Source organism: Citrobacter sp. Cb041, from assembly GCF_030336655.1.
Classification (GTDB): domain Bacteria; phylum Pseudomonadota; class Gammaproteobacteria; order Enterobacterales; family Enterobacteriaceae; genus Citrobacter; species Citrobacter braakii.
In genome coordinates this window covers 1-55952 of record NZ_JAOWDD010000027.1, presented here as the reverse complement: position 1 = coordinate 55952, position 55952 = coordinate 1, and the positions used below count along the sequence as shown (strand labels likewise).

The window sequence follows — 55952 nt, the reverse complement described above, 5'->3', positions numbered from 1 at the left end:
CAGATAACCGGGGAAATTACTACACCAAAGATATGTTCATCAAAAAACATTAAGCGCTGTAGCCAGTATTTGTGCTGAATAAACGGTCAATCTGTTGTTATTTCAGTCGATTAACAATATTTTGGCTGTTTTTCAGGCAAACGAACGCATTGGTGCTTTACAGGTTCGTTCGGGATGTTTATAGTGCGCCTCATTGGAAGCGTGGCCGAGCGGTTGAAGGCACCGGTCTTGAAAACCGGCGACCCGAAAGGGTTCTAGAGTTCGAATCTCTACGCTTCCGCCAATTTCTTAACAGAATCAATAACTTAAGAGTTAGTTTTGATTTTGTACTGCATAAAGTATTGCATCAAAAGCCCGTGTAAACGGGCTTTTTTTGTATCTAAAATCCCTGTTTTTCATCAAAAAACTTATCCAGTCTTCATCCCTTCCTGTACAACAAAACCCTTTAAAAGCAGAAATACGATAGCAGGGAGCCTCCGGAAATTTAGTAATCGACGGATGATTTCACACCAATCTTAAGAACCTACCAGCAATAAGCTCAGCTGACCTACGCCATTACTGGACAACCTGTTGTTCTGTCAGTTAAAACAACTAAAAATGGTAAAACGGACAGCACAGTAATGAAACGAAGTGAACTCAGGAAACTATTGGAAGAATGGTTTGATGTAGAGCGGTATGAAGCGATAAAGGAACTCACCCTTCAGCAATTCTATGTTGAGGTTGAGCGGCGTATCTTGGCTTACAAGATGTTGCTGAAACGGGATACATTACCGCCTCTGAACAGACTTTTATTAGATGATTACCGCTATAAGATCCTCAGAGGTGAAATTTTTTTTAGCGGCGACACGTCCACGCAAGGACATGGGCTTGCCAGAACTTACGCAGTGGTCCCCGTAACCCGGAGCAACGCACAATTATATGTGAAAAGTTTAACTCTGATTGGAACCCATCCTGAAACATCCCAAAGAAGTCAGTCTGAATATATGTCGGAGTACCTGAAGGAATCCGGCATCAAAAGTCTGTCCTCAATTACTGTCGATATCTTCCTGCAAGAGGCTTCAACCGAAGATATCATCGAACACCTGAAGGTGCTCATTCCCCAATGGAAAAAACAGCTAAAAATGAACGATCCGGCTGTTCGGAAGTATCGTTTTGGTAAAAGCACGTTGAGAAAAATCATCGACTATCGACTCATCCCTATGATGGATCTCATTTTTTGGGGGGCAGATAATAATGATACCAAAATCTCACTGTCGCTGATGTCATCGCTGCTTCATGAGAACAGCGAGAAGGATAGGGATGAGGGAATGCTTAAGGTGACTGACTATCCGCTGGCTATGGCGTTGCTGACAGATGAGAACTATCTGAAATCGTTTGAAGATTACATGATGGAAAACAATGTATTAAAAGACACAAAAATTGTAGATCACGTCAAAGACGAGAAGAAGAAAGAAGATAAGTAAAAAAGGGTTACGTTCGCCCTGAGCGAACGTGATCACATCCATCCTCAACCATTTTTTTTCTGTTCACCTACCCCCATTTTTTTCGAAAAAGTCTTTTGCCAACATCCCTAAAACGCCATAAGCGAATTAGCTATTATTGTCCTCGTTGAAACAACAGAGGAAAAAACAAATGAGAAATGAAATCGCAGGTAAAAGATTAATCCGTGTTCCTGAAGTTCTTAGAAGAGTCGGATTTAGTCGAACCACAATGTATGAGCTTATTAAGGAAGGCCGATTCCCGGATAAGGTAATCATAGGGGCAAGATCTGTAGCCTTTGTGGAAAGTGAGATTGATGCTTGGATTGAAAATACTATTTCAGATTCACGCAAAAATAATAAATAACATAAAAGAGGAAGCGAAAATGAAAGTGCAAAAAATAGAAATAAATGTTAGCAATGATGATACAAAATACTTTGTTCTGAAAAGCGGGGAAGACTATGACTACTATTTGCGATGTATGCATGAGTATATGGGGGAAAGATTCTATCATAACCTTGAAGACGATGGTTATATGGAGGGTGTTTTAAAATCAATAATAGAGAATGGTAAGAAAGATTTTAATGAGTTCTTGAAAAAACATAAATATAAAGCATCGATTAAAAACGTATATTTTGATGAAGTGCTTGTCAACCTGAGGCAGATACATCATGTGATGAGTCACTATATTTTATATACATAATCGCTGTCGTCATCTATTCGGCCCCGCAAGGGGCTAATATAAAACGAAATGAATAAAATAAGCATTTAATTATGAGGATATAAGTATGTCTAAAGAAACTGTTATTGAAAATAAATCAACAGAACTGTTTTATGATCTTGCTTGTAGATCGTTTACAGCAAGCTGGAATCTGTTCATGGAAGTGAATGGTGATGGAGATGCCAATGACTATCTGGATGATCCGGATTTTATGAGTCCATTTATTATTTATGTGATTGACCATATTCAGAATAACTTTGAGAGATTTACCACGCAAGAGGGAAACTGTGGTGATATTAATCAGGTCAACTTTGAACAAGTAGCAGCCTTGCTGGTAGGGTATTCAGAAAACTTTAGAAAGTAAGAACTAATCTTGCCCCGAAAGGGGCTAACTATAAACAAAAGGAAAAACAGATGAATAATGATATGACAGTAATCGTAAGTATGTTATGTGAGAAAACACCTAAAGTGATGAGTCTTATCCAAGAGAGCTTGGATATATTTATCGCATTAAGAGGTAGCTCTGTCGAAGAAATCATGAATGATAAGACCTTGTTAGATGATTTAAATCGTTATGTAAATGAGACACTGTATAATGAGATGGATCTGGCATATGGTTCTGTAATCATCAAAATAGTATCTAATAAATAGTATTAATACATTCTCGATATTTATCTAATATTTAACTTAATAAAAGGAATGAGTATGAAAGAGATTATTTTAAATGAAAGTAATAAAATGGCGACAAATCTTATCACAAATGTATTACAGGGATATTGCGAAACGATCTATAGTATCTCTGAAAAACAGCCTGAAACAGCCATGAATATTTTAACAGGGGAAATGTTATCAGAGATAATTTATGATGTTTTGATTGCCTGTGAAGTTGAAGACTATATTAAAAGTGGAAGAGGAAAAGATGTATCTGATATCAATATGGATGAGTTAAAGGAAACGATTTTATACTGGCATAAAGAGCATATCATTGAGCTTGTACTGAAAAACATAAAACCGGATGATGCTGAGGAGCGTATTTACTGGAAGTTAAAAATGACTGTAAATCAGTATTGAAAAAAAGCAATATTCCCTCGTGTAGAGGGAAATAATCCTGTAATGAACTGGAGATAACCAATATGATTGATGAATTCCATATTATGTATATGTATAAAAAAATCCAAGCTGAAGCTGCGACGACAGATATGAAAACTCTGGAACAATTTTTGAAGAAGTTCCGTCAAGTCGTTTCGGAACGCCGGGAAGAATACTATCAGGAGATTGGTGAGAAAAAGGCTCAGAAATTGAGGGCCAAGAGATTACAACAGTTGCTTGAGATAATGGGGCGTGATCGTGTATCACCGGTGGATCTCATTGACTGGCGATAGCCAGTCATAATATTGTAGCTTCAACAAGCAACGGAGGTGTCTATGGGCTGGGAGCTTCATATAATAAGAACGGAAAATTGGTTCGAAAGCGCAAGCAATCCAATCAGTAGTGAGGAATGGCTCCAGCTTGTTAATGATGATAAAGAACTATCAATAGATCGCAAGAATGGGGAGTTTTTTGCTATATGGAGTGGTCAAAGTGAACACGATGAACGTTGGCTTGATTGGAATGATGGAAGGATTTCGACTAAGCATCCAGACGAGGCGCTTTATTGTAAGATGTTGCAGATAGCTGATAAGTTAAATGCTGTAGTTGTTGATGAGGATGACCATAAATATTTGCTATCAAGCGAACTGATGAATCCGTTATGGGCTAATTCGTCATATACTAGTAAAAACACATCTTTATGGCACTGGTTAATTTCAAAGATAAAATAATATTTCCCATAATAAAATAGTTGATTGTTATAACATAAGACAAATTAACGGTTGTATTTAACTACTATATCTAAATAGATGGAATGAAAAATGACATCTTACGCTAGTGATTTAATTATTTCGCCCTTTTATTTTTGCTAGGTTAGTGTATAATGACTCTTTGAATATAGTGAAAGTACATTTGAGTGTATATTACTTTTTATAGTGATCAAAATGGACAAAAAAATAGAGTTTCTCTATCAATCTATCAGTGATGTTCAGAGTACAATTAGGGCGATTGATGTTAAAATTGGTTTTCTGTTTGTCGTTGCTTTCATGCCAATAACGTTGGTGAAAGATATATCTGACGCTGTTTTGTTGTTGTGGAAACAATATGATATCTGTAAGCTGCTCATCATTATAATGATATGTTCTTGGATTGTGTCCGTGTTGTATTTGTTTTTAGCATTAACTTCTATATCAAATCCTACTTCTGGGATTTATGGGCAAAAACCGAAAGGAATATTTTACGGTGATGGCATTTTTAAAATTGAGTATTCATTTATTGGATCTTTTATAAAAGCAAAGGCAAACTACACGGTAAAAGATGTTTTTGATCTGTTACCCGATGAAACGCAGATAATGCATGAGTTAATTTATGAAAAGATGAAGTTAACTTATATCAGGGAAATGAAGTTCTGCCGATACGCTATTTGCACGAAGTTTATTTATGTCTGGCTATCATTAAGTATTGGATTGTATCTTTACTCCTTAACTATCAAGTAAACATTATGGATAATGCAAAAAAAGATCAGATAAAAGATATTGTTAATACCGCTCTGGACCGGGCTGAATTGCATTGGGAAAATGGTGGGAAAACAATAGTTGTTCATGAAAGCCTTGCAAAAGCTAATTTAGGAATGGAAGGATATGCGATAGATGCCGCTGTTCCATCAATGTTGCCCGGACACCCTTGGGTCTCTGAAGATGAGACAATCATTAGTGAGTTTGTTGCTTTCGTTGCCGATATGCGCGACTCAACAAAACACTTATTAAACGCAATATCTGCAAGGACAGCTAAAGTATCGCAACTGCAACGGGTATTTTATGAAACCTCGGCGCTTTTACCTGCTTTAGCAAAAACAGTAGAATTTGAAGGGGGGCAAGTAACAGAGTATTTAGGTGATGGTATTCTTGCATTTTTTAAAGTGAGCGAAGATGACAGAGCCGATGCTATGTATCGTGCTAGACGAGCAGCAATTGATTCAATAGAGGATACGCGTAATATTATTAATATGGCTCTTTCAGAGCGATATTCATTACCAGCGCTGGATATTGGTGTAGGACTTGCAATGAGCAAAGCTATTGTCTCGTTAGTTGGATTGCCTTCAAGTAAGCAACCTAAAGCATTTGGTGAGTGTGTATTTAGGGCGACGAAAATGTCTTCAGGAAGAAATGAAGTTTGTGTAGATGAGCGTATGCAGAAATTTTGGCCTAAATCAAAATGTGGGCGTGTGGTTTTTAGGCTAAAAACGTTTGGAGAGGGAGAAAAGGCTGTTTCTGGATATCTGATGGGGAAAAGTTAATATTCATAATATTAGAGAAGTAAGCAGTAGCGAAAATCTGTACTTAATCAAAGTAACTCACGTCTTGGCAGAAACTGTATAGAATAATAACTTTAACGTTTCTGCCAGATTAGAAGAAGTGAATTTAATCTTTAAATATTTTTTATGCTTGCCCTCTTGCTATTGCAAGTACATGATCAACACTATTTATCAATAGTGCTTGATGAGAGGAAAATTGAGTATCAAGTGGTGGTTTTAGATCATTGTGTGACCCAAAATCATCTTTATTCGCAGTAACGAATATGATTTTCTCATTAAAACCAGCCCCCCGTAGTTCTTGACATAACTCTAAAAAGCATTCAACAATTTCACAATCTTTTGGCTCAAGTTTTCCTTTTCTAGCTGGTGCTTCAAGTTTGCGAACTCTCTGCATTGCTTTTAGCGTATGATCATTAGTTCTTTCAATACACCGACAAGAGTTTAGAAATGATTCTGATAAGGACTTTATTTTACTAGATATACTGAGACCTGAAAATTTCGGTGGCATAGAGTAATTGGTATTTAAAACTAAGTTAGTCACGTTAATTGTCGAACTTATACTACGATCTAGCTTTTTTATTTCTTTCTCCATAGTAGAAAGAACAGCATCTATATTATCAATCCACTCCTCGTTAACGTTTTGGCAGGAAACTAACCAACAAGACTTGCCATTTATTTTGATGAGTTCAAGCATGTTGCTTGCATAAGATTCTGACAATCCATATAAATGGATAGAATTTAATATATCTAATATTGAGCATGTATCAAAGAAAAACACAGGTTGTTCATCTTTCAACAATTCATCTTTGACTTTGTTTATTGATAAATACATGAATCATCGCTCCATGTATGTGATTAGATCTCTAGCAAACTCATACTCTATAACTAGCTTATGTGCTGAATCTTCGCTCCAACCTTGTTCACATAATACACGTACAAGATCAGAAGTATTCACATGTTTATCTTTTTTACATGTTTCGACAATAAATGCAAACCATCTTTCTTGATCACTAGGATGTGAACTTTCTGTTGATTTATTCGCTAAAGCTGAAAATTGCTTTAATAGCTTTCCAGCTTCATCTCCTACAACATCTTCTGCAGTTAAGAAATCCGAGGTTATTTCAACATCAATTTTTAACTCTAGTGCAACTGGTTTCAAGCACGAGTTATAGAAATCCGTAATTATTGCATTATATTCCTCGTAGTTTAGCTGTCCTTTTTCTAAAGGTACAACATTAGGAATATACCAAATATTATTTTCTTTCTGGAAGATGCTTAGACCAGCATCAGGTAAAATGTTATCACCTGACCGTTTAAAGCTAAAAGCAATTTCGCCTAAGTATTTTGAGTTTTCCTCACTTTCATATGCTCGACTCCAGTGGTTTTTTGTGGCATCAGTAACCTTTGAAATAAAATCTTTTATCGATTTATCATCAATTTTTATAAATACATCTTTGAATGTTTTCATTTTTATCCTCGTGGTGACGATTTTTATCATTAACTATTTTTATAAAAATCAGATCAAATACAGACATAGTGGTTTCGAAATAGCTTTTGCAAAAAATAAATTAACTCGAACAACACGCATCATTTATATGATTAAAAATTTTCGACTAGGCTCATAATCTAACATTAGGGTAATTAGGTCAAGAACAGATTTGAAGATGGGTATCTATATCAAACTCGACGATTCTGGAGCGTAGAAGAGCAGGGGACCAGTAAAAACGGATTAAATATTGAGTTTGGAATTGACGGATGGTATCCCAGCTAGTCGATCTTATGATTTTAAACAGCCATTTTCCTTCGTTTTGGACTTGATGACTCAAAATCTAATGAGATAGAAGAAAGCTGTTCGAGACTCAGCTCAACAGAGCGCTGGAACTCAAGAGCGGCCTCTGTGCGTTGTTTTATCACCAGAGCAATGATTTCGGCATCACTTTTTTCTTCAATGGCTTTCCTGTAAAGTATTCGGTCATTAATTAAATCAAAATTCCCTGATGATTTAGCAGCGGTGTTAGCTGCTGAGTGACTTATAGGATTAAGCTCACTAATAAAGCTACCCAAAAGAGATTGTCTCTTCTTATCCAGTCTGCGCAGCGTAGTATATGCAGATCTATATTTATTAATTTCATATGCAAATGCATCATCATCACGTAGTTTACGGTATCCAGTTCTATATTCCTCCATCGATGGATGATTTTTGAGTTCTTCAATCGTATTAAAATATGCTAATAAATCACTGTTGTCTAATTGTACTTTTCTCATATATACCTCGTTAATAAAGAGTGGATATATTTATATATTAAGGTATATAGAGAAGGTGTCAAATTAATGATAGGGTTAAATATTTTATTTTTACTTTCGTAGAATAAAAACTATCAAGTATGTTTTTTCCCTTATTGTTGTCCTGTTTTAGGATGCAGCTTTTAAATAGATGTCGATATCAGCTACTTCTTTTCTTGCCGCTTCATTTTCTTTTGTTCTTTTATATGCTTTTCTTGGTTTATCGATCTGGACACTGTTTTTAGCATTAGGAACAGCATTATTTTTCTTCTTCTTGCTAAAAACAAAGGCATCTGTGTAGATCTCTTTATTTTCAGTATCCAAAGATAAGTTTCGTCTTTCTTTCTGTGAAAGATCTGCATAATACTCTGGATATTGTTCAATATCAGCATTGAGGCTTTTAGCATTACTCAAATGCTCTTTACGTTTCTCATCAAGTTGATGACTCATACCCTTGGCAAAAATATTAGAGTTGATATACAGGTGTCCATGATGTTCAACCAGAATACCTTTTTGTTTTAGCTTTTTGAATATGTTTGACATATTACCGGATGCGATATTCAACGCTTTACAGAGTGATGATTGTGAAAGGTTGATTAGGTTTCCAAACTCCATATATTCTAAGATATAAGTCAATACGCGGAATTCATTCTTCGATATGTCCAGATCAGAAAAAACACGAAAGTTAGAAGTGAAAGCAAATACATAAGGCTGTGCAAATGAGATCGCTTTATCTTCTTCTGCTGCAATAACGGTGGTTGATTTTATATCTTTGTTTTGTAGCAAGTGTCTTGCGATATCAATCTTTTGCTCTGTGGTTAATGTTTCAAATAAGCGAAGTAGTTCAGTGTCATTAGTATTCATATTATTCTCTCTTATAGTTTTTATTATTCTTATTTTAATACTATGCAGAAAAATGAAAGTCAATAGTAAAACTATAAATAAAATAGAACTTTTATTATTATGACATTGCTATATGTTAAAAAAACTATGTTTAAACATAGATTCCGCTATGTTTAAACATAGGACGGTTCTATGTTTAAACATAGGTATCTGCTATGTTTAAACATAGGAAAAAAAGGTGTGAAGCCTTGATTTTATTGGGCTGGGACAGTGCTTATAATTAAATAATTAGTAAGAAGTTAAGAGAGTCTAGCTTTCCTTTTACCGTATGTGCAGAGAGTTTTACGTAAAAATATGTGGTTTCTGGAGAGTTATTTGCAGCGAAGTGATTGTTTCATACAATCACGCAGCGCTGCTGGTGTTTCAGGAATACTGCAATTGTTTTACCTTTATTTTATTGGCGGCTGTCGCCGCTATTCTCTATGGATAAATCCATCATTAACAGGGGTGAACCCTGTTTCAGCAATGTGATTGTCTTGAGCAATCACTAAGTGCTGCTTCTATGAATATAGTTTTCCTATGCGTTTAAGAGCAAATGCTATATGTTTTAGTGCTAACATTATTTTGATATATAGGATCATATATATCTTATTATAATTAAAAGAACAGAGATTGATCCTTTTGGCTTTTCCCTCAAACATAGCAAATACCATTGTTAAAACGGTAAATATATTTTACAGCGTTAGGGCGTAGCCGTGCGTCAGCACATGAGCTTTAGCTCATAAGATAAATATCTCTTCAAAAGAATAAGATAAAACAGGTAACGCGTTAATTAACAGAAGTTAAATTTGATTTTCACCAATTTTATATGGTATTAAATAACAAAAAAGAAGGAAAATAAAGGATGAACAACATTAAGATTATTACGCTCTATCATACAAATGAAAAAATACCATTTATAACTTGTATAGTTAAAAATGTTGAAGAGAATGAACAAGGAATAAAACTCACTTTGGAAAGTGGTGATAATATCCATGTCAAAGATTATGACTATTTCTTCTTATCAGAATCAGCAAATGAGTTTGATCAGGAACGAATGATTAATACATACAGAAGATTGATTTCTGAACTGAGCCAAGTTAGCGAAGAAACAATAGAGTCATTGCTACCGAAGACGCTAAGTTATATAACAACTCAACTCACCACATAACACAGGTAATTGATCTGAATGATTATGATTATTGCAGGGGATAATAATCAATACATCTTATTGGCTCAAGCTGATAAACGTGTGGGATCTAAATAATATACATAAAACTCTTTAATGTTGTATCGATACACAAACTCTACCGATAAATGTTTTATAAAGAGTTTTAGCGTGGAATGAAATGGATAAAAGGTCATTTTTAAAAAGCCTTAACCTTGTCGTAAAGTTAAGGCTGTCAGATATAGTTATTTAGTCAATATAGATAACGTTTTTAGCATCCAACTTACTTGTTCACTAAAAGGGTATTTCCCAAAAAGTAGATCATCATGCGTTATCCATATTGGGTTAAAAATTAATAATGCAGATGTGAATACACTAATTAGTATCAAGCTAATGAACCATCTACTGCGTAGAATACCTTTATCAATACTCCAACTGGCTAAATGTTTATCTAATCTAACTTTAATCCAATTTCGTCGCCAAATATAACCAGTTGTAGAAATAATCAAAGACATAATTATGATGAATAATCCACAATAATGTGCTACCGATTGAAGGGAATCCCAAAGCTCTTGCTGAGTTCCCCATCGACTGAACGGAGTCATATATATTTTTTTTGTATCTTGCTGCCAGTGATGGTTAAAAGCTGTATAGATTGGCATAAGCAGGTAGATTATAAGAGAACTCATAATGGCCCACTTAATGACGGACCAGCGCTGGATTGCTGTTACGACTCGCTTGAGGCTGGTTAATGCTTCATCAAGATATGTTGTAGTGAACCCTCTGTTGAGTGCCTCGCGCAGCATATCACCGGATTTTCCTCGCCTGTTAGCATCAAGCATATCCTGATGTGCTTCTGATTCCATAAAGGTATGGATCGTTTTTCGACTGATTGACGCAATAAGAGGATTGAGTAATTTGTTTTTTGTTGTACTGTAGACAAGATTATCCAAATCACTTTTAAGCATTAGCTCGATCACATGACCCGCATCAAGTATATGAGGGTTAATTCCGTAAACAATCCAGTGAATTTGATGATTATTTGCCTGTGGTAGTGGGCTGTTAAAACGAGCAAATGGAACTGAAGCGTCATAGCGGAAATTTACCTGACGTGCTTCATCATCAATCCCATCTGACTGCAACTCGACTTCACCGTATTGAGCAAGATTGGGTATTCCCGCTTTATAGAGGCCATCTTTGATAAAGGTTTGTACGTCATGGCTGAAATACACTAACTGGTATGTTGGCACTGCCACACTGTGCAACTGAGTGATCTGTGTTATTTCTCCTGTACCTTTACAGGGAGAGCATTGTTGGCGACCTGAACCATGACAATAACTACATTTAACTCTACCGCCAGAGCAAGAAGTACAGTGCTGATAGTAACTTTCACTACGCATTTGCTTTGTGTAATGATCATAATGACTACGGTGTGCCAGTATTTGACCATTACCGCCACAGCTCGAACAAGTCGTTTTACCAGAACCATGACAATGTGAACAGTTTATCTGTCCTCGTCCATTACAGTTAGAGCAGTCCTCTGTCAGGCAAACGTGGCGAGGGTGGGAATAGATCTTGGTATCCTGACGGACCTGCCCGTATGGTCGAGAAAGTATCAATGCACGAGCCTCTCGCAACGTCTCTTGACGTGATAGTACCGCGCTGGTTTCTGCTTTGAGTGCATCTGTATATCTGAGTGCATTGTAAAAAACCAATGTGCTATCTGTCGCTGCTACTCGTCCTGCTTGGCTATGTTTCTCGGCCTCAGTACGGAAATCAAGTCGTAAGCTAATCTGGTAGCTGAAATCAATCTGTTCCTGAAGTGTTAGTATGAGTTTATCTGATTGTAATCTTGTAGAGCGTTCAACAAAGTCTTGTATGTTTTTCGTGCAGGACGATAACCAAGCTTCTTTCATATTTAATCCTTTATGAAGCATGTATCAATTCGAAAAAGATTAAATGAACGGCATTCAATGATCAACAGAAAAACGAATAAGAAGTATTTTCTCATTATTTTTAATAGTCTCTGTGTTTTTGAGTGTAATTTAACTTAAGGGCGATGAAAAATCGTCAGGTAGGTTAAATAAAAAATAATATTGCAATGGAGATATTAATAGTGGTGTTTTATGAACAGCAAAAAATAAAAATCATACTGACGTAAGTCCCTTTTTGTATTGAGTGAGATTCCAGCAAAGTGGTATTTGAAATATAAATTACTCTGCTTCCCCAACAGAACCAATAGAGAACACTATCTAATCATGGGAAGGGCGTATTAGCTTTGTCCAAGAATGAAACTATCCTCTTCACCCTGCCTGCATCAACATTCGAATGAGCGACGTGTTACGCCGCCTCTCCTGATTCATATCTTACGATATGCACCCTCAATTGATCGCTATTAAAGATCGATAATTTATATTTGATAGTCCTTAGCTATCAAAATGAGGTGGATTGATCGGTGTTTTAATTGTTTATATCGATCGATTATAAGCATATGATAGCTTTATCCTATCAAATGATTTGAATTCGATCGATACAAACGATATGACGAACAGGAAAATAAATTGAATCCTATCAATTGATTAACGCTTTTTTACAGCCCAGAGAGACCAACCTATGGGTAGGGCTGTCTTTGACATAAAGTTTCCACACATTGGGGATAGATATGAAATTACGGATAGTGATGCCACTGGTGCTGTCTGCCGCCGCACTAACAGGATGCCAGCAGCTCAACGATGGCGTGAATACAGTTAATGGAGCAATCAGTTCTTCGTTGTCTTCAGTAGGTAAAGCGCTGGGGGGAACTGCCACCACTCAAAGCCTTGGCCCGGTATCGTCTGTATCTGGCCTTGGTGCTGTCTGCAAAGACTATGAAGAAAATGCAATGGCAGCAGAAAAGAAATGGACAGGCAAAAGGGTCGCTATCACCAATGCCACTGTTCTGGAAGTGACGAAGGGCAGAAGTGCCAGCGATATGATGACGGGAATGCCCAAATCTAACCCTAACTATTATCTGCTCTTTAAAACAGCTGATACAAACTACTGCGGCGGGATGGTCTGGCTGGATTACTACTCTGGTATTGATGATGCAGTTCTTACCTATAAGAAAGGCCAGAAAGTCAGCGTCACCGGAACAGTCAACAACTTCGAAGTTCGTGGCTTTGCCACAGTAAACAATGCCGATATGCCAGTTCGTCTGGTTGTTCTGAGAAACGGCACAATCAACCATTAACTCTGGGATAACACTATGCGTAAATTTTTACTCGTGGCGGGTCTTGCTGCTCTTGTATCGGGATGCGGTGAAAAAGGCGATTTTGAAAAAGCGATCAACGCGAAACTATCACAATCAAAGCTGTGCTACTCCCTGCAGGACAACGACATTGTATTTAATAAAGGTTTTCCGATTAAGGTTAACCGTGGCTACCGTTCTGCCGGATACAGTGCCAGTGATGAAATCCTTAAAGGACTTGTTGAACAAGGGCTGCTCACTGTTTCTCAGCAGTCTAACGGCTTTAGTAGTGTTGATGTTCTGGAAGTAACAGACAAGGGCCAAGAGGTTGAGTTTTGGAACCGTGAGAATGGTGCCTGTGTTGGTCATCGTGCTGTTGCTGAGATAAAGGAATGGACCGAACCGGGAAACGGTAATCAGAAAGTTGTTCGCGTATCTTATACATGGAAGTTGGCGGATGTTCCTTCATGGGTGGACAAAAAAGCGTTCTCCAGCGTCAAGGGTATGAATGAACCTGAAGAAGGCATGATTAATCTTGTTAAAACCAGCAATGGCTGGAAAGCGATTTAAGGGGCTATCATGGAAAACAAAACTATTCAGTGTCCGTTTTGTCTGAAAGAAAGCCAACGCGGAGTTCACGTCTGCACTGGCTGCATGGCGACTGTTTTATATGGAGCCTACCCCGGCTGGTATGCTTTCGTAGTTATATTATTGACCTTCGGCCTGTCTATACTGATCGGAATGTCTACAGGCATGGCGGGAGCTACTATCAGCCTGCCAATCATTGCGGTTGTTGGGTTTGTCGCAGGTAAGGCAATTTTCTCTGATAATGTTGTTTTCAGACGAAGAATGTAGCTTTTAAAATGGAAAGGGCTATGTTCTTCTCATGGCCCTTTTTTGAATTATATGTGGTTTTATATGCGTATGCTATTGATGTTTAAAATTTCATATCATGACTAAGGTCTATTTTAGATGAAAAGCCTCTGTTGTAAATTGATGCTGCGAGTTTAACGTTTAAATTGATTATTCTCCTTGGAGATTGAATCGGGATTCCGCGAAAGCATTGTATATGCTCTCGTTCGGGAATGGTGGAAATGTTGCCTGCTCAGCCGCAACTTTTAATGCAGCACAATATTGCTTATTGCCATCCCTTACTTCAATGTTTTTAAGTTTTCCATCATAAGCAAAATCCAAATGCAATTTACACTTTTTACCAGACCAAGCATACCTTTGAGCAAGTTGTGATTCGATAGCATCTTTAATCGCTCTGGCCTGTTTTCCATATTCATCATTATCGGTGAAACGACCGGAGCTACAACTGCCGAGAGCTGTTGTTTTATGGCAATCAGCTGGATGAAGTGGGGCGCAGCCAGTGACAGAAACGACTAAAGCCAGTAAGGTTAATGGTTTGTTCATATGTACTATCCTGCTAACAAATATAAAAAGAAATTATATTAATGTCATTTTAGAGATCTATATACATAATACAGATGTCAAACAAATTATCATTTATTTTTTTTACAGGCAATAGTAGCATGATCCAACCAAGGATTCTCATTAACATGAATATAATTGATAGAAAATCCTGATTTAGTTATTTCTTCCTTGAGACAGTCAAGAGGTTTTAGTGTACGCCATGGTTGACCTTCATGATAGAGTTGATAACTCTCAAGGTCATAGTTGTTAATATCTTCTTGCTGCTTAGGTAGACCACACATTGTAGATATTATTAAAATACCATCTGGTTTAATCAGACGTTTCATTTCTGCGAAGCAAGTTAATCTGTCTTCGCCAATGATGCAATGCAAGCAACTTCCATCATAAATAATATCAAAGCTTTCGGAGGGGAAATGAGAAATATTGCAAACATTATCAACATAAAAACTACCTTTCAGGTTTAATGATGAAAATCGCTCATTAGCCCATGTTATTGCTGTTGATGATATATCGATGCCGTAAACATCATAACTTTTTTTCGCCATCAGTTGCGAAGACATCGCTGCATTGCCACAACCAAGTTCAAGAAATTTTGCAGGTGGTGCCGGGAAAAGATTTTCTTTGTTGAGCATATCAAAAATATGATTCAGTTGCTCCCACGCTCTTGCGTATCCTTCACCTGTCCAAGCATCAAGATTTTGCTGGCGCAATATCCGATATTTTTTTTCATACGTATCATCATTGTTCATTTTTTATACATTCTCTATTTGTTTAGGTAATAGTAAATGATATTTGCTGGTTACATCAAAGTTGATCGATATTCTCAGCATTTCATTTTTCGATAGTGTTTTTGAGATGTAGATCACGTAATTATATTTCTCTGTTCATAGGATAAAATGAAATTTTTACAACAAATCTTTCTATTTCCTTCAGAATCATTTTTTTTTGACTAATGTCAATGTGTTCTTATGCAAGAGATATACATTTAGTCAATGTATCATGTGAAGAGGGAGCAAGATGGATATTAATGAGCAACAAACTATAGATAACTACGAGATTGAGATCTGTGAGTTTGAGGAAGTAAAGGATATTGACCCAGTATCCAAAAGAAAGACTCTTGGATGTTGGGGCCCTAGCCCAGATGATGGATATAACCAATGTTGAAATAAAATAAATCTAATAAGAGCAATGCGACTGTTGCTCTTATTTTATATTGGATGATTATGAATTAAGATGAAAAGCGTATATGTACCTAGAAGGATAATGGATGAATATATTGTCATCAATCAATCTAATAATAAGTGCTATAATGTTAATGAGCTAGTGTTTGATGTTTTAATGTATTCAACTGAAATAAACAGCCACAAGTTGGAAAAGAAATACGGATTTGATGATATTCAAATTCAAAACGTATTAGATAAAATATATGGCAAGCTAAATGAATCATGATTCCTTGAAAGAAAAAGCATTACAAAGAGAATGTTTGATAACCGCAAGTATTGAGTTAACTCAGCATTGTAATTTTAAATGTCTACATTGTTATTGCCCATCGAATAAAGTTCATATGGATTATAATGATGTTATTGCATGTATCGATAAATTATACAATATGGGAGTTTTATACTTAACATTTACAGGTGGAGAGGCTTTTTTATATAAAAGATTTAATGAAATATATTTGTATGCAAAAAATAAAGGATTTATCATCTCGGTTATGTCAAATTTATCTTACATAACGGATATAACTAAGAATCTTCTTATTAAATATCCACCCAAAGTTATTATGGTTACGTTATATGGAACTAGTACTGACGAATACGAAAAGTTCACTATAAATAAAACCGCGTTTAGAAAAGTTATTGATAATCTGAGTTTTTTACTTTCTAATAATATTGATTTCATGCTAAAATCAATTCTTAGCAAAGAAACCATACCCGCAGCTTTGAAAGGTAGGTTTGATGATATTGCGAGAATTTATAAAAAAGAAATTATGTATGATGCAATAATTTTCCCGCAAAAAGATTTAATGAGAGGTAAACTATCTCAAAGAGCTAGTATTGATGATATTATTAGTTTCGAACATAGTGATCCAGAAACTATAACTTTTTGGAGGAAATCGATATCTAATATGACTTCTCAAGCATGTATTAAATGTGGAGGTGGAATTAATAGCCTTTCAATAGATGCTGAAGGATACGCATCTATATGTTCTTTATATGTGGAAGATAAAATTAGTTTTTTGAGTAATGATGAGAAAACTATAATAAAATATCTGAGAGATTCACATAATAAAATGCAAAGTTATTATATCAATAGCAAATGCTCTACATGCGAGAAAAAATCCATTTGCAGATGGTGTGCTGCATATGCCAATTTAGAACATGGGAATTCATCTGAACCAATAGATTTTATGTGTGAGTTAGCACAACGTAGAATTTCTGGGGTTACGGAGGAGCAATGAAAAACTTAACATCGGCTACAATTGAAATTATAACATCATGTAATTTTAAATGTCCGCACTGTTATCTTGATAATAAAACCTCAGCAGGACTAGGTGTGAACGAATGGAAAATCGTGATAAATAAATTAATGTTAAAAGGATGCAGGAAATTAATTATTACTGGAGGTGAGCCTCTTCTTTATAAAGACTTTATTTCATTATATACCTTCATTCACCAGCAGGGACTTGAGATTTCACTATTTACTAATGCAAGTTTAATGACTGAAAAACATTTTGAACTGTTCGGTAAATATCCACCAAGTTCTGTTTCTGTATCTATATACGGGAAAAATAATAGAGAACTTATTGGCTTTGCTAAAAATAAAAGAGCTAACCTTGATAGGATAATGTCTAATATAGTCAGGTTAGAACAATTAGGTATTACAATGTACAAAGGGTTAACCCTATGTAAATCAATATCTGTATCTTCGACGGATCTAGCTTTCTTTTCGGAAAACAAAATTGAGATAAACACATATCTTATTCCATCATTGAATTATCAAAATAATATAAATGAGAGATTGGAACCGAATGAAATTGTTAGGATTGAAAATGAACTTGCAATGAAAAGGATAATTAAAAGTGATAATCTAGCAATGGATAATTTAGACTATTATAAGAAATGTTCAGGAGGATATTCGAGTCTGTTTATTGACCAGTTCGGTCGCGCATCTATTTGTGCCATATACAGAAAAAAACAATGTAATATTATAGACGGAAACATTAATGATGTATGGGCAGAGTTAAATTCTATCAGTGAACAATTGCATAAGATATATTATGACAGTAAGTGTGGTAAATGTGTTTTAAACTCTACATGTAGGAATTGTCCTGCATATATGGTTTTAGAGCATAACGAATATAAAAATAAATATCTCTGTGATTTAGCTAGTGCACGCATGAATTATAATTGAATATTTTTAGAATGGATTTATTTTAGATGGTGATCCTTTAGTTTACGTTGCTCAACTCGATAGAGTCAGACTTGTGTTGTTATCGAAATAAAAAATTATCTGCTTTGAATGAATTGGAAAGAGAATGAGCTTTCTTTGGAAGGCTTGTAATCATCATTGTTGAATTTTGCGAGTATTTTGGCCTGTTAATGGTGCGCATCAAATTATATGAAATCTAAACATGGTAAACATTTCATAGGGATTTTACGAGTCAAGTTATTATCCTCCCACTGGGTATGGTTTATATTCAATGATTATAAAAATCCGGTGGCTTCATTTTAGGTACTGGCTTTTTTCTGTCTGCCGTCAGTGTTGGTATGGAATCAAAATCGTTATCTGTTTGTTCAGGCTTAAGCGGTCGACTTGGGAAACGTCTGATCTCATCCTTTGTTGGCTTGTAGTCATCACTGTTCAATCTGGTACGTCTATCATGCTCAGCGCGTAATACATAGATACCCTGAACCTCATCGAAGACATAGTTTTCAGCTATACGCTTATCGTGCTCAGTATCTACTGAAACAGGAGCTGGCTTATTCTTGACCCAGATGAATTTCTCTCTGATAAAATCTACTACCAGTAAGGTGAAGCGCTTGAACACACCGCTCTGACGAGGTTCAACTTTCTTCCTCTTAACTTTGACTGGAGCGCGTTTAAGTGCTCTGGCTGCTGAAGAGGATGTGGTTTTCAGCGTAGTGCGTGTATGAGGTGCAGGAGCCACCAGCATAGGTTTCTGCGAGCCTGTAGATGAAGCTCTACCTGTGTTATCAGGGATAACAATTTCTTCCGGTTCAGCCAGTGCATGAACCCTAAAGCTGGCAACATCAACCACGATGTCTAATGGTAGATCTTTAAAGGTAAAGTAGGCTTCGTCAGCTTCTTTTTTCAGCTCATCACGTATCGCTTGCTCTGCAGCACGTTGTTCCTGAGCGGCAACAGTGCCCCAGCGGTCACGAGGAATATGAAGTATTGGATCGCGGTTTGTTTCAATAGCTTTAGCCAGCCAGATTGCTTTCTCTTCGTTTGTAGCAGCAGCCGTAGCCTGTACAAGGGCTTCCTCATACTGAACCCTGATAGAACGGTGATCGATGTGTTCATCATGACCATACAGCTCAAGGAACCCATTACAGATGTTCTGCCAGCCTTTACGCCAGCTATCAAGGGTTTCAGGTTTATCCCACTCACGGACCTTTTTACCAAAGCCGGTAGAAAGAACCTCACGGGTTGTTCCCATGATATGGATATGCGGGTTATGACCATTAATATCGTGGATAACAACATCAGCAATGATGCCTTGCTTGGTAAAGTGCTCAAGAACAAAAGCAGCAGTGAGTTCAATGTTCTGTTCTGGTGTTAGCTCGGCAGGAAGAGCAGTTTTAAACTCTTTGGCAAGACGAGCATCTTTTCTCTTCTCTGAGGCTTCAACAGCATTCCAGAGTGTTTCACTGTCAACAATCAGGTCAGGTGGAGTATGTTCAGGTGCAAAAATCTGCGCAAAGGCAAGGTCCTTTTTATGTGCTGTTTTGCGACCACAAACTTCACCCGTCCTGTTATCGAAGAAAACTTTACGGTGACGATATGCAGCAGAGTTAACCGAAGACTGACCTTCGCCTCTGCTGATGTTCTCCATTTTAAAACTGTATATCGCCATCCAAATATTCCTCAATGCCAAATGCTGCTATTCGTTTTACATAAGGAAAACGCCGGGGTTGACGTTGACCTTGATTTTGTTTCCGAAGGAAACGGTTTTAGCCTGCGGCAGCAACCGTCGGTAGACCCCACGGCATTAGAGCGAAGCGATAATGCGTAAGTGGGCATTGCTTTATTTTTTATCGCCATAAATGGCTCAAAAATAACGGCAATGTAGAAGGCCTGCCTTTATTAATTAATACTAAATATATGAATGTCTGTAAAACAAACCGCCGAATTAAGCGGCGCAATCTGGATGAAAGGGCGAAGTGTTCCACGATATTACATAAATGGGGTTTTGATAGCGTCCGAAGGACAGGAAGAGTATTAATTTATCCCGCCGCAAGGCGGGAAACCACTAAAATAGAAAAATAGCAAAAGATATTGGTAGCTTTCCCTGTTGCACAATTCACAGGTTAGGATAAGAAATTAGAGTGGAAAATCGAAAGATAAAATGAAAATCACTGATAAACAAAAATAAGTAACGCGGAGAGAATCGTTCAAAGTTGTTAGTGAATATTAGCGCATAGTGTTGTTATATTCTTAGTGTGTACTTTATTTTTACTGGTAGTTGTTTTTTTGTAGGGAAAAAGAGGCAACATTAATCAGAGATTACTATCACGATAAAACTCATGACTTGCCAAAGTAAATTATTTAATATAAAAGAATATAAGAACATAAAATAAACGGGGTGAATATGAGTATCGGTGAGTTGTGTGAGTCAGAAATAATACTAATCTGTGTTAATGCTGCATTATGGACTATTAACATTGGCTTTATAAGTATTTGGGTTGTCAGATAAGATTTAACACCTTACTTATTGATTTATCTGTAAATTGTGTTAATACATAATCAGGAAATCAATACAGGGAGGTTTTATGTATAAAAATAACGATGAAGCCATCGATCTTGAAGCAAAAAGATTACTTGATAATGGAATCTATACCGATCTGGAAAAAGCGTATAGTGAAGCAGAAAAGATAATCACAGAAATAAGAGTTGAGTTTAAAAAGAAACAGGAAAAGAAACAGTTCCGTTCCCGGATTAAATCAATCAAACGAGCACTTTCAGATGATGAGTTCAGAAGTAATATTCCTTATAATCATAGGCATCAGTGGAGAAAAGAATGAGTGATGATGAAATAAAAAATACCTATCTAACTGGCAATGTTTTTCAGAGTGATAGAAGTAGGCCTGAAATTAAGAAAACACTTGAGCAAAAAATAGCAGGAGCACAAAATAAGCTCAATTATCTTAAAGCAAAAGAAAAGAGGGATAACAAAAAAGAAAATATACGACAAAAAATAATTCTCGGTGCAGAGGTTGCCAAGGTTTTAAACTGTGATATAAATGAGGTAGATAAACAATTACTCTTTGGAATGTTGTTAGAAGTTCCATCATTACATACTCACGATATTGAACGGTATAAAGTAAATGGGCAAATCTACATTGAAAGAGTTCTCAAGAAATTCAGACCATAAAATAATTTCACGTCCGAACAGCTCTCCGGCTTAAAACTTGTTTTAGGCTGGGAAGCTGTTGACCAAGCCCCAGAGGGCGCGGTAGTCAATTTTTACTGCCATCCGTGGCAATAAATTACAACCAAACTCAGATGGCAAAGTCTTCAAGAGCTTTACCACCTTCTAGTGCAGCAGCAATAGCTTTTGGTGTACGACCTTGACCCGTCCATGTCTTTTCATCACCATTTTCGTCAATGTACTTGTATTTAGCAGGACGAGGAGCACGAACAGTAGCCGGACGGGAAGATTTAGGATTGCCCAGCAGTTCAGATGGATCAATACCATCTTCAAGCAGTTGTGCACGAAGCGCTTCAATTTTGGCCTGACGTTCAGCATTTTGTTGCAGTGCAAGTGATTCTTCTTGGCGTCTGTCTTCAACAATAGCAGTTAATTTTCCCAGCATCTCTTCCAGAGTAGCCAGATCTGTTTCTCGTGCCTGAGCGCGAAGGGTACGGATGTTATTAAGTGCTTTAATAGCTTCAGTCATTATCTTTTATCCTGAATGTTTAAGGTCATGAGCAGGATAACATAAAAAAGATGATAATGGATAAAATTACCCCTCTTAAAATTATTTATTAAGTGTTTTTTATGGATTATATCTTAACCAACCTTGACCTCTTTTTTATTTTTGTTAATTGATATGTACGTGAAACAAAAAGGACGATGAAAATGAAAAAACAAAATAAGAAAGGGTTCTCATTACTGGAACTCATTTTGGTGCTGGGTGTCGGTAGTATGATGGCTTTTATGCGTTTTCAGGATATGAGAAATGATCAGGAAACGGTGATTGCTAAGGCTGTTGGTCAACAAATGAAGCAGATAGGGGAGGCGGTAAATGGATATATTAATATCCGATACGACAAGCTTTCTACTCTGACCTCAAGCAGTAGTCAGTCAAGCGATCCGGGTCCCCGTACCTGTAATGGTTCAGGTTGTGAAATCACTTATCAGACACTCATTAATGAAGGGTTATTGCCAATATCATATACCGGGGTAAATGCCCAGAAATCTTCTTATAAGATAATGTTAAAACGTTCAGGAGCTACTCCTAACTATGTGGTTAATGGCTTAATCACAACAACTTTACCTTGGAGTGAAAGCGGAAAACTTCGCTACGATTTATTAGGTAAAGCTATGCAGGAAGCGGGTATTGATAGCGGAATGACGCAATCAGCAGCTTTAGTATCAGGTCTACAGGGCGCATGGACCGAGACATCATCAGCTTTTAATAATATTACTGCAGCGGGTCTACTGGCGTATCGTGTTGGATACGATTCTTCTATGTATTCAGTGTATTTGCGTCGTGATGGCACATTACCTATGACAGGTAATTTAAACATGGGTAATCAGGACATAAATAATGCCAGAAACATAACGGCAGTGGGAATCACAACTACGGAGGCATTACGAACTAGCGGGGTAGCGGTGATAGGCACAACATTAGACGTTGGCGGTGTGGCAACATTAAACTCTGATTTGGTTGTAGCGGGTAATGGCCAAGTCAATGGAAATTTAAATTCTAATAATAGCGTATCAGGAACAACCATAACGTCCAGAGGTGAGACCTATACTAATAACTGGTTCAGAACTATGGGAGATGGGGGGATTTATTTCCAAAAATATGGTGGTGGATGGAATATGACAGATTCCAATACTATAACAGCATATAATGGTAAAAACATTCAGACTTCAGCAGGATTATATGGCGGATACGTTAAATCAACCGGGAATATAGATGCTAATGGAACAGTTAACGCTGGATATGTATGGGCATCAGGAAACCTTAATTCTAACTACGTACACTCTAACGGCAATATTGATGCAGCTGGAAAAGTTTATGGTGCTGGTGGAGTTGTGTCAGGTGGTAGAACAACAGTTGGAGAGTATCTTCATCTAAATGGAGTGGCCTATGCTGGAAATGGATGTTCTCCTAATGGTTTGCAAGGGCGAGCAGTTGATGGTTCTATATTATCTTGTACTAATGGTGTATGGAAAGAAGGAGGCGGAAGTGTAAATAGGATGTTTATTATTGTTGAAGGGAAGTGTTATGTTCCAAATAAAGATACAGGAGGTTGTTCTTGTCCAAACGATCCTAATCGTCTAAAACAAATAGAAGTGTCAAGATATAAAGGAAATGAATGTAATAATGGTGGAAGTAACTGTAGAGAGCCAGACAGAAGATTATATACATGTAATTAGGTGACTGGCGGCATTACGAACAGTTTATTTCCGCTGAGGCTGATTTAGTTGCCCCATGTGTGGGAATATACATTCTTTCCAATGGTGAGTTTCCTTTAAGGGAAAACGAAAGGGCCGTTAGGCCCTCTTGTTTAAATATTTATTTCATTTAAGTAATGACTCAAGTTGTTCAGCAATTTCATCAATGGTATTTATCGATGTATTTAATGCCATTTTATCTACTAGTGTAGGGCTGAATTTTAAGATATCAGATTTAGATACTTCATGCCAGATAGGTAGTATTACTCGGTCTTCACCGTTCATCTCTCTGGCAGTCAAACCATTTAATTCATACTCTGTCCAGTCCTTTTTGATAAAGGATTTAGATAAAACAACAACTCCAAAACGAGAGTTTGCTAATCCATAATCGATTGTCTTACGTAGACTTTTACCCCAACCTAAAGAGAATTCGTCATACCATACATTTATCCCTTTTGCTTTTAACAACTCAGCAAGTGGACGGACAAAACTATCTTTATCTTCTGTTGCATGAGAGATAAAAACATCATAACTCTCTAGAATATCTTCTGTCTCATCATGTTTGTTGATAATTTGACGATTGAAATTATGGTTTGAAGATATTACTCTTTTTTGTGATTCCAACTCCCTTGTGATTTTTTTCTGATGATCTAACTGTTCTTTTTCAATTTTCTTTTGAGCTGCAATCCTTTTTTTCTGCTCATTATCTTGCTCTTTAAGGAGTTGGACTTGATAACGATGTAAGTCTCCAGTTTTAGTTGCTATTTTTTTATTGATATCTGCTTTTTTAGAACTACATTTTGTAACATCGTTATTATAACGATTGATTTCTGACATTTTTGAGTTCAAGGTATTTAATGATGTCGATTTAGTGATACTACGTTCTATTTGATTTATTTTTCCTGAAAGTTGAGCTTCTTTACGTTGCTCGTCGGAAAATTGTTTTTGTAAATTAGCAATGTCTTTTTGTAGTCTGTTGATATTTGACATGGTATTACTTATTGACATTAGATGTTCTCCCAGACGATATTGTGTGCAATATACTACGTCGCTAATGAATTTTAAAGCTTTCTCTCGATGTTTTATATTACTCCACGGGCTGCAAAAATAATTGCCGTAGTGGGGTTTTCTTAATGATAATATCTCCAGTAGTTATTAATATACCTCTATCAATCAAAGGTTTCAGGGTCTCATGGATTATATGTCTTCTAAAAATAAGAGGGCGATGAGGTAATTGAATGGTTTTCTTATTGGCGATTGCCTCTGCTTCTAATGATATAAATTCAGGATCGAGAGGTAGGATGTCACTCATTTCATCAAATATGTTATAAACAGTAATGCTGCTTCCATTTGGTATGTTATCTATTATATTAAGCATAATGCTAATTATTAAAATTGACCATCTCTGGAACATCCACAGGCTTGGTGATTCTTTCATTTCTTTAAGCGTTATAGGTAATTTTGGCCACTTCCTCTGCATGCTCGGAGTAAATAGCTTATTGTTTATAAGCCATTTATTCCATGTGCTGTAGTCTCTATTGAATAGTTCATCAGTCATGTCTAAATACTCATATGAGCGATTTTTCAATCTATTGCTCATATGAATTGTTAGGGATTTTATGTGTATTCTTTCTTTACAATCTTTAATGAAATGAGATCGTAGTCGTGATTTTTCTTTTTCAAGTGATGGATATTTCAACCAGCGCCATTGAGGTTTGTTACTATCTATAGGATAGAATCTTATAATTACACTTCCTTCAAAATCATCCATTCGATTAAAATCAAATTCATTTAGTAAATATATTATCCATATATGAAATTCTTTCCCTTTATGCAAAGTGTCTCCGCGTAGGATAAAACAATCATCGTTTTTTTGTATAACCGATATTTTATCAACGGCACGATTCTTCTTTTTGTAAAGGCAGAAGCTTTCAGTAAAAATCTCATTAGATTCTTCATAAGTTATACTCTCATGAATACTTGGCAGGAATATAGTTTTATTTTTCAGTGTTTTGTTGATTGAATTTAGTGTGTTTTTTAATCTTCTTGAACGTCTTTCATTTATTTCTTTTTCAACAGCTAACTCATGACATTCAATCGCTTTAATACACTCAGAGTAATAAAACCATTCATTGGGAACTTGATTGTTTTTAACACGTTGATACCATTCTTCTATCTCGATATCTTCAGAGTATTTAAACACTAACTCTACTGCATTTATTTTGTTATTTTTAAAGTAACGTACTTTTTCAGGCTCGCATTTGTGTGTTACGCAGATTTCGACGATGTATAATCCAGTATCTGTGTTAAGACAGACATCTGACACATAGGTTCCAATTCTATGTTCTAAGGTTGCGGATAGTATTTTGGTTTTTACTAGTGGTGTTTTTAGCGTGTGATTCTTATACGCAAAAGTCATTTGAGGTATTGTTAATACATCTAAGCTAAGAAAATAATGTTGCATTGCTAAATGCAACTGTGTCATTCGGCAAGCACGATTTTCAATCAGATTTCTATGGGCGAAATGATGTTTTTTTAATTTTCCACCATTGCGAGCAATTAATTCATCATTACATGACTTACATATGCAATTACACTTAGCTCCATTAGGAACATCATCAATATGCATGATCTGTTTTGTTTCTTTTTCCACAGCATATTCAATGATCACTACAAACTCCATTTCTTTACTATGACTGACTTGTCTAGATTAAATCCTTATATTGAATATGTCTACTGTATAAGGCAACGTAATCCTTAGCTTTCAGGTCTTTATTTGCTGCGAGCAAATTGAGATAGCATGACCATGTCATTAATATTGGCACCTAAATAGCTGTGTGGGATTGTAATCCATTCATAGCGTAAGACTTTGGTGCTGTTTTCTCTGTCTGCCACGCTGTATCAGGTCTACGATGTATGCCTTTACGCAACATGTTACATGCCAGTCAGCGTAAGTGTAGTGGTATTAGACATTGCTATTTAGATAACAAATCCACCACTGCAACATCAAAAGGAGCTGATCAAGATGTTTGCCTAAGAGTGTAAATAATGTGGACGCTGTCGTCTTATTTATGGCATATCTGAATGACTTTTGCTTTTCATATAACCATATTGCATAATGAATTGCCTGTTGACCTGTCAACGCCACCATATAACCATCAATATTGATTCCTGATAGTCATTATCATTGTCTTTATCACTCGATTACCGACATGAGTATGAGATGCTGGTAGCATATGTTAAAAAAATGCTGGTTCTGTTTATCTGCAATGCTCTGTGTTGTGATAGTTCTACTTCAGAACGGGCTAAGACCACGATTTTATAGACTTTTTGCCCTTCCTAAATTAGATTGGTTAGAAAAGTCAGTAGCGATTCCTTAAGTAAAGGTGGGGTTTTCAATGGAACGTAATGTTTTGGGTCATGCTCAAAGAGAAATTTCAGGAGCAACCACATTTGGAAAATATGATTTTCAATATCATTGGGCTCTATGCAGAATAATTGAAAAGCATAAATCAAATTCTGACTATGCCTTATTGATCGAATATCATGAGGATGTCGTTATCGCAGACTCATTGTATGGAAGTTCGGCAAAATTTGAATTTTTTCAAGTAAAGAACACTGGAAAACCCTTCACTTCTGACGCCTTAACCAAACGAGAGCAAGGTGCTGAGGGAGCTAAGAGTTCCATTCTCGGTAAGCTCTTAAGCTCATGTATTGGTACAGACTATGAAGCACGAATTACGGAAATAGGTCTTGTGTCCTCCAGTGGTTTCTCATTTGAACAAAGAGATAAGAAGTTAAAATTAGACGTTATAACTTCAGGTGATCTTAGTGTAGATTGCTTGTCGGGGTTAACTGGAAAATTAAAGGATGAGCTTGGAATATCTCTCTTGCCAGAAAATCTAAAGTTTATTGTTCCAAAAATAAAATTAGAGAACCAAGAAGAATTTGTCATTGGTAGATTTGCTGAATTAGTAAATGAAATATTTCCAAATAGTCATTGCAATGCCGTTAATATTTATAGAGCGATAATCGATGAAATTCATCGCAAAGGACAGAATAGTTACGATTTTACTTTTTGGGAGAAAATGGTTGAGGATAAATCTCTAACATCTCATAAGGTAAAGCATGTTATAGCTGTTAATACAACATGCCCAAAATTTGAAGACTTTGAGAAAGACTTTGAGTACTTAGCTAAAAATGACATGAAATGGAACACCTTAACCTATCGGAAGATTAATAAAAAAATAAAACAACTTTTCTTGCGCCGAACCGGACATTCGTCGGCTTTTGATATGAATATAATGAGAACAGTCCAGCAGGCGCTAAGTAGTGTCTCTGAAGAAGACTTTACAGAAACCCGTGATTACATTGAGTCAGTTATTTTAAAAACTCAAGAGCTTAATATTGAAGATAAAGTGCCAGAATATGACGATATATTATGCGAGGTAATTTATAGCTTTTTAAAGGTGATGCATGAATAATATTGTAAGCAATAAAGATAACTATAAATTATTAATTCGGAATTTAAGGAACAAGAAAAATGAGAAACTTGACATTTCAACGATTAGTTCTGATATCAGATTCGAAAAGACTTGCGAATCAGTTCTCGTTCCAGAAAAGATTGAATTTAATTACCGGAAAAGATAATAGTATTGGCAAGTCCACTCTAGCAAAAAGTTTAATGTGGTCTTTAGGATGCGATCCTGTTTTCGATGAAGAGTGGAAATCAAATGACATCAAATCCATTTTATACTTTACTATAAATAACAAAGAATATTTTTCATGTCGTGGAACCCACTCAATAATTTTGGGAGCTATCGGCGATGAAGCTCAAAGATATATAAATATAACTGGTGATTTTTCGAAAGATTTCTCGGATCTCGTCAATTTCAAAATGAAGCTTCCTAATCGTGGTGATGGAAACTTAGAGACGCCTCCTCCAGCATATTATTTTTTACCATTTTATATTGACCAGATAAAAAGCTGGAGTTCACCTTGGAATTCATTCGAGAACTTAGGGCAATATTCTAACTGGAAAGTTCCATTAATCAAATATTTTACTGGTTATCTTAAGCCTGAGCATTTTGATATTGAGGAAAATATTTATGAATATAGTGAAATCAAGAAAGAATCAGCACATAAAATAGAAAAATTTCAAAGCGCGGTTGAAGTTATAGTTGATAACTCGGTTGATTCGCCTATAGCTTTAGATAATGATGATTTCATTAAGATTCAGAATGAAATAAAAAATGAACTTTACGACTTGATCGATTACCAAACAAGACTTTATGACGCTCAGACTACTATCACTTCAAATATTTACGATCTCGAAAGTCAGTATTCGTTAGCCATTACTTCTGCAAATGAACTCGAGGAAGATTATAAGTTTGCGGTAGAATCCATACCTACTGACAATTTAGAGTGTCCATTGTGTGGCACTCTTCATGATAACTCACTACCTAACAGAGCGTTGCTTCTTTCAGAAAAGGATTCATTGCTTAATGAGGCAAATTCAATAGCATCTAAAATAGCGGAGCTCAATTCTTCATTGAACTCATTAAATGATGACGCTCAGTTTATTACTAACGAAATCGATAGGATAAATAAGAAATACATTACAGACGACGATGCAGTTGAAAAAGATCTCATTGCTCAAGTAATTGATACCATATCTACTGAAAATGTTTCAAAAAATATTCAAATTAAAATCGATAATGAAGACCTTAACATCAACAAAGCCAACAGTTCTATCAAGGATTTAAAAAAAGACCAGAAAAAACTTCTTTCTACCAAAGAAAGGGAAGAACTGAATTCGTCCTTTATGTCCAAACTGTTGGCAAATATTGAAGCACTAGGTTCGACAGGGATAAATCTTAGCAAAGTTAAATCACCCACTGATTATAAACAGTTGCTTGGTGGTGGTGCTGCTGAGGCTGCTAGGGGACTACTTGCTTATCAACTCTCTATACTACAACAAATTCATGGTGCTAAATCTTGCGTAGTGCCTCCTTTCGTTATCGATACACCCAACCAGCAGGAACAGGCGGGATACCGTTATGAAACTGTTATTAAAGAATTAATGCGTAGTGTTCCTCAGGATTATCAAATAATACTATGCGCAATGGAAAATGATGCTTTAAATGAATTTAAACATGATGCTAATGTTATTGAGTTAAATTCAAATAGACTTCTAACTGCTTCGCAATATAATTCTTTGAGGTCTGAATATAAATATCTTCAGTCAATGATTACAGGTCAAAGTGAGAAGGAATAAATAAGGTTAGCCACTTAATCTTCATTTTAGATAGTAAAAGATAGGGGTAAAGTATGGTGAAAGGCCATCCTTGGCCTCTATTGTTATCTTCTTTGAGCAAATTCAAACGGCCTAACCATACCGTTGCTGTTCGCATCCAGATAATCAGCCCACCACTGGAGCAACAGGCGGTGCTGGTCAAGGTGCTTGGCCTTGTGGGTATAAGCAGCACGGACGCTATTGCTTTCCTTATGGCTCATTTGAAGCGCTACAGCGTCTTCTGACCACAAACCTGACTCAATTAAGGCATTACAGGCCAGCGTGCGAAAACCGTGTCCACAGATGTCCTGCTTCGTGTCATAGCCCATATTGCGAAGGGCTTTGTTGATGGTATATTCAGACAGAACAGCTAAACATGGGTAAGACAATAGCCTGACCACTCATCCATCAACGCCACACGCTTAGGCCATAACGTCCCACGTTGATACGCTGCCTCAGCCTTATCAGCTAACTGGTGAGCCAGCGCATGTTCAATTACCTCACGTTGATGGTCTGTGGTTTCACCAGCCCAATCACGAAATGTTGAACGGAAGCCATGCTGTGTCAAACCACTGTGTCCCATCCGTTTCAATACAGCCAGCAATGACATATCTGATAGTTGTCCACCACGCGGGGCAGGGAACACAAGGTTATTGTCCTTGAAGCGTGGTAAATCCTTTAACAGGGCAATGGCAGAATCAGACAATGGAACACGGTGTTCTTTACCAGCCTTCATTCTGCTGGCTGGGATGATCCACGTTTTGTTCTTCAGATCTATTTCTGACCATTCAGCGCCACGGACTTCACCAGAGCGCGAAACTGTCAGTATTGAAAACTCAAGTGCTCGTGCTGAAATGCCAGCTCGTTTCTGTAGTTCAGAGATGAAGGGTTTGATCTCACTGTAAGGCAATGCTGCATGATGCTTTTGTTGCTGAACCTTGCTTGGCATTGGCAGGAGAGGCTTAAGCATACCTTTCCACGAAGCAGGGTTATCACCTTCAAAGTATTCTTTCGCTTTTGCGTAATCGATGATCGCTTCAATGCGACCACGCAGACGGCTGGCAGTTTCGTTTTTTGTTAACCAGATTGGTTCAAGTATCGCTAATAGGTCAGTCTTTGTAATCTCAGCGATGGGTTTTTGACCAATAACAGGATAAGCATACGTTTCCAGCGTGGACCGCCATTGGGCAATGTGTTTCTGGTTCTTTAGCTCTTTGGTCTTAATTGCGATAACGTCTTCAGCACAGCTAGCAAAGGATTTGTTCTTGTGGGCCAGACGTTCCTGATGCGCTTTATGGGCGTGCTTTTCTGCAAGAGGGTCAATACCATTACGGATTTGTTTACGCAGCTCACGAGCTTTGTCACGCGCTTCCGCTAATGAAACTTCAGGGTAGGGGCCAAGACCCATGTTTAAACGTCTCGGAACGGTTCTTCCTAGAGCATTTACTCTTACCCCCATAGCAACGCAAAGCACCCATGAACGGGACTGGCCTCTGTTTCGAAGATACAGGCCGTCAACGCCACCGACGGCAAAAGAGCCTTCTTTTTTTAACTTAGCAACTGCTAGTCCGGTGAGTTCTTTTGCTTTTTTCGGCATAGTTAATCCTGTCATACAAACCGCCATGCATAAGGTACTGCATAAAATGTCAGATTTTTTCGGATGTAGCAAGACGTCCTCGAACAATCAATTTTGACAACATATTGTTTATTAATGGTAAAAATGGACTATTTCTGGCATTCTCGGACATTAATTTGGCGGACTACGCTTCCGCCAAATATAAACCCCGAGCTATTTAATAGCTTGGGGTTTTTTCGTTTTGTGCAGTTTATGTCATACCATCTTTCACCAGCCTTAGTCGCGCAAGGGCAACTCAGCGCTGTTGCCCGGCGGAAAGCTGACGAACTGAATCATCTTCATATCTGGCAATGCCTACATGAGCGAACGTCTTTTCATTCGTCGTAATATCCATAGCAGCCCCAGCATAAAGGCCAGGTAGCCCATAACGTAATATCCCTGCTGTCTTCGTTCTGCGAGCGTTGGGTCGGCTGCCCATGCCAGAAAGGCGGTGACATCCCTGGCATATTGCTCCTCCGTTTCAGCTTGTAGCGACGCCGGGCGCCATTGAATCTCTCCGCTGGTCAGCGGTTTCGGCATGTTAATCACGCCACCGGGAAAATAGCGATTAGCCTTCAGTTCGGGATCGGCAGGTTGATAACCGGTTAGCAGTGCGTAGACGTAATCTGCTCCCTGGTCCGTGTAGGGCAGAAAAGCATCCAACAGAAATTGCGGGAATCCGCGATCGTATGAGCGGGCACGCACGATATAGCTCAGGTCAACGGGAGAAGCACCATTGTTAAGGTATCGTGCTTCCTGCTCGTTTAGATACGGCGAGATGAAGCTGTCATTTAGCGTCCCGTCTCGCTCACCAATCTGGCCGTCATCCTGAATCTCAGGAAACTGATAGCCGCTGGCGATACTTCTTGCTTCTTCAGCCGTGAGTTCCGGACCGCCGGGTCTGGTCAACGACCGAAAGCTAAGGTGCTTTATGCCGTGACAAGCGCGACACTTCTCTTCATAAACCTGCAGGCCACGTCGAAGCTGCGCTTTATCATACTGGCCATTGATGCCGCTGAAGCTCCATTCCTGCCGTTCAGGCGTGGCTTCCTGCGCATATGAGGAACCCAGTCCCAACAGAGAAAAGGACAGAATGCTGATTTTCAATAGTTGTTTCATCATCAATCCTGCTTTTCCAGAAAACGACGGCAAGGTAATACGATTAAAAACCAGGCAAACCAAATCAGAGTCGAAAGCTGCGATGCGGCACGGATCCAGCCCTCTTCGTTACGGAAACCGTCAATAAGATCGGGGCCAACCAGCGCTTTCGACCCTAACCAGCCTAAAAAGCAGGCATTAATGACCCACAGCCAGAATCCGCATTTAACCAGTTTGCTGTAATGGCGAAAACGAGCCCGGGAAGTATCAAGCCAGGGAAGGAAATAGAAAATCAGTACCGAGCTGCACATTGCGGCTAAGCCAACGAATTCATTTGGGAAGCAACGCAAGATGGAGAAGAAGGGGAGAAAATACCATTCCGGCGCAACAATCGCGGGTGTAACTGTTGGATCCGCAGGAATAAAGTTATCGGCGCTGCTCAGATAATGCGGCGCGAAGAATAAAAACCAGGCGAAAATCATCAAAAAAAGGATGATTTTGATGGCATCAAGATCGGTAATTTTGTAATCGAACAGCAGGCTCCTGGACTCTTTCTCGCTAAACCTCTTTTTCATCGCCTGCGCAAACGCCGACTGTACGGTGCGAATATGAAAAACCGTTGCGCCGACAATCACAAAGGGAAGAATAAAGTGGAGAACAAAAAAGCGGCCAAGCATCGGCGTTCCCGGAGTATGGCTGCCGACTAAATATGCGTAAAGGGTATCGCCTACCAGCGGAATGGCCTGGGCAAAGCGGGTAATTACCGTAGCCGCCCAGTAGCTTTTTTGCCCCCAGATAAGGCTATAACCAAGAAATGCGGTCATCATCAGCAGGATATACAGCGTCACGCTAATCATCCACATTGTCGTCCAGGGCTTGCGGTAAACGCTGTAGTACATGCCACGAAAAATATGCAGATAACAGGCAAAGAAAAAGAGCGACGCGCCAATAGCATGCATGTTGCGTAACAGTTCTCCATGGCGAACCGCACGCATAATATGAATAATGGAGTCAAATGCCAGCTCGGCCGTCGGCACGTAAAACATCGCCAGCACGATACCCGTAAGGATCTGCACGGCGAGTATAACCAGCAGGATGGCGCCGATTGCGAATACCCAGAGTCCGGCAATCGAGCGAGGAAACGGGATACGCCAGCGAAGCGAATAGACGCGCTCACTCCTCATTTCAGGCTTCCTTCGTGCCGATACGCACGGCCTGACCATCCGAATGAATCACGTAGTCCGGGATTGCCAGGTTGGTCGTCGCGGGGCCGCGCGTCACGCGCCCGGAGGTATCAAACTCTGAGCCGTGGCACGGACAGATCCAACCCACGCCTCCTGGTCGGGCGTTGGGTACGCACCCGGCATGTGGACAATACCCTTGAACCACCAGCCATTGAGGATGAGCTGCTGAGACCCTCTCGCTGTCCGGTTGTGGGTCGATAAGCGTATGCCAGTCGGCACTTCTGGCAGTAATAATCTCATCCTGGGTGCGATGGTGAATAAGAATCAGCTTTCCCTGCCATACGCGTCTGACGGTTTGTCCAGCAGCAACCCCCGCAAGAGAGACATCAATCGGTTCATTTTCCGCAAGAGTCTTCTCATCCGGGCCCAGGGCCGAAACCAGCGGCCAGACGGCAGCAGCGACGCCTGCCGCGCCGACGAATTTTGTCAGTTTACACAGACATTCCCGGCGCTGTTCCTGGATTTCGCCATCTGCAAGTTTATTCTCTGTCACCTCGTATTTCTCCCTGAGTATCGCGGATTAACGTTTGTCGATACGCGCGTAAATTTCCTGAAAGCGCTTATCAGCAATACCCGGTGCTTTGAATGCCCGATAGCTTGCTGGTAACTTGGCATCTCCAACCTTTATCAGCATCACCATGCCCTGAGCGTAATGTGGTGTACATTTGATGCCGTAAAATCCGGCATTGTCATAAGTTACTTCGATCTCTTCATCTATTTTTCCCATAAAACCGGGATAGTTAGCCGGAGACAATTCAGCGATTGAAGCCGCGTTGTGGCTCTTATGTTTACGGATAAACTTCACCGTATCCCCGGGCTGGATCTCCAGATAATCCGGCTCATAGACCATTGGTCCCGCAGACCCACGATTTTTCATCAAAACGTCGTGAGTTTGTGCGAAGGTTGAAGAGGTGAGGGCGAGTAAACATAAAACTTTCAGACTCTGTTTGAGATATTTCATCGATTCTTCCTTAAAATTCATCCGGTCTTTGATAACGGATAAAACAGTTTTCAGCGCCTGTTTCATGTTCAACAATGGCGTCGATACCAAACCAGGCATGGAGGTTTTCGCGGGTAAACACGGCGCAAGGAGTCCCCTGCATCGCCATTTGCCCGGATGTCATGACGATGATGCGATCGCAGAACATCGCGGCATGATTGAGGTCGTGCAGAGCGGCAATGACCGTGAGCTTTTCACGTTTAACCAGACTAAGCAGGCCAATCTGATGTTGAATGTCGAGATGGTTGGTGGGTTCATCCATCAGTAACAACTGCGGCTGCTGCGCCAGCGCCCGGGCGATATGCAGGCGCTGTTTTTCTCCCCCGGAAAAGGTATGCCAGCATCGGTGCTGTAATTCACGGAGATCGACCTTCTCCAGCATAGTTTGCACGATATCGTCATCTTTGGCGGACCAGGGCGAGAGCAGGCTAAGCCAGGGCGTGCGCCCCAAAGAAACGGCTTGTAAAGCGGTAAGACGCTCGCTGGTTTCTGCCTGTTGTTCGACCAACGCCACCCGCTGCGCAAGGTGACGCCGCGAATAATGCTGGAGCGCCTTTTGCTGCAGGGTGATACGCCCGGAAGTTGGCTTCAGCAAACCGGCCAGCAGTGAAATCAGTGACGTTTTGCCCGAGCCGTTGGGACCGATGATGCCGACAAACTCGCCGGGCGTTACGCTGAGTGAAATATCTTCAACAATCGTCTTACCTTTTACCTTCCAGTACAAATTACAGGCTTCAATAACGACTTGCGCAGAGGCAACGAGTGGCTGTACGAGATTCACCGTCATTTGTTCTGGTTTCCTCTAATCAGAATGATTGAAAACGCAGGAGCGCCAACCAGAGCCGTGATCACGCCTATTGGTAGTACCTGACCGGGTAGTAACGTGCGGGAAATAACATCAGCGATAATGAGGAAAATAGCTCCGGTAAGCGCACTAACCGGGAGCAGTCGATGATGCTGGTTGCCGACCAGCAGACGAGCAGCATGAGGGATCACCAGACCGACAAAGCCGATCGCACCCACAATGGAGACCATAATCGCCGTCATGCCGGTGACGGCGGCAATCAGTACTGCACGGGTACGTTTTACCGGAATGCCCAGCGATGCCGCAGACTCCGCACCAAAGGAGAAAGCATCAAGATGGCGGGCATAACAGAAGCACAGCGCGATACCGACCAGAGCGGTAGGAATGGCTAAGACTACATCGGGCCAGCGTACACCGCTCAAATTGCCCAACAGCCAGAACATAATACCGCGTGCTTGCTCGGCGTTTGCTGAGCGGGTGATGATAAGCGATGTAATCGCATTGAAAAGCTGGGAGCTGGCGATCCCGGCAAGGATGATTTGGGTTGTTACACCCCCACCTTGTCTACCGCCAGCGGCCATCGCCAATAGCGCAACGAACAGAAATGCCGTCAGCGCACCAATGAAAGCGCCCAATGACATACTGATGATGCCAGCCCCAAGTCCAGTGAGAGCAATCAGCACCGCCCCGGTGGACGCTCCGGCAGAAATCCCCAGTAGATAGGGTTCGGCGAGCGCATTGCGTAGCAGCGACTGTAACACTACGCCGGAAACAGCCAGGCACGCGCCGCAACTGGCCGAGACCAGCGCTCGGGTCAGGCGGTAGTTCCAGACGATCCCTGCATCCAGCGCATCGACAGGATAGTGTGTATCAAAAAGATGATTTGCCAGCGTGCTGAGAACATGCTGCCAGGGGATAAGCGTTTCGCCGATGGAAATCCCCGCCAGCAGCACGCCACACATTAGCGCACTGACCCAAACGGCATGCCCACTGACTCTCACCGCAAGCTGACCAACAGCGCGACGCATCCTGCGTGAATCACTCATGATTATCTGCGTTCCTGAGTAACGGAGATGCGCTATACCGTGTGAGGATATAGCGCAAAACGTAGATTAATGAGCAGCCTGCGGATGTGCTAAGCCATATTCAACAAGGGCATCAGCCAGTTTTTCCACACCATCAATAGTTCTGATCCCGGCATTCATGGTCTGTACGTCAATGACCGGTAGATGGTTTTCCTTGACGGCAGGAACCAGTTTGGCGACAGGATCGGACTTGAGGTATTCCATCTTGATCTTCCAGTCATCCGCCGGGAAACGGCGACGGCTCATCTCACCGAGCACAATGAGTGAAGGATTCGCTTTTGCGATGGTTTCCCAACCCACCGTTGGCCACTCTTCAGCAGAATCAATCACATTCTTCACTCCCAGCGTTTGGGCGATCCATGCCGCCGGACCAAACTTCCCGGCAACGTAAGGGTCAAGCTGGAGATCGGCGCTTGAGAACCAGAACACGGCGGAAACATTCTCATCCATTCCGGTAATTTTGTTTTTCGCTGCGGCTTCACGTGCTTTAAGGCTGGCAATCAGCGCCTCGCCTTTATCCTGAACATCGAAGATTTTCGCCAGATCGGCGACTTCCTGATACACCATGGCAATATCAAACATGCCCTTACGGACACCATCACCACCATCTTCGTTATCTTTTGCACAGTCAGCTGGCGCGGTGTAAACGGGAATTTTCAGTTCACTAAACTGTTCGTAAGAGGCAACCGTGCCAGCAGGGCCGATTTGCCACTCAAACTGACTGGCGATCAGATCCGGTTTTTTCGCCACGATCCCTTCAAAGCTTGGAATATTTTGCGCGATAACGGCGACTTTTTCGTTTGCTGTTTTATAAGCCTCCAGTACCGGGCCAAACCACAGCGAAGTACCCACGACGCGATCGGCCAGCCCCAGTGAATAGAGAATCTCGGTACTGTTCTGACCCACCGTCGCCACGCGCGTTGGTGCCTGATTGAAGGTAATATCGCGGCCACAGTTTTTAATCGTCAGAGGATATTCGGTTTTTGCTGCCTCGGAAAAACCGGAAGTAAGCAGGAGAGCAGTCGTGCCAAAAATAGCCAAAAGCGTTTTTTTAGAGAAGTAAAAGGTAGAATTAGCGTGCATTATCATCGTCCCGTTGATGCCAGAATCTTAAGGTCTGGTCATGGCTTATTTCATTCCATATATCGGGAGGAGACATGAAGATAGATGACATTGAATCGTGAAATTTAAGAATGAAGATATGCAAAAAATGCAAATAAGCTTTACTCAGCCAAAATCTTATTCGTAAATACACTACCGCTTGCGTCAAATAATTCATCCCATGGACCATCCCGTCCACTCAATGGCATATACCTTTGACAGCAGGTCTCCTGACTCACGGTAATCAGAATATCGGCCTTCCCATAAAGATGAACTTTACAGTGACCTGTGGTTTATGAGCCACACAGGGATATTCTGCATCCGCCTACAGTTGCGGGGGCAGTTATGGAATTGAATTGAATAATTCTCACCATATTCCTATTCATATACAAAAATGTAATGAAATGCTGTCGAAAGCGACTCTAGCGGCAATTGTTAACAAGGTCAACCATAGAGGGCAAGAGATGAAAGGCAGTGGTGTGGGGAAAAATACCCATTTAATACAGTGGGTTATGATTTTGTTGGTTACTGCGATGTTGTAAATGAAAATAGCAACAGGAAGCTAAATGAGAATTGGTTGATATTGATCAAATTACACGCATGCTGAAATTTCTGTGTATGAAACATATTGATCACCATCAAAAGTTCCGCATATCAGCGCTTGACACTTTTTTGTGTACTCTCCATATGTACCAATTGCCATTCATCCTGCATATCCATAATCACGTTAAAATTGTTACGCAACCAGAAATAATACCCTCCGGGTAAAAAATGATGTGTGTGGAGATACAAAGTCTTATATTGATGTCGCTGACAGAATACCTCAGCTAAAGCAAACAACTGACTTCCGATCCCCTGTCTGCGGTAGCGCTCATCCACGTAGCAACGACAAATTTCCGCCGTTTCAGACAAGGTATAGCGACCACGTAGTTCAGTAATACGATCATCATATTGACATACCGCCAGTGTAGCGATTAATTCCTGGTTTTCACTCCACGCGCAAAGCAATGAATTCCTTTCCTGCAAGATATACTGTTGTGCGAGATCAAAGAGATCTTCTTCGGCAGAAGGCATTGCTCTACCGGTATTGAAGTATAAATTAAGATGCTCAACAAGAAACGACTGAACAGCAGGAATATCGGCGGGAGTCATCTCACTAAACCTAAATGGGATCATGGCAGCATAACTCAAATTTAGAACGGAAAATGATAATAACAATAAGACCACTTTAAAAACAATATTGACGCTGCAATGGATACTCGTGTCAACGCGGTGGTAACCAACGATTTGGGTGCAAATCTGTTCCTTTATTGCGCTGGCCCTCGCTTTTCTTTGCTGTGGAGGAGGCTCATTTTTCTTCTGTACCCTCTGCCCGCAACACTAACTCTCAGAAATGAGAGGCCGATCCTCTGAGCAGGACTTTTGTCCTCAATCCTCTGCAAACCGCTGGTTACAATCCCTGCATATCTTCAATACCCATAATTCAGGAATTGTTATGACTGCACATATTAATGCTAAAGCGGGTGATTTTGCGCCAACCGTTATTATGCCGGGCGATCCGCTTCGCGCTAAGTTTATTGCCGAAAATTATCTAATGGATTACCGCGAAGTCACCAATGTACGCAATATGCTGGGCTATACCGGTCTTTATTTTGGGCAACCTGTTTCGGTGATGGGACATGGCATGGGTATACCGTCAATGACGCTTTATGCTCATGAACTGGTACATGATTTCGGTGTACAGAGAATTATTCGTGTCGGCAGTCTGGGGGCAACACAACATCATGTCAAAATGCGAGATATTATTCTTGCCATCGCCGCCGGAACGGATTCCGTCACAAATTTAAAACGTAGCGCGGGCTACACGATGGCGACATCTGCCCATTTTCCATTATTGCAGCAGGCGTGGGCATTGGCGCAGAAGGCCGGTATTGACGTTAAAGTCGGCAATGTCTTCAGTGGCGATCTTTATTACGATCCTGACGAAAATTTAATACCTGCACTGGAAAAGTTTGGTGTGCTGGGTGTGGATATGGAAGTGGCAGGGTTATACGCTTTAGCGCATCAGTTTAATATTGAAGCGTTGGCTATATTAACCGTATCCGATCATTGCCTGACAGGAGAAGAAACAACGGCGGAAGAACGGCAGTTAACCTTTAAAAATATGATAGAGCTGGCGCTAAATACAGCTGTTACGGCTTAGCATCAGCATTTAAATGAACCAATCAGAGATGGCATTATATGAAGAATAAAATAGCACTTACGCTGATTAGTTTTCTGGCAAATTTTATTATGGCAGGATTTGCCAGTCAGTTTGGCATGCTGATTGAACCGATTGCAGTACGCTACAGTGCCGATGTGAATACCGTCGCCTCGATATTTTCGTTGCTTAACGGTGGGGCGTTAGCTGGGACCATTGCCGCCTTTTTCCTGATTGAGAAAATCGGCGTTAAGCGTATGACGCTCATTATCTATTCGATAGTGTTCCTCTGCGCTCTGGCAATGCACTTAAGCCCTGGCTTATGGGCGGTGATGGTCGCCATGACCCTGGTGGGTTTCTGCGGCGGGATTGGTCTGTGCGTGGCCGGAACGATCGTGGTTTCGGTTTGGCAGGATCGCATTCAAAGTACGATGCTGGTGGTGCAGGACGCCACCTTTAACGTCGCGGGCGTAGTTTTCCCGCTGATTACCACCTTCGCCCTGACGCACAATATGTCGTGGAGTTACAGCTATCTGAGCGTAGGCATAGTGGCCTTACTCACGCTGGGCGTTGTGGCTCTCACCCGCTTTACCGCCTGTGAAACGGCTCCTGCAGCGGATAGCGCAGACCCGGTGAAATCCGAGTGGAATCCAGGGATTATCAGCGGAGGCATTGGCCTGTTCTTAGGTATGTTGGCGCTGTATACCTTCCTGACCTGGGCACCATTATTTGTGAAGAACAAATTTGGTATTCCCTTCGAAGAAGCAGGTAATATTATTACGCAATACTGGGGTGCTGCGCTGGTCGGCGCGTTAGTCTCAACCGTTATTGTTTCCCGCGTAAAGATACATTATTTCTTGCTTAGCATTATTTTGTTAGCTTGCGTTATTACCACCATCATTGTCACGAAGGAAAATATCTCCGGGCTTGATTATCTGGCCTATAGTTACGGGTTTGTCTGCGCAGCGCTGTATAACTCCTTTATTGCCTACGGGGTTTCTTTCGTGAAGCGCGCGAGTAGCCAGAACGTTTCTTATATTTTAATTAGCGGTAGTGCTGGCGCCATGTTTAGTCCGGCGATCAGTGCGCTAATGGAAAAAACTATGGGATTGCAGAAAATTATGTACGCAATACCGGTGTTGTATTTAATTATCTTTATTATGTTGATGGGTACATTAAAACTCAAACGTAATTAAACACAGTAATAACGCTTACCTCTTTAATTAGATAGCCCGCCGTCACGCCATTTATCTGGTGGGGCGACACTCAACCTTGCTCAAAGGAATTGAAAATGCTGAAGAAAAATAAATCAATGATGAAAAAAACAGTTCTGGGTGCGGTAATTGCGATGTGCTGTACGCAAGCGCTTGCGGCTGATTATGCCGATGGCAACATCCGCAAAAATGATTTTAACTGGATGCAGATGAACTTAATGCAAAGTGTGGATGCGAAAGTGCCTTATGGTATTCGTAATGACACCTATCTTGAGCTGGAGTTTGGCGCACGATCCGGGATTATCGATCTGTATGGTTATGTGGATTTCTTTGATATTTTGGATCGCGAGCAGGACGATCGTCACGGGGGGGATAACTTCTTTGCCAAGATATCTCCACGTTTTTCCCTGGACGCCATTTTTAATAAAGATTTATCCGTTGGGCCATTTAACGAATTCTATATCGCAACGGTAAATAACATTGGTGACCGGGAATTATTTGAGCATTACATTGGTCTCGGCACGGATGTTAAAGTGCCGTGGTTTGGTCTGGTGGGAATGAACATTTATGCGCACTATGTACGTGAAAATTATGGTGCAGATAACGAAGGCAAGTGGGATGGTTACATGTTCTCGACCAACTGGTCGACGCCGTTCTATACGTTCGCCAACGGCAGTTATTTGAACTATCAGGGTTACTTTGACTACCAGTTCGCCGCGAACAAGATTGCTAACCAGCCGTTATATAGCAATAACGCGATTGAATGGTATAACGGCATCTACTGGCATTCAGAGCATTATGCGGTAGGTTATGGCTTAAAATATTTCCGCAACATGGCATTGATGGAAAACCACGGTGGAGCAGGGCGTACCACCGGGCTGGGTCACTATTTCAACCTCACCTATAAGTTCTGATTGCGCTGAAATGACACACCAATGCTCCGTTTGCCAGGGTTGGTGTGTCAGTCAATGATGTCATTGCCGAGAAATTTACGCAGCCCATCCAGATCCTTAATCTCCAGTCCTTGCTTCGTGCGCGTTACCAGCCCGGCATCCGTCAGCGCTTTCACCGCCCGCCGATAGACCCGGTCGGTGGTGCCGAATCGCTCAGCTTCCTGGTATTTTTTATGAAAACCATCCATTGGCTGCTTGTCCTGATGCTGGCGATACAGGTCATACGCTACGTTATGTACGATAGGGTAGAGCATCCGGTGCAGGAAGATTTCCAGCATATCCTGATAATCAACGGCCATTGCGCTGGCGAAAAATATCGCCAGTCTGGGGTGCTGGTTCAGCGCTTCCTCCAGACGGTCACAGTTGCATACCGCCACGGTCAGCGGTTCTTCGGCTACGATATCAAGCTGGCAACGATACCCGGTAAAAAACTCCATTTCGCCAAACAGTTGCTCATCACATTCCATTGCACCCAGTTGGAAACGGCGACCATTCTCCGCGCTATAACGCAGAGAAATTCTTCCTGACTGCACCATGATCAGTCGATCGACTACCTGTCCCTGGCGGTAAAGATAGTCATCTTCCTGGATAATCTGTGTTTCTGAGAGCAACTCCTGGAATATCTTCTCAATTAAGGCATCATCCTGCTGCCAGATATTGTGAAAACGACCTTTTGTGAGGGGTTTAAGCTGCATGGCTCAACGTCTTATTGTTTGAGATAATTCTTATCGCTGACTGTATGCCATCTGCAGCGCAATGTCATTAAGAGCGGGTTGCGGATAATAGAAGGGCCAGCACCATGCTGGCCTTGACACACTAAGGATGGCTGATAAAGCGAGACAATCGCTGGCGCAGCAGGCGGTTTTCCTGCCGCAGTTGAGCGTTCTCTTCCAGCAACGTCAGCGCAACGGCAATTCCCGGCCAGTCAAGTTCCAGCTCCTGACGCAGGCGTATCGCGCGACGCATGACGGTCAGCGCATGATCGTCAAAAGTCTCGTCTTCATGAGGTTCTATCACCCCTAAGCCGACAATCTCATGTAGCTCTTCTTCTGACACACCGGTGTACAGACAAAACTCGGTAATGGTAAAGGTGACGGTGACGTTAGCCATTATGCTTTCCCCCACTCTTTGCGCGGATCAAAGGTCTTTTGTGCATCCGCCAGCTGCTTCCACAGGGCGGCGCTGGCGTCGTCAGGTTTCGGCGGCATGACGATTTTGATCACCGCATACAAATCGCCGGTATGTTTTTTACTTACCAGACCTTTGCCCTTAATGCGTAACCGCTGCCCGGCCTGGCTGCCCGCAGGAATGGTCAGCAGGATGCTCTCTTTTAACGTCGGAACGGTTACTTTCGCGCCCAGCGCGGCTTCCCACGGCGCCAGGGGAACGACCACTTCCAGATCCTGATTAACGATATCGAACAGCGGATGTGGCGCGATATGAATCACCAGCCACAAATCACCGTTTGGCCCGCCATTTTCACCGGGGGTACCCTGGCCTTTCAGACGAATACGCTGACCGTTACCGACGCCAGCCGGAATTTTCACATTCAACGTTTTAGGAATTTCACGTTCGACCATGCCGAACGCATTGTAAACCGGAAGGGTGTAACTGATCGTGCGGCTATGCTCAGTAAGCGTTTCTTCGAGGAATACGGCGACTTCAATTTCAATATCGTGCCCGCGGCTGGCATGACGCTGGCGAGACTGTTGCGCATGCTGACCAAAAATGGAGGAGAAGATATCGTCGAAATCTTCGGCGTTATAGCGTTGATTCTCTCCTTGTTGGAATTGACGGTTGAACTGTGGGTCGTTGCGGTGCTGCCACAACTGGTCGTACTCGGCGCGTCGCTGTTCATCACTCAGGACTTCCCAGGCTTCAGCAACCTCTTTAAACCGGGCCTCCGCGTCAGTCTCTTTGCTGACATCAGGATGATATTTACGGGCGAGTCGACGATAGGCGGTCTTGATTGTCTTGAGATCGTCTGTCGGTTTCACGCCCATAATGGCGTAATAATCCTTTAATTCCATAGCGTTCTCTCGTGTAAATCAACACTTGCAGAAGGTGAACCCTGACAACAGGTATCACCGCTAAGTTTAGGGTAATCCTGATAACGGAGAATGCCAACCGGGAAGGGAGGATATTGCTATAAACGATGCGGGCATTGCACCACCAACAGCGCTTTTTAACGTTATGGCGTCTGTTGTGTGGTGCGAATAGTGAGATTAGCTAAACATCAGGATTTAGTGATCAGGAAGCGGACCGTATCAGCATAGTTTTGTACGAATGCGTTAAGGTCATCAGATTTCAGTCCTTTCGGATTGATCATATATTTACCGTTGATAAAAATGGCGGGCACCCCGGTTAAATCTACGGCTTTAGCCATTTCTTGCTGTTTGGCGGTTAGTGATTTTACGGCAAAACTATTCCATGCGGCATCATAATCACTGGCACTGACGCGCGCGCTGATAAATACGTTACGAATATCGTCCGCCGATTTAATGGTTTGTTTTTTCTGCACGGCATCAAAAAGCAACGGTTTAACTTTATCTTGCACGGTCAACAGCATGGCGACGGACCAGGCGTGCGTCATGTCTTGCCCCAGAGGGCCTAAAAAGTCGACGTGGTATTCGGTGAGTTTGACGTCAGCAGGCAAAACTTTTTTCACGTTATCAGTGATTTCAAAAACTTCATCGTACTGATAGCAGGAAGGACAATAGAACGAGAAAAACTTCAGCGCTGCCGGGGCTGAAGCGACGGGTTTTTCCAGTGAGATAAACTCTTTGCCGTCGGTAAATGGTGCTGCCTGAGCGCTAACGGTAAAAAGTAACCCAATCAGGGGTAATAAATATTTTTTCATTTCCATATACTCTAAATAACATTCAATAAACAAATTTTCTGCGAATGAATACGCTCTTCATTGCGTCGGGCTATAATACGATAATCACCTAAAAATGCGCTGACCCTTACTTTCATTTACGCATCAATACGTAGCGGACAGTATTTATGTACTGTTATGGGAATATCCTTTGGTACTCTTCGTAAATAGTGAATGATCACTTCCGTGATATTTTCGTAATTACTTTGGCAATGTTATATTGTAATAAATAAAAACGGAAATATAATTAATTATCATTTGATTTATAAAACGTGAGCCGTAACGCGTTGCGCTATGTTCTGTCAACGCAGCCGTAAGATTTTCTTTTTCTTGTAGCGTTTGAATGAATAGGGTAAGTGTCAGTGATGAGCAACCAAAATGGATATCGCTATGATTGACCACCTGGATCATCTGGTATTGACCTCCAATAATGAAGAGGCATGCGTTCGTTTTTATGTCGAACTTTTAGGGATGAGGCTGGAAACCTTCGCGCAAGGGCGGAAAGCCTTCGTCTTTGGCAATCAGAAAATTAACCTCCACATTCGGGGAAAAGAGTTTGAACCCAAAGCTCACGCGCCAACGCCGGGGGCGCTGGATTTGTGTTTTATCACCACGCGTGCGCTGGAAGAGGTGATTGCCACGTTTCAAACGCACGGGGTCGATATTGTTGAGGGACCGGTTGCACGAACCGGTGCGATGGGACCGATTCGCTCGGTTTATGTCAGAGATCCCGATCTCAATCTGATTGAAATCGCGGTATATCCTGCTGATGACAGGACATAACTTTACAGCGCAAAGGTTGCCAAAACCTGGTGAGTGGTTAAGATAACTCGCATCAATCAGTGAGGGTATAATGGCGAAACGTCAACGGATGGGATGGTGGTTCCTCTGTCTGGCATGTGTTGTGGTGATGGTTTGTACCGCACAACGCATGGCGGGCCTGCACGCGTTGCAGATGGACACCGTTGCCACAAGCGTGGTCGTAAGCGCACAAGCGCAGACCGATGAGGCCTCGTCCGTTACCCCTTGTGAACTGAGCGCGAAATCATTACTGGCGGCGCCCCCGGTACTGTTCGAAGGCGCTATTCTGGTGCTGTGTCTGCTGCTGTCGCTGCTGGCGCCAGTGCGGGCGTTTCGTCTGCCTTTTTTCCCACCGCGAGCCATCTCGCCGCCCACGCTAAGGGTACATCTGCGATTTTGCGTCTTCCGTGAATGACAGAACAGCCGTTGCTGACTGTTAGATAATTATTCACGGAGAAAATATATGATGACTGTTTTCAGGCAGGCGCTGCTCTGTCTGTTATTGCTATGGCTGCCCGTATCCTGGGCGGCTGAACCCGGCTGGCTGCGTTCACCCGATAACGATCACGCCAGCGTGCGGTTACGCGCTGATACGTCCTCAGGCGGCGAAACTCGTCTGTTGCTGGATGTTAAACTGCAGGACGGCTGGAAAACCTACTGGCGTTCGCCGGGCGAGGGAGGCGTCGCGCCATCTATCGCTTGGCAAGGGGAAATGCCTGCGGTCGACTGGTTCTGGCCAACCCCCGCACGCTTTGAGGTCGCTAATATCACGACCCAGGGCTATCACGATAATGTGACGTTCCCGATGGTTGTGCGCGGCAGATCGCCCGCCACGCTTAGCGGTGTTTTGACGCTATCCACCTGTAGCAACGTTTGCCTGTTGACGGATTTTCCTTTTTCCGTGACCTCCACGACCCAGGACCCGACTTTTGCGCATGACTATGCGCAGGCAATGGGGCAGATCCCGCTAGCCAGCGGCCTGACCGATACTTTGCGCGCTGGCGCACGGGCCGGCGAGCTGGTCGTCGAGGCTTACCGCGCGGGAGGCTGGACTGCGCCTGGGCTGTATCTGGACGCCGTTGATGATGCTGATTTTGGCATGCCGCAAATTCACGTCGCAGGTGAGACGTTACGCGCCACGGTACCCGTTCATGACGGTTGGGGGGAAGGCGCGCCGGATTTACGCGGTAAGTCGGTCACGCTGGTGCTGGCAGATAACGGTGTTGCCCAGGAAAGTCGTCTTGCGATTGGCGAAGCCCCGGTTATTGAGAACGCCTCACTCCCATTGTGGCAGGTGGTGCTAATGGCGCTGCTGGGCGGTTTAATCCTCAACCTGATGCCCTGTGTGTTACCGGTTCTCGGCATGAAACTGGGTTCTATTTTGCTGGTTGAGGAAAAAAGCCGTCGCCAGATCCGCCGTCAATTCCTCGCATCGGTAGCCGGGATCCTGGTCTCCTTTATGGCCCTGGCGCTATTGATGACAGTGCTACGTTTAACCAATCAGGCGCTGGGCTGGGGGATCCAGTTTCAGAACCCGTGGTTCATTGGCGTCATGGTCGTGGTGATGCTGACGTTCAGCGCCAGCCTGTTCGGGTGGTTTGAATTCCGCCTGCCTTCGGCGATGACCACCACGCTGGCGACTCACGGTGGCAACGGCTTGTCGGGACATTTCTGGCAAGGCGCATTTGCGACCCTGCTCGCCACGCCGTGCAGCGCCCCGTTTCTGGGAACAGCGGTAGCGGTGGCATTGACCGCTTCGCTGCCAACGTTGTGGGGACTGTTTATCGCACTCGGCCTGGGGATGAGCTTGCCGTGGCTGCTGGTGGCTCTGCGTCCCGGTCTGGCGCTGCGTTTGCCGCGTCCGGGACGCTGGATGAATAGTTTGCGGCGTCTTCTCGGTGTCATGATGCTGGGGTCGGCTATCTGGCTTGCGACGTTGCTGCTCCCACATTTAGGGCTGGCCGGACACGCTAGCGCTAAAGAAAGCGTGAACTGGCAACCGCTTAGCGAGCAGGCGATTGAGGATGCGTTGGCGCAACATAAGCGTGTGTTCATTGACGTCACTGCCGACTGGTGCATCACTTGTAAGGTCAACAAATACAACGTGTTGCATAAAGATGACGTACAGGCCGCTTTGCAACAGCCGGATGTAGTGGCGCTGCGCGGCGACTGGACGCTCCCTTCTGAAGCCATCACCGAATTTCTGAAAAAACGCGGCCAGGTTGCTGTGCCGTATAACCAAATTTATGGCCCCGGTCTGCCGGAAGGCCAGGCGTTACCAACGTTGTTGACCCGCGATGCGGTATTGCAAACGTTGACCGACGCCAAAGGAGTAACCCCATGAAAATAATGATTGTTCTGCTGTTAACCCTATTTTCTGCCGTCAGCGTAGCTAAAGAACCTGCACCGTTTACACCGGAACAGGAAAAGCAAATTGAAGCATTAATCCAGGAGGCCCTGTTTAACGATCCCAACAGCCCACGGATTGGCGCTAAGCAGGCGAAACTGACCCTGATAAACTTCACCGATTACAACTGCCCGTACTGCAAGCAACTGGATCCCATGCTGGAAAAAATTGTGCAGAAATATCCTGACGTGGCGGTAGTGATTAAACCGCTGCCGTTTAAAGGGGAAAGTTCGGAACTGGCGGCGCGGACCGTGCTGACTACCTGGCTTGAGCATCCGCAGCAGTTTCTGGCGCTACATGAAAAACTGATGCAGAAAAAGGGTTACCATACCGATGTCAGTATCAAACAGGCGCAGGAAAAATCGGGAGCCAGTCCGGTGACGCTGGATGCCCAAAGCGCTGAAACGCTAAGCACTAACCTGCAACTGGCGCGACTGGTGGGCGTGCAGGGCACCCCCGCAACGATTATTGGTGATGAGCTTATTCCCGGTGCGGTGCCGTGGGAAACTCTTGAGGAAGTGGTCAAAGAAAAGCTGGCGGCGGCCAATGCTCAGTAAACTGCGCCGCTGGCTGCGCGAAGGGCTGATCTTACTGGCGCTGTTGGCAGGGGCGATGCTGCTGATGGATGTCTGGCGCGCGCCGCAGCTCCCTGGCTCTTTTGACAGCACGCCTTTGCAAACGCTGGATGGTGAAACCGTCACGCTGGCGGCGCTCAGCAAAGACGAGCCGGTGCTGCTTTATTTCTGGGCGAGCTGGTGCGGCGTTTGCCGCTTCACGACGCCGGAAGTCGCCAGGCTGCGTTCGGAAGGGGAAAACGTGATGACCATTGCGTTACGCTCCGGCAGTGAAGCTGAGGTGTCTCGTTGGCTGTCGCGTAAAGGCGTGGACTTTCCGGTCATCAATGATGCGAACGGGGCAATCTCCCGCAGTTGGGCGATTAGCGTCACGCCCACGCTGGTGGTAGTGTCACAAGGTCGGGTGGTGTCAACAACCAGCGGCTGGACCAGCTACTGGGGCATGAAGCTGCGGCTGTGGTGGGCAAAAACGTTCTGATAATGTGCCGGGGAAACCCGGCATTTTTTATATTATTACCCGTAAGAGGGAAGACATATTTCGTTGCCTGGCGAAGCGAGCACCGCGATTAACGTCCAGAATGGGTCATCTTCTCTTTTTCAGGAAAGTGCAACATGACGAGTTCGTTAGCGTTTGGGCCCGCTCTGGTGATGATGATTGCCGCCACGTTTGTCCTCGCCGGGATGGTAAAAGGCGTCACTGGTATGGGATTGCCCACCGTGGCTATGGGGATCCTCGGATCGCTTATTTCGCCGGTTGCGGCGGCGGCCATGCTGCTGTTGCCTTCGCTGATTAGCAATCTGTTTCAGTTTGGCGGTGGCGGAAATACGCGTCAATTAGTCAAACGACTGTGGCCAATGTTATTGACGGTGGTGGTGGCGACACTGCTTGCCAGTGCCTGGATTACCGGCGGCGATACCACCCGTACCCAGTTTGCGCTCGGCGTGGCGCTGGTGGCTTACGCTATCTGGACGCTGGCCGGAAAGAAAATCGCAGTGGCTCCGCAGAATGAAAAACCGTACTCCCTCATCATAGGATTTGTTACTGGCTTATTGGCTGGCGGAACCGGTGTATTTGTGATGCCCGCCGTGCCCTGGATCCAGTCATTGGGTTTTGAGAAAGATGAACTGGTTCAGGCGCTCGGGATCTCTTTTACGTTTTCGACATTGGCTTTGGCGCTTGGTCTGTGGTGGCACAACGCGCTGCCCGTACAGTCGTTGAGCTTATCGGCTTTGGCCATTGTTCCTGCGCTGATTGGTCAGTGGTTAGGAACCCGTGTACGACGGGTTATTTCTCCACTCGTGTTTAAACGCTGTTTTCTGTTTTGTTTGGTCGGGTTGGGTATCGAGATGATGCTGCGTGCGGTGTGACCTGTGCGGTGACTTTAGAACGCATTCATGGCATCGTTAATTCAGACATTCAGGGTCAAAGAGGTCGCTATGGCATCAGTGATGTTAAGTGAGGAAGAGGGCGCTCTGGGGTCGCGAATGGCGCTCACCGCGGCGGCGATGGCCGATAAATCGCGCTCGCGAATGTTGTGCGCCCTGATGGATGGCCGCGCCTGGACCGCGACCGAGCTCAGCGCAGTGGCGGATGTGTCAGCGTCGACCGCCAGTGCGCATCTGGCGCGTCTGTGCGAACAACGTTTTGTTGTGGCGCTCGCGCAGGGCAGGCATCGTTATTTTCGCCTTGCAGGCTCTGATATCGCTGAACTGCTGGAGCGCCTGATGGGCGTGGCGTGGGCTACATCTACGCCACGAAAAATCACGACGCCGCCAGGCTTACGACATGCCCGAACCTGCTACGATCATCTCGCTGGCGAGGTGGCGGTGAGGCTGTTCGATACGCTGGTTTCCCGTCAGTGGTTAACGCCGGATGGTGAAACGCTGACCTCTCTTGGGCAGGAAAAACTGGCACAAATGGGGATTGTCCTGGCTGCGAGCGCATCGCGGCGGAAATTAACCTGCGGTTGTCTGGACTGGAGTGAACGACGTTACCATCCCGGCGGCGTGCTTGGCGCATCGCTGCTACGCTGGCTGATTGAAAAACGATGGATAAAAACGGAGCTGAGTGGTCGCCGCGTCACCTTCACCCCGCTTGGCATTCGCAAATTAGAAACCGAGTTCGGTATTAAAACGACACCGTAGATGGTGCGTTTTGCGAAAGCGTTCCGGGAAATATGTCATATTTCTGTCACACTCTGTTGTGATTGATAACAACAAGAGGTCGTAGGGATGAATAAATCGTTAATCGCCGCAGCCGTGGCAGGGGCTGTATTAATGTCAACCGCCGCGCAGGCGCAGACCGCGCCGGAAGGCTATCAGCTTCAGCAAGTATTGATGATGAGTCGGCATAACTTACGCGCACCTTTAGCCAATAATGGCAGTGTTCTTGAGCAGTCCACCCCCAAACAATGGCCAGAATGGGATGTCCCCGGCGGGCAACTCACCACCAAAGGCGGCGTGCTGGAAATCTATATGGGCCACTATATGCGAGAGTGGCTGGCAGAGCAGGGGATGGTGAAATCGGGCGAATGCCCGGTGCCGGGTACGGTCTATACCTATGCTAACAGCCTGCAGCGTACGGTCGCGACGGCGCAGTTCTTTGTCACCGGTGCTTTCCCGGGTTGCGACGTCCCGGTCCATCATCAGGAAAAAATGGGCACCATGGATCCCACCTTTAACCCGGTGATCACCGATGATTCCGCCGCCTTCAGCCAGCAGGCGGTTCAGGCAATGGAGAAAGAGCGTAGCCAAATGCAGCTCAACGACAGCTATCAGTTGCTTGAGCAAATGACCGACTACAAAGACTCTCCATCCTGCAAAGAAAAACAGCAGTGTTCCCTGACCGATGCCAAAGATACGTTTAGCGCGAAATACCAGCAGGAGCCTGGGGTTTCGGGGCCGCTGAAGGTCGGGAATTCGCTGGTTGATGCCTTCACGCTGCAATATTACGAAGGCTTCCCGATGGATAAGGTCGCCTGGGGCGAGATTAAATCCGATCAACAGTGGAAGGTTCTGTCGAAGCTGAAAAATGGCTATCAGGACAGCCTGTTCACCTCCCCGGAAGTGGCGCAGAATGTCGCCAAACCGCTGGTGAAGTATATTGATAATGCGCTGGTTACTGAACGCGTAAAAGCGCCAAAAATAACCGTGCTGGTGGGGCATGACTCAAACATCGCATCGCTGCTCACCGCGCTGGATTTCAAACCGTACCAGCTTCACGATCAGAACGAGCGTACGCCGATTGGCGGGAAGATTGTCTTCCAGCGCTGGCATGACAGCAACGCAAATCGTGATCTGATGAAAATCGAGTACGTGTATCAGAGCTCGCAGCAGTTGCGTAATGCAGACGTTCTGACCCTGAAATCCCCGGCGCAGCGCGTAACGCTGGAGCTGAAAGGGTGTCCGATAGATGCGGATGGCTTTTGCCCGATAGATAAGTTCGACAGCGTGTTGAATGAGGCGGCTAAGTAAAAGAAAAACTCCCCCGTGTTCGCGGGGGAGTCTGAGCGCTAGACGTTTTTGCGTTCGATAGTCTGTTCACCCCAAAAGAGCGAATCTTTGTCTGTTTTCTTAAAGGCTTTGATGAGCACCTCGTCGCTACCTTCTTCCCAAATTTTTTCCGCCAGTTTCTCGTCATAATGCGCGACTTCAAAAATGGCTTCGGCTATTTCCGGCGATGTATTGCGCAGACTTGCCCATTCGCCGACGCGATGGGCTTTCGCTTCTTGAGTTGGCATTCGAATCCTCCTGTTGAAGATTAGCCGTTGAGTTTTACTGCCAGACCTGCGACATATTCACCCTGATAGCGGGCGATAGATAATTCTTCCTGACTTGGCTGGCGTGAGCCGTCGCCTCCGGCGATGGTGGTTGCGCCGTAAGGGGTACCGCCGCGAACTTGAGAAACATCAAACAGCTCTTGCGCCGCGTAACCGATAGGCACAATCACCATCCCATGGTGAGCAAGCGTAGTCCAGGTTGATGTAATGGTTTGTTCCTGACCGCCGCCGGTTCCTGTCGAGCTGAATACGCTGGCGAGTTTGCCGTACAGGCCGCCTGAAGCCCACAGCCCGCCAGTCTGGTCGAGGAAGGTGCGCATCTGACCGGACATATTGCCAAAGCGTGTGGGGGTACCAAAAATTATGGCATCGTAATCTGCCAGTTCTTGCGGGGTTGCGACTGGTGCGTTTTGTGTTTTGCCGCCAGCTTTGAGGAAAATCTCCGGCTGCATGGTCTCTGGTACGCGTTTAATAATCACTTCCGCGCCATCAACCTTATTTGCGCCTTCTGCGACTGCATGGGCCATAGTTTCAATGTGTCCGTACATGGAATAATAAAGCACCAGAACTTTTGCCATTTTACACTACTCCTCGAGTTAACCGTGTCCGTAGCGACTCGCTACCTACCTTTAAAGATATGACGTACTGTCAGGAGTGCAAATTTCACAATCACTTCTTTGATTTATAACAATTTTTATAATAACTTCTCTTGTTGCAAAATGATACATATTTAACCGGGTGGAATTTGGTAGTCATAAGAAAGACTTATTGATTTCTCGCTGTGATTATTTCTCTATCACCGCCAATCCTGTTGCAGGATATTACAGTTAGCGGCTGCTCAGGCCACGCTTCACTATGCTTAATCCCACGCAGTTATTTTCAGGGTATCGCCCGTAACGCTGCGTGAGGTATCACTCCTCAGTACCTATGCAATATGATGTCTAATCAATGACGGAGGTCAGTAATGGCAAACCATCGAGGCGGTTCCGGCAACTTTGCGGAAGATCGCGAAAGAGCATCAGAAGCAGGTCGAAAAGGTGGCCAGCACAGCGGGGGCAACTTTAAGAATGACCCGCAACGCGCTTCAGAGGCAGGCAAAAAAGGGGGCAAAAATAGCCACGGCAACAACAAATCGTAATTGCCGGGCTAGCTGTCAGATATGCCGTGACGGCTGAGGATCAGAGTCAGACGTTACGTAGCCACCCACCGCCGCCGGTTTCTTCCGGCGGTTTTTTTGTCTGCAAGGTTGAACTGTAACAAAACGCAACGCAGACTAACGACATTCAGTTAATCGGGTGTCTCATGTCATTACTTTCTCGTTATTCCTTCTCTGTTAAACCTCAGGAAGCGATCCTCATTGTGATCACTATGTTCTGGGGTGGCACGTTTTTGGCCGTGCAATATGCCGTTACCCTGAGTGGACCTTTTTTCTTTGTCGGCGTGCGTTTTGCCACCGCTGCGCTGGCGGTCGCGCTTTTGTCACTACGCACATTGCATAAACTGACTTGGCTGGAAGTCAAAGCAGGCGTTGCGATCGGTATCGCAATTGCGTTGGGCTATAGTCTGCAAACCTGGGGGCTACAGTTTATTCCCAGCAGTAAATCGGCGTTTATTACCGCGATGTATGTGCCGTTGGTCCCGCTTTTACAATGGCTATGTCTGGGGCGTATGCCAGGCCTGATGCCGTGTGTCGGCATTGTGCTGGCCTTTATCGGGTTGATTTTTCTCGCCGGACCGGGAGGCAATTTGCTGGCTTTAGGCGAAGGAGAGTGGATCACACTCGCCGGCGCGGTGGCGATTGCGGCAGAAATTATCCTGATTAGCGCGTGGGCGGGAAAAGTGGATGTGCGGCGGGTAACGGTGGTACAACTGGCAACCGCTTCGATAGTGGCATTTATTGCCATGGCCCCAGCAGGAGAGTCCGTGCCGCCGATGTCTACGGGATTGCTGGTGGTGGCGCTGGGGTTAGGGATTTTCAGTGCGATTATTCAGGTCACCATGAACTGGGCACAGCGCAGCGTTTCGCCGACGCGCGCGACGGTCATTTATACCGGTGAGCCGGTGTGGGCGGGGATCTTTGGTCGCCTTGCGGGGGAACGCTTACCGCTACTGGCTTTGCTCGGCGCAGCATTCATTATTGTTGGCGTGCTGGTCAGCGAACTGAAGTTCAAAAAGAAAAAAGGGGGAGTGCAAGAGGCGCCGCCGGAGTCGCTTTAATTTAACCATTCACCGCGTGATTTGGTATGCTGACGCCCTCACAAGAAGGAGAGGGCGCATGGTCCAACGCGCAGAGAAAAAAACAGGTAAGCGCTCGCAGGCCGTCAGTGCAAAACGCCAGGCCATATTAACCGCGGCATTAAATATCTTCTCCCAATATGGGATCCACGGCACGCGTCTCGAACAGGTCGCTGAGCAGGCGGGTGTGTCAAAAACGAATCTGCTTTATTACTTCCCGTCAAAAGAGGTGCTCTATATTGCCGTTTTGCGGCAAATCCTCGACGTCTGGCTGGCTCCGTTGAAGGCTTTTCGCGAAGACTTTGCGCCGCTGGTGGCCATTAAAGAATACATTCGCCTTAAGCTGGAAGTGTCGCGCGATTACCCTCAGGCTTCACGACTGTTTTGTATGGAGATGCTGGCAGGTGCGCCTTTATTGATGGCTGAATTAACGGGCGATCTCAAAACGCTAATTGATGAGAAATCGGCGCTGATTGCCGGTTGGATCAAAAGTGGGAAACTGGCTCCGGTCGATCCGCATCATCTGATTTTTATGATTTGGGCTTCAACCCAGCACTACGCCGACTTTGCCCCACAGGTAGAGGCGGTAACGGGCGCAACGCTGCGTGATGAAGCCTTTTTTAACCAAACGGTGGAGAGCGTGCAGCGGATGATTATTGAAGGGATCCGCGTGCGTTAACTGGCAGGCGGTAACGGACAGCTTAAATCGCCCTCTTCGCACTGTAAGAGAGAGGCGAGAAACGCTTCACGCTCGTTGGTTTTATCCGTCAGACACTGGCTGGAAATCATCGCCTGGGCGCTACCGCCTTCGGTGCCGGAACTGATTAACGCGCAGTCCGCATCGCGCAGGGTTATCCACGAGATTTGCGCTTTTTTCAGTAAATCGCGCTGGGTCGGGGCGGCGCGCTTAAGCGCATTCTGATAAGTGTCATTAAGTTTGGTGTCGGCCGCCTTAAACTGCTCTGCCGCACAGGTGTTCATCTCAATCTGAGTGTTCGCGTTGGCGCAGTCATCCGCCAGCGCCTGGCCGCTCAACAGCAGCGCTGCACATGTCAGTACGATTCGTTTCATGCTTCCCTCTGGATCCATAAAAAAGGCCCCGTTACCGGAGTCATGCTTGTCAGTTAACGAGGATGAGTGGCACATACGGAGGTAATGAATCTGTTGCCTCCGGTATATTGCTACGTTCACCT

General features: G+C 43.1%; 63 protein-coding genes, 1 tRNA gene, 1 pseudogene and 1 riboswitch (1 of these 66 running past the window's edge). Of the genes and pseudogenes, 37 read left to right on the top strand and 28 right to left on the bottom strand.

What is annotated here, in order from left to right:
- The 12 genes from OGV52_RS02380 to OGV52_RS02325 form a co-directional block, all read left to right on the top strand.
- Positions 1 to 53, top strand: partial view of an ABC transporter substrate-binding protein gene (locus tag OGV52_RS02380; RefSeq protein ID WP_287108031.1) — the final stretch only. The gene continues 1576 nt to the left of window position 1, outside the view; 53 of the gene's 1629 nt are visible here — the last part of the coding sequence; the start codon falls outside the window, past its left edge; the stop codon is at positions 51 to 53.
- A gap of 142 nt (positions 54 to 195) precedes the next feature.
- Positions 196 to 283: transfer RNA gene (locus tag OGV52_RS02375), tRNA-Ser, on the top strand.
- Between the two features lie 337 nt (positions 284 to 620).
- Positions 621 to 1463, top strand: coding sequence for a DUF6387 family protein (locus OGV52_RS02370; RefSeq protein ID WP_287108030.1), 843 nt, complete (start codon positions 621 to 623; stop codon positions 1461 to 1463).
- A 169-nt stretch (positions 1464 to 1632) separates the two neighbouring features.
- On the top strand, positions 1633 to 1845 hold the full coding sequence (locus tag OGV52_RS02365; protein ID WP_016243656.1) for a helix-turn-helix transcriptional regulator: 213 nt from the start codon (positions 1633 to 1635) through the stop codon (positions 1843 to 1845).
- Between the two features lie 19 nt (positions 1846 to 1864).
- A complete protein-coding gene (locus OGV52_RS02360; RefSeq protein WP_032667204.1) occupies positions 1865 to 2182 on the top strand; it encodes a hypothetical protein in 318 nt (105 codons plus the stop codon).
- 85 nt (positions 2183 to 2267) lie between these two features.
- Complete coding sequence (locus OGV52_RS02355) at positions 2268 to 2564, top strand: hypothetical protein (protein ID WP_016243654.1); 297 nt, start codon at positions 2268 to 2270, stop codon at positions 2562 to 2564.
- Between the two features lie 50 nt (positions 2565 to 2614).
- Positions 2615 to 2851 (top strand): hypothetical protein, encoded by a 237-nt coding sequence (locus tag OGV52_RS02350; protein WP_191219495.1) that lies wholly within the window; start codon positions 2615 to 2617, stop codon positions 2849 to 2851.
- A gap of 54 nt (positions 2852 to 2905) precedes the next feature.
- Entirely contained in the window at positions 2906 to 3271 is a 366-nt protein-coding gene (locus OGV52_RS02345; protein WP_191219494.1) for a hypothetical protein, read from the top strand.
- A gap of 62 nt (positions 3272 to 3333) precedes the next feature.
- Positions 3334 to 3582, top strand: coding sequence for an H-NS family histone-like protein (locus OGV52_RS02340; protein ID WP_191219493.1), 249 nt, complete (start codon positions 3334 to 3336; stop codon positions 3580 to 3582).
- Between the two features lie 42 nt (positions 3583 to 3624).
- The gene (locus tag OGV52_RS02335) at positions 3625 to 4020 is read left to right on the top strand and encodes a hypothetical protein (protein ID WP_287108028.1); all 396 of its coding nucleotides are present in this window, start codon (positions 3625 to 3627) and stop codon (positions 4018 to 4020) included.
- A gap of 213 nt (positions 4021 to 4233) precedes the next feature.
- The gene (locus OGV52_RS02330) at positions 4234 to 4785 is read left to right on the top strand and encodes a hypothetical protein (protein ID WP_071445268.1); all 552 of its coding nucleotides are present in this window, start codon (positions 4234 to 4236) and stop codon (positions 4783 to 4785) included.
- A 5-nt stretch (positions 4786 to 4790) separates the two neighbouring features.
- A complete protein-coding gene (locus tag OGV52_RS02325; protein ID WP_191219492.1) occupies positions 4791 to 5585 on the top strand; it encodes an adenylate/guanylate cyclase in 795 nt (264 codons plus the stop codon).
- A gap of 142 nt (positions 5586 to 5727) precedes the next feature.
- Here the strand turns inward: OGV52_RS02325 and OGV52_RS02320 are convergent, their stop codons facing one another.
- The 4 genes from OGV52_RS02320 to OGV52_RS02305 all read right to left on the bottom strand — a co-directional run bounded on the left by OGV52_RS02320 (position 5728) and on the right by OGV52_RS02305 (position 8750).
- Complete coding sequence (locus OGV52_RS02320) at positions 5728 to 6435, bottom strand: PIN domain-containing protein (protein WP_081364661.1); 708 nt, start codon at positions 6433 to 6435, stop codon at positions 5728 to 5730.
- 3 nt (positions 6436 to 6438) lie between these two features.
- Positions 6439 to 7071: a hypothetical protein gene (locus OGV52_RS02315; RefSeq protein WP_287108025.1), complete on the bottom strand. Its 633-nt coding sequence runs from the start codon at positions 7069 to 7071 to the stop codon at positions 6439 to 6441.
- A gap of 317 nt (positions 7072 to 7388) precedes the next feature.
- Entirely contained in the window at positions 7389 to 7868 is a 480-nt protein-coding gene (locus tag OGV52_RS02310; RefSeq protein ID WP_071444973.1) for a DUF4756 family protein, read from the bottom strand.
- A gap of 147 nt (positions 7869 to 8015) precedes the next feature.
- Positions 8016 to 8750: an SEN1990 family winged helix-turn-helix DNA-binding protein gene (locus tag OGV52_RS02305; protein ID WP_185228909.1), complete on the bottom strand. Its 735-nt coding sequence runs from the start codon at positions 8748 to 8750 to the stop codon at positions 8016 to 8018.
- Between the two features lie 883 nt (positions 8751 to 9633).
- Between OGV52_RS02305 and OGV52_RS02300 the strand changes: the two genes are divergently transcribed.
- Positions 9634 to 9939, top strand: coding sequence for a hypothetical protein (locus OGV52_RS02300; RefSeq protein ID WP_071444971.1), 306 nt, complete (start codon positions 9634 to 9636; stop codon positions 9937 to 9939).
- Positions 9940 to 10181: 242 nt separating this feature from the next.
- On the opposite strand, the gene OGV52_RS02295 is transcribed toward OGV52_RS02300, so the two are convergent.
- Entirely contained in the window at positions 10182 to 11852 is a 1671-nt protein-coding gene (locus tag OGV52_RS02295; protein WP_287108022.1) for a DnaJ-like cysteine-rich domain-containing protein, read from the bottom strand.
- A 746-nt stretch (positions 11853 to 12598) separates the two neighbouring features.
- Here OGV52_RS02295 and OGV52_RS02290 point away from each other — a divergent pair.
- From OGV52_RS02290 to OGV52_RS02280, 3 genes are read left to right on the top strand one after another with little or no spacing between them, the layout of a single operon-like run.
- Positions 12599 to 13165, top strand: coding sequence for a hypothetical protein (locus tag OGV52_RS02290; protein ID WP_191219491.1), 567 nt, complete (start codon positions 12599 to 12601; stop codon positions 13163 to 13165).
- Positions 13166 to 13180: 15 nt separating this feature from the next.
- Positions 13181 to 13732 carry an SEN1982 family lipoprotein gene (locus OGV52_RS02285; RefSeq protein WP_287108021.1) on the top strand — a complete coding sequence of 184 codons (552 nt, stop codon included), beginning with the start codon at positions 13181 to 13183 and terminating at the stop codon, positions 13730 to 13732.
- Between the two features lie 9 nt (positions 13733 to 13741).
- Positions 13742 to 14017, top strand: a complete 276-nt coding sequence (locus OGV52_RS02280) for a hypothetical protein (RefSeq protein WP_060682411.1) — start codon at positions 13742 to 13744, stop codon at positions 14015 to 14017.
- Between the two features lie 168 nt (positions 14018 to 14185).
- On the opposite strand, the gene OGV52_RS02275 is transcribed toward OGV52_RS02280, so the two are convergent.
- On the bottom strand, positions 14186 to 14578 hold the full coding sequence (locus OGV52_RS02275; RefSeq protein WP_279274912.1) for a cell envelope integrity TolA C-terminal domain-containing protein: 393 nt from the start codon (positions 14576 to 14578) through the stop codon (positions 14186 to 14188).
- Between the two features lie 89 nt (positions 14579 to 14667).
- Positions 14668 to 15348: a class I SAM-dependent methyltransferase gene (locus OGV52_RS02270; RefSeq protein ID WP_279274911.1), complete on the bottom strand. Its 681-nt coding sequence runs from the start codon at positions 15346 to 15348 to the stop codon at positions 14668 to 14670.
- Positions 15349 to 16037: 689 nt separating this feature from the next.
- Here OGV52_RS02270 and OGV52_RS02265 point away from each other — a divergent pair.
- A complete protein-coding gene (locus OGV52_RS02265; RefSeq protein ID WP_222168136.1) occupies positions 16038 to 17060 on the top strand; it encodes a radical SAM protein in 1023 nt (340 codons plus the stop codon).
- Positions 17057 to 18013, top strand: a complete 957-nt coding sequence (locus OGV52_RS02260) for a radical SAM protein (RefSeq protein ID WP_279274910.1) — start codon at positions 17057 to 17059, stop codon at positions 18011 to 18013. The genes OGV52_RS02265 and OGV52_RS02260 overlap by 4 nt, the downstream gene beginning before the upstream one ends.
- A gap of 286 nt (positions 18014 to 18299) precedes the next feature.
- On the opposite strand, the gene mobQ is transcribed toward OGV52_RS02260, so the two are convergent.
- Entirely contained in the window at positions 18300 to 19700 is a 1401-nt protein-coding gene (gene mobQ, locus OGV52_RS02255; RefSeq protein WP_287108019.1) for a MobQ family relaxase, read from the bottom strand.
- A 916-nt stretch (positions 19701 to 20616) separates the two neighbouring features.
- On the opposite strand from mobQ, the gene OGV52_RS02250 reads away from it, so the two are divergent.
- Together OGV52_RS02250 and OGV52_RS02245 are read left to right on the top strand one after the other, a co-directional pair.
- A complete protein-coding gene (locus tag OGV52_RS02250) occupies positions 20617 to 20868 on the top strand; it encodes a hypothetical protein (protein WP_049842670.1) in 252 nt (83 codons plus the stop codon).
- Positions 20865 to 21218: a conjugal transfer protein TraD gene (locus OGV52_RS02245; protein WP_191219485.1), complete on the top strand. Its 354-nt coding sequence runs from the start codon at positions 20865 to 20867 to the stop codon at positions 21216 to 21218. Before OGV52_RS02250 ends, OGV52_RS02245 begins: the two co-directional genes overlap by 4 nt.
- Positions 21219 to 21345: 127 nt before the next feature.
- On the opposite strand, the gene OGV52_RS02240 is transcribed toward OGV52_RS02245, so the two are convergent.
- A complete protein-coding gene (locus OGV52_RS02240) occupies positions 21346 to 21744 on the bottom strand; it encodes an H-NS family histone-like protein (RefSeq protein ID WP_121927122.1) in 399 nt (132 codons plus the stop codon).
- A gap of 182 nt (positions 21745 to 21926) precedes the next feature.
- Here OGV52_RS02240 and pilV point away from each other — a divergent pair, with 182 nt between their 5' ends.
- Positions 21927 to 23456 (top strand): shufflon system plasmid conjugative transfer pilus tip adhesin PilV, encoded by a 1530-nt coding sequence (gene pilV, locus OGV52_RS02235; protein ID WP_191219484.1) that lies wholly within the window; start codon positions 21927 to 21929, stop codon positions 23454 to 23456.
- A 144-nt stretch (positions 23457 to 23600) separates the two neighbouring features.
- Here pilV and OGV52_RS02230 read toward each other — a convergent pair whose 3' ends face one another.
- Together OGV52_RS02230 and OGV52_RS02225 are read right to left on the bottom strand one after the other, a co-directional pair.
- Entirely contained in the window at positions 23601 to 24482 is an 882-nt protein-coding gene (locus OGV52_RS02230) for a TIR domain-containing protein (RefSeq protein WP_353622594.1), read from the bottom strand.
- A 79-nt stretch (positions 24483 to 24561) separates the two neighbouring features.
- Positions 24562 to 26145, bottom strand: a complete 1584-nt coding sequence (locus OGV52_RS02225) for a competence protein CoiA family protein (protein ID WP_162620732.1) — start codon at positions 26143 to 26145, stop codon at positions 24562 to 24564.
- Between the two features lie 727 nt (positions 26146 to 26872).
- Here OGV52_RS02225 and OGV52_RS02220 point away from each other — a divergent pair.
- Positions 26873 to 27958 carry a DUF4297 domain-containing protein gene (locus OGV52_RS02220; RefSeq protein WP_110498419.1) on the top strand — a complete coding sequence of 362 codons (1086 nt, stop codon included), beginning with the start codon at positions 26873 to 26875 and terminating at the stop codon, positions 27956 to 27958.
- 140 nt (positions 27959 to 28098) lie between these two features.
- Positions 28099 to 29751 carry a hypothetical protein gene (locus OGV52_RS02215; protein ID WP_228304187.1) on the top strand — a complete coding sequence of 551 codons (1653 nt, stop codon included), beginning with the start codon at positions 28099 to 28101 and terminating at the stop codon, positions 29749 to 29751.
- A gap of 83 nt (positions 29752 to 29834) precedes the next feature.
- On the opposite strand, the pseudogene OGV52_RS02210 reads toward OGV52_RS02215, so the two are convergent.
- The 10 genes and pseudogenes from OGV52_RS02210 to OGV52_RS02165 form a co-directional block, all read right to left on the bottom strand.
- A pseudogene (locus OGV52_RS02210) lies at positions 29835 to 30131 on the bottom strand (tyrosine-type recombinase/integrase); the annotation flags it as partial.
- An 8-nt stretch (positions 30132 to 30139) separates the two neighbouring features.
- Entirely contained in the window at positions 30140 to 31366 is a 1227-nt protein-coding gene (locus OGV52_RS02205; RefSeq protein WP_191219928.1) for a tyrosine-type recombinase/integrase, read from the bottom strand.
- A gap of 333 nt (positions 31367 to 31699) precedes the next feature.
- A complete protein-coding gene (locus tag OGV52_RS02200) occupies positions 31700 to 32503 on the bottom strand; it encodes a cytochrome c1 (protein WP_200079703.1) in 804 nt (267 codons plus the stop codon).
- A gap of 2 nt (positions 32504 to 32505) precedes the next feature.
- Positions 32506 to 33666, bottom strand: coding sequence for a cytochrome b (locus tag OGV52_RS02195; RefSeq protein WP_103766114.1), 1161 nt, complete (start codon positions 33664 to 33666; stop codon positions 32506 to 32508).
- A 1-nt stretch (position 33667) separates the two neighbouring features.
- The gene (petA, locus tag OGV52_RS02190) at positions 33668 to 34219 is read right to left on the bottom strand and encodes a ubiquinol-cytochrome c reductase iron-sulfur subunit (RefSeq protein ID WP_101700007.1); all 552 of its coding nucleotides are present in this window, start codon (positions 34217 to 34219) and stop codon (positions 33668 to 33670) included.
- Positions 34220 to 34246: 27 nt separating this feature from the next.
- The gene (locus OGV52_RS02185) at positions 34247 to 34687 is read right to left on the bottom strand and encodes a pseudoazurin (protein ID WP_287108014.1); all 441 of its coding nucleotides are present in this window, start codon (positions 34685 to 34687) and stop codon (positions 34247 to 34249) included.
- A 10-nt stretch (positions 34688 to 34697) separates the two neighbouring features.
- Entirely contained in the window at positions 34698 to 35513 is an 816-nt protein-coding gene (locus tag OGV52_RS02180; RefSeq protein WP_200052308.1) for an ABC transporter ATP-binding protein, read from the bottom strand.
- Positions 35510 to 36577 (bottom strand): FecCD family ABC transporter permease, encoded by a 1068-nt coding sequence (locus OGV52_RS02175; RefSeq protein ID WP_016156150.1) that lies wholly within the window; start codon positions 36575 to 36577, stop codon positions 35510 to 35512. Before OGV52_RS02175 ends, OGV52_RS02180 begins: the two co-directional genes overlap by 4 nt.
- 66 nt (positions 36578 to 36643) lie before the next feature.
- Positions 36644 to 37699: an ABC transporter substrate-binding protein gene (locus tag OGV52_RS02170; protein WP_287108013.1), complete on the bottom strand. Its 1056-nt coding sequence runs from the start codon at positions 37697 to 37699 to the stop codon at positions 36644 to 36646.
- 221 nt (positions 37700 to 37920) lie between these two features.
- Positions 37921 to 38144: riboswitch (cobalamin riboswitch) on the bottom strand.
- 227 nt (positions 38145 to 38371) lie between these two features.
- Entirely contained in the window at positions 38372 to 38869 is a 498-nt protein-coding gene (locus OGV52_RS02165) for a GNAT family N-acetyltransferase (RefSeq protein WP_287108011.1), read from the bottom strand.
- A gap of 343 nt (positions 38870 to 39212) precedes the next feature.
- On the opposite strand from OGV52_RS02165, the gene deoD reads away from it, so the two are divergent.
- From deoD to OGV52_RS02150, 3 genes are all read left to right on the top strand, one after another.
- Positions 39213 to 39920, top strand: coding sequence for a purine-nucleoside phosphorylase (deoD, locus tag OGV52_RS02160; protein WP_016156154.1), 708 nt, complete (start codon positions 39213 to 39215; stop codon positions 39918 to 39920).
- Positions 39921 to 39958: 38 nt separating this feature from the next.
- Positions 39959 to 41113 carry an MFS transporter TsgA gene (gene tsgA, locus OGV52_RS02155; protein ID WP_287108010.1) on the top strand — a complete coding sequence of 385 codons (1155 nt, stop codon included), beginning with the start codon at positions 39959 to 39961 and terminating at the stop codon, positions 41111 to 41113.
- Between the two features lie 95 nt (positions 41114 to 41208).
- Positions 41209 to 42045, top strand: a complete 837-nt coding sequence (locus OGV52_RS02150; protein WP_287108008.1) for an outer membrane protein OmpK — start codon at positions 41209 to 41211, stop codon at positions 42043 to 42045.
- A gap of 47 nt (positions 42046 to 42092) precedes the next feature.
- On the opposite strand, the gene OGV52_RS02145 is transcribed toward OGV52_RS02150, so the two are convergent.
- The 4 genes from OGV52_RS02145 to dsbA form a co-directional block, all read right to left on the bottom strand.
- Positions 42093 to 42779 carry a Crp/Fnr family transcriptional regulator gene (locus OGV52_RS02145; protein ID WP_016152569.1) on the bottom strand — a complete coding sequence of 229 codons (687 nt, stop codon included), beginning with the start codon at positions 42777 to 42779 and terminating at the stop codon, positions 42093 to 42095.
- Between the two features lie 121 nt (positions 42780 to 42900).
- Positions 42901 to 43194, bottom strand: coding sequence for a chaperone modulator CbpM (gene cbpM / locus OGV52_RS02140; protein ID WP_016152570.1), 294 nt, complete (start codon positions 43192 to 43194; stop codon positions 42901 to 42903).
- Positions 43194 to 44114, bottom strand: coding sequence for a curved DNA-binding protein (gene cbpA, locus OGV52_RS02135; RefSeq protein WP_279273014.1), 921 nt, complete (start codon positions 44112 to 44114; stop codon positions 43194 to 43196). Before cbpA ends, cbpM begins: the two co-directional genes overlap by 1 nt.
- Positions 44115 to 44320: 206 nt before the next feature.
- Entirely contained in the window at positions 44321 to 44944 is a 624-nt protein-coding gene (dsbA, locus tag OGV52_RS02130) for a thiol:disulfide interchange protein DsbA (RefSeq protein WP_287108005.1), read from the bottom strand.
- Positions 44945 to 45340: 396 nt separating this feature from the next.
- Between dsbA and OGV52_RS02125 the strand changes: the two genes are divergently transcribed.
- The 8 genes from OGV52_RS02125 to agp all read left to right on the top strand — a co-directional run bounded on the left by OGV52_RS02125 (position 45341) and on the right by agp (position 52219).
- Positions 45341 to 45745, top strand: coding sequence for a VOC family protein (locus tag OGV52_RS02125; protein WP_016152573.1), 405 nt, complete (start codon positions 45341 to 45343; stop codon positions 45743 to 45745).
- A gap of 70 nt (positions 45746 to 45815) precedes the next feature.
- Positions 45816 to 46178, top strand: coding sequence for a hypothetical protein (locus OGV52_RS02120; RefSeq protein WP_016152574.1), 363 nt, complete (start codon positions 45816 to 45818; stop codon positions 46176 to 46178).
- Positions 46179 to 46226: 48 nt separating this feature from the next.
- Positions 46227 to 48107 carry a protein-disulfide reductase DsbD family protein gene (locus OGV52_RS02115; RefSeq protein ID WP_287108003.1) on the top strand — a complete coding sequence of 627 codons (1881 nt, stop codon included), beginning with the start codon at positions 46227 to 46229 and terminating at the stop codon, positions 48105 to 48107.
- Positions 48104 to 48727: a DsbA family protein gene (locus tag OGV52_RS02110; protein WP_046274457.1), complete on the top strand. Its 624-nt coding sequence runs from the start codon at positions 48104 to 48106 to the stop codon at positions 48725 to 48727. The genes OGV52_RS02115 and OGV52_RS02110 overlap by 4 nt, the downstream gene beginning before the upstream one ends.
- Complete coding sequence (locus OGV52_RS02105) at positions 48717 to 49223, top strand: protein disulfide oxidoreductase (protein WP_016152577.1); 507 nt, start codon at positions 48717 to 48719, stop codon at positions 49221 to 49223. The genes OGV52_RS02110 and OGV52_RS02105 overlap by 11 nt, the downstream gene beginning before the upstream one ends.
- Positions 49224 to 49357: 134 nt before the next feature.
- Positions 49358 to 50113: a sulfite exporter TauE/SafE family protein gene (locus OGV52_RS02100; protein WP_287108001.1), complete on the top strand. Its 756-nt coding sequence runs from the start codon at positions 49358 to 49360 to the stop codon at positions 50111 to 50113.
- 69 nt (positions 50114 to 50182) lie between these two features.
- Complete coding sequence (locus OGV52_RS02095) at positions 50183 to 50890, top strand: ArsR/SmtB family transcription factor (protein WP_287108000.1); 708 nt, start codon at positions 50183 to 50185, stop codon at positions 50888 to 50890.
- A gap of 87 nt (positions 50891 to 50977) precedes the next feature.
- Positions 50978 to 52219 carry a bifunctional glucose-1-phosphatase/inositol phosphatase gene (gene agp / locus OGV52_RS02090; protein ID WP_200046475.1) on the top strand — a complete coding sequence of 414 codons (1242 nt, stop codon included), beginning with the start codon at positions 50978 to 50980 and terminating at the stop codon, positions 52217 to 52219.
- Between the two features lie 38 nt (positions 52220 to 52257).
- Here the strand turns inward: agp and OGV52_RS02085 are convergent, their stop codons facing one another.
- Both OGV52_RS02085 and wrbA read right to left on the bottom strand, forming a co-directional pair.
- Complete coding sequence (locus OGV52_RS02085; RefSeq protein ID WP_016152581.1) at positions 52258 to 52485, bottom strand: YccJ family protein; 228 nt, start codon at positions 52483 to 52485, stop codon at positions 52258 to 52260.
- A gap of 20 nt (positions 52486 to 52505) precedes the next feature.
- Complete coding sequence (gene wrbA, locus OGV52_RS02080) at positions 52506 to 53102, bottom strand: NAD(P)H:quinone oxidoreductase (protein WP_003832057.1); 597 nt, start codon at positions 53100 to 53102, stop codon at positions 52506 to 52508.
- 386 nt (positions 53103 to 53488) lie between these two features.
- On the opposite strand from wrbA, the gene OGV52_RS02075 reads away from it, so the two are divergent.
- From OGV52_RS02075 to rutR, 3 genes are all read left to right on the top strand, one after another.
- The gene (locus OGV52_RS02075; protein ID WP_003036022.1) at positions 53489 to 53662 is read left to right on the top strand and encodes a con-10 family general stress protein; all 174 of its coding nucleotides are present in this window, start codon (positions 53489 to 53491) and stop codon (positions 53660 to 53662) included.
- Positions 53663 to 53826: 164 nt separating this feature from the next.
- The gene (locus OGV52_RS02070; RefSeq protein WP_016156164.1) at positions 53827 to 54741 is read left to right on the top strand and encodes a DMT family transporter; all 915 of its coding nucleotides are present in this window, start codon (positions 53827 to 53829) and stop codon (positions 54739 to 54741) included.
- A gap of 58 nt (positions 54742 to 54799) precedes the next feature.
- Positions 54800 to 55438: an HTH-type transcriptional regulator RutR gene (gene rutR, locus OGV52_RS02065; RefSeq protein WP_016156165.1), complete on the top strand. Its 639-nt coding sequence runs from the start codon at positions 54800 to 54802 to the stop codon at positions 55436 to 55438.
- Here the strand turns inward: rutR and OGV52_RS02060 are convergent.
- A complete protein-coding gene (locus OGV52_RS02060) occupies positions 55435 to 55830 on the bottom strand; it encodes a lysozyme inhibitor LprI family protein (protein WP_016156166.1) in 396 nt (131 codons plus the stop codon). The two genes, rutR and OGV52_RS02060, sit on opposite strands and share 4 nt — an antisense overlap.
- Between the last annotated feature and the right edge of the window lie 122 nt (positions 55831 to 55952).

Bases quoted from the DNA above. Each gene is read 5' to 3' on its own strand.
- OGV52_RS02250 (WP_049842670.1), top strand. From the start codon at position 20,617: ATGTATAAAAATAACGATGAAGCCATCGATCTTGAAGCAAAAAGATTA.
- OGV52_RS02095 (WP_287108000.1), top strand. From the start codon at position 50,183: ATGGCATCAGTGATGTTAAGTGAGGAAGAGGGCGCTCTGGGGTCGCGA.
- OGV52_RS02150 (WP_287108008.1), top strand. From the start codon at position 41,209: ATGCTGAAGAAAAATAAATCAATGATGAAAAAAACAGTTCTGGGTGCG.
- OGV52_RS02070 (WP_016156164.1), top strand. From the start codon at position 53,827: ATGTCATTACTTTCTCGTTATTCCTTCTCTGTTAAACCTCAGGAAGCG.
- mobQ (WP_287108019.1), bottom strand. From the start codon at position 19,700: ATGGCGATATACAGTTTTAAAATGGAGAACATCAGCAGAGGCGAAGGT.
- OGV52_RS02280 (WP_060682411.1), top strand. From the start codon at position 13,742: ATGGAAAACAAAACTATTCAGTGTCCGTTTTGTCTGAAAGAAAGCCAA.
- OGV52_RS02230 (WP_353622594.1), bottom strand. From the start codon at position 24,482: ATGTCAATAAGTAATACCATGTCAAATATCAACAGACTACAAAAAGAC.
- OGV52_RS02240 (WP_121927122.1), bottom strand. From the start codon at position 21,744: ATGACTGAAGCTATTAAAGCACTTAATAACATCCGTACCCTTCGCGCT.
- OGV52_RS02300 (WP_071444971.1), top strand. From the start codon at position 9,634: ATGAACAACATTAAGATTATTACGCTCTATCATACAAATGAAAAAATA.
- OGV52_RS02350 (WP_191219495.1), top strand. From the start codon at position 2,615: ATGAATAATGATATGACAGTAATCGTAAGTATGTTATGTGAGAAAACA.
- OGV52_RS02315 (WP_287108025.1), bottom strand. From the start codon at position 7,071: ATGAAAACATTCAAAGATGTATTTATAAAAATTGATGATAAATCGATA.
- OGV52_RS02325 (WP_191219492.1), top strand. From the start codon at position 4,791: ATGGATAATGCAAAAAAAGATCAGATAAAAGATATTGTTAATACCGCT.
- OGV52_RS02275 (WP_279274912.1), bottom strand. From the start codon at position 14,578: ATGAACAAACCATTAACCTTACTGGCTTTAGTCGTTTCTGTCACTGGC.
- tsgA (WP_287108010.1), top strand. From the start codon at position 39,959: ATGAAGAATAAAATAGCACTTACGCTGATTAGTTTTCTGGCAAATTTT.
- OGV52_RS02290 (WP_191219491.1), top strand. From the start codon at position 12,599: ATGAAATTACGGATAGTGATGCCACTGGTGCTGTCTGCCGCCGCACTA.
- OGV52_RS02355 (WP_016243654.1), top strand. From the start codon at position 2,268: ATGTCTAAAGAAACTGTTATTGAAAATAAATCAACAGAACTGTTTTAT.
- OGV52_RS02175 (WP_016156150.1), bottom strand. From the start codon at position 36,577: ATGAGTGATTCACGCAGGATGCGTCGCGCTGTTGGTCAGCTTGCGGTG.
- OGV52_RS02125 (WP_016152573.1), top strand. From the start codon at position 45,341: ATGGATATCGCTATGATTGACCACCTGGATCATCTGGTATTGACCTCC.
- OGV52_RS02110 (WP_046274457.1), top strand. From the start codon at position 48,104: ATGAAAATAATGATTGTTCTGCTGTTAACCCTATTTTCTGCCGTCAGC.
- OGV52_RS02305 (WP_185228909.1), bottom strand. From the start codon at position 8,750: ATGAATACTAATGACACTGAACTACTTCGCTTATTTGAAACATTAACC.
- OGV52_RS02365 (WP_016243656.1), top strand. From the start codon at position 1,633: ATGAGAAATGAAATCGCAGGTAAAAGATTAATCCGTGTTCCTGAAGTT.
- OGV52_RS02330 (WP_071445268.1), top strand. From the start codon at position 4,234: ATGGACAAAAAAATAGAGTTTCTCTATCAATCTATCAGTGATGTTCAG.
- OGV52_RS02075 (WP_003036022.1), top strand. From the start codon at position 53,489: ATGGCAAACCATCGAGGCGGTTCCGGCAACTTTGCGGAAGATCGCGAA.
- OGV52_RS02265 (WP_222168136.1), top strand. From the start codon at position 16,038: ATGAATCATGATTCCTTGAAAGAAAAAGCATTACAAAGAGAATGTTTG.
- dsbA (WP_287108005.1), bottom strand. From the start codon at position 44,944: ATGAAAAAATATTTATTACCCCTGATTGGGTTACTTTTTACCGTTAGC.
- OGV52_RS02100 (WP_287108001.1), top strand. From the start codon at position 49,358: ATGACGAGTTCGTTAGCGTTTGGGCCCGCTCTGGTGATGATGATTGCC.
- deoD (WP_016156154.1), top strand. From the start codon at position 39,213: ATGACTGCACATATTAATGCTAAAGCGGGTGATTTTGCGCCAACCGTT.
- OGV52_RS02165 (WP_287108011.1), bottom strand. From the start codon at position 38,869: ATGACTCCCGCCGATATTCCTGCTGTTCAGTCGTTTCTTGTTGAGCAT.
- OGV52_RS02185 (WP_287108014.1), bottom strand. From the start codon at position 34,687: ATGAAATATCTCAAACAGAGTCTGAAAGTTTTATGTTTACTCGCCCTC.
- OGV52_RS02120 (WP_016152574.1), top strand. From the start codon at position 45,816: ATGGCGAAACGTCAACGGATGGGATGGTGGTTCCTCTGTCTGGCATGT.
- agp (WP_200046475.1), top strand. From the start codon at position 50,978: ATGAATAAATCGTTAATCGCCGCAGCCGTGGCAGGGGCTGTATTAATG.
- OGV52_RS02060 (WP_016156166.1), bottom strand. From the start codon at position 55,830: ATGAAACGAATCGTACTGACATGTGCAGCGCTGCTGTTGAGCGGCCAG.
- OGV52_RS02245 (WP_191219485.1), top strand. From the start codon at position 20,865: ATGAGTGATGATGAAATAAAAAATACCTATCTAACTGGCAATGTTTTT.
- OGV52_RS02220 (WP_110498419.1), top strand. From the start codon at position 26,873: ATGGAACGTAATGTTTTGGGTCATGCTCAAAGAGAAATTTCAGGAGCA.
- pilV (WP_191219484.1), top strand. From the start codon at position 21,927: ATGAAAAAACAAAATAAGAAAGGGTTCTCATTACTGGAACTCATTTTG.
- OGV52_RS02340 (WP_191219493.1), top strand. From the start codon at position 3,334: ATGATTGATGAATTCCATATTATGTATATGTATAAAAAAATCCAAGCT.
- OGV52_RS02360 (WP_032667204.1), top strand. From the start codon at position 1,865: ATGAAAGTGCAAAAAATAGAAATAAATGTTAGCAATGATGATACAAAA.
- cbpA (WP_279273014.1), bottom strand. From the start codon at position 44,114: ATGGAATTAAAGGATTATTACGCCATTATGGGCGTGAAACCGACAGAC.
- OGV52_RS02285 (WP_287108021.1), top strand. From the start codon at position 13,181: ATGCGTAAATTTTTACTCGTGGCGGGTCTTGCTGCTCTTGTATCGGGA.
- OGV52_RS02370 (WP_287108030.1), top strand. From the start codon at position 621: ATGAAACGAAGTGAACTCAGGAAACTATTGGAAGAATGGTTTGATGTA.
- OGV52_RS02295 (WP_287108022.1), bottom strand. From the start codon at position 11,852: ATGAAAGAAGCTTGGTTATCGTCCTGCACGAAAAACATACAAGACTTT.
- OGV52_RS02320 (WP_081364661.1), bottom strand. From the start codon at position 6,435: ATGTATTTATCAATAAACAAAGTCAAAGATGAATTGTTGAAAGATGAA.
- wrbA (WP_003832057.1), bottom strand. From the start codon at position 53,102: ATGGCAAAAGTTCTGGTGCTTTATTATTCCATGTACGGACACATTGAA.
- OGV52_RS02260 (WP_279274910.1), top strand. From the start codon at position 17,057: ATGAAAAACTTAACATCGGCTACAATTGAAATTATAACATCATGTAAT.
- OGV52_RS02115 (WP_287108003.1), top strand. From the start codon at position 46,227: ATGATGACTGTTTTCAGGCAGGCGCTGCTCTGTCTGTTATTGCTATGG.
- OGV52_RS02270 (WP_279274911.1), bottom strand. From the start codon at position 15,348: ATGAACAATGATGATACGTATGAAAAAAAATATCGGATATTGCGCCAG.
- OGV52_RS02335 (WP_287108028.1), top strand. From the start codon at position 3,625: ATGGGCTGGGAGCTTCATATAATAAGAACGGAAAATTGGTTCGAAAGC.
- rutR (WP_016156165.1), top strand. From the start codon at position 54,800: ATGGTCCAACGCGCAGAGAAAAAAACAGGTAAGCGCTCGCAGGCCGTC.
- cbpM (WP_016152570.1), bottom strand. From the start codon at position 43,194: ATGGCTAACGTCACCGTCACCTTTACCATTACCGAGTTTTGTCTGTAC.
- OGV52_RS02200 (WP_200079703.1), bottom strand. From the start codon at position 32,503: ATGAAACAACTATTGAAAATCAGCATTCTGTCCTTTTCTCTGTTGGGA.
- OGV52_RS02345 (WP_191219494.1), top strand. From the start codon at position 2,906: ATGAAAGAGATTATTTTAAATGAAAGTAATAAAATGGCGACAAATCTT.
- OGV52_RS02180 (WP_200052308.1), bottom strand. From the start codon at position 35,513: ATGACGGTGAATCTCGTACAGCCACTCGTTGCCTCTGCGCAAGTCGTT.
- OGV52_RS02205 (WP_191219928.1), bottom strand. From the start codon at position 31,366: ATGCCGAAAAAAGCAAAAGAACTCACCGGACTAGCAGTTGCTAAGTTA.
- OGV52_RS02195 (WP_103766114.1), bottom strand. From the start codon at position 33,666: ATGAGGAGTGAGCGCGTCTATTCGCTTCGCTGGCGTATCCCGTTTCCT.
- OGV52_RS02310 (WP_071444973.1), bottom strand. From the start codon at position 7,868: ATGAGAAAAGTACAATTAGACAACAGTGATTTATTAGCATATTTTAAT.
- OGV52_RS02105 (WP_016152577.1), top strand. From the start codon at position 48,717: ATGCTCAGTAAACTGCGCCGCTGGCTGCGCGAAGGGCTGATCTTACTG.
- OGV52_RS02170 (WP_287108013.1), bottom strand. From the start codon at position 37,699: ATGCACGCTAATTCTACCTTTTACTTCTCTAAAAAAACGCTTTTGGCT.
- OGV52_RS02085 (WP_016152581.1), bottom strand. From the start codon at position 52,485: ATGCCAACTCAAGAAGCGAAAGCCCATCGCGTCGGCGAATGGGCAAGT.
- OGV52_RS02145 (WP_016152569.1), bottom strand. From the start codon at position 42,779: ATGCAGCTTAAACCCCTCACAAAAGGTCGTTTTCACAATATCTGGCAG.